The organism is Mycobacterium kyogaense, from assembly GCF_003254575.1.
Classification (GTDB): domain Bacteria; phylum Actinomycetota; class Actinomycetes; order Mycobacteriales; family Mycobacteriaceae; genus Mycobacterium; species Mycobacterium kyogaense.
This window is the reverse complement of sequence record NZ_QJUA01000045.1, coordinates 1-41,878: the sequence shown is the minus strand read 5'-3', so window position 1 is coordinate 41,878 and position 41,878 is coordinate 1. Positions and strand designations below refer to the sequence as shown.

Annotated in this window: 33 protein-coding genes and 1 pseudogene; 18 read left to right on the top strand and 16 right to left on the bottom strand. The window is 68.4% G+C overall.

Annotated elements, in window-relative coordinates; translation table 11 throughout:
• The 8 genes from DMB80_RS23560 to DMB80_RS23525 all read left to right on the top strand — a co-directional run.
• On the top strand, positions 1–461 hold a 461-nt coding region (locus DMB80_RS23560; protein WP_111512079.1), incomplete at its 5' end, for a hypothetical protein.
• Between the two features lie 27 nt (positions 462–488).
• The gene (locus DMB80_RS23555) at positions 489–1,865 is read left to right on the top strand and encodes a mycothione reductase (protein ID WP_111512074.1); all 1,377 of its coding nucleotides are present in this window, start codon (positions 489–491) and stop codon (positions 1,863–1,865) included.
• On the top strand, positions 1,862–3,259 hold the full coding sequence (gene zwf, locus DMB80_RS23550; protein ID WP_111512073.1) for a glucose-6-phosphate dehydrogenase: 1,398 nt from the start codon (positions 1,862–1,864) through the stop codon (positions 3,257–3,259). The genes DMB80_RS23555 and zwf overlap by 4 nt, the downstream gene beginning before the upstream one ends.
• Positions 3,252–5,045, top strand: a complete 1,794-nt coding sequence (locus tag DMB80_RS23545) for a glycoside hydrolase family 15 protein (protein WP_111512072.1) — start codon at positions 3,252–3,254, stop codon at positions 5,043–5,045. The genes zwf and DMB80_RS23545 overlap by 8 nt, the downstream gene beginning before the upstream one ends.
• A gap of 14 nt (positions 5,046–5,059) precedes the next feature.
• Entirely contained in the window at positions 5,060–5,683 is a 624-nt protein-coding gene (locus DMB80_RS23540; protein ID WP_111512071.1) for a TIGR03085 family metal-binding protein, read from the top strand.
• Positions 5,684–5,698: 15 nt separating this feature from the next.
• Positions 5,699–6,631, top strand: coding sequence for an LLM class F420-dependent oxidoreductase (locus tag DMB80_RS23535; protein ID WP_046364446.1), 933 nt, complete (start codon positions 5,699–5,701; stop codon positions 6,629–6,631).
• Positions 6,632–6,671: 40 nt separating this feature from the next.
• Positions 6,672–7,124: a hypothetical protein gene (locus DMB80_RS23530; protein ID WP_338043891.1), complete on the top strand. Its 453-nt coding sequence runs from the start codon at positions 6,672–6,674 to the stop codon at positions 7,122–7,124.
• Between the two features lie 25 nt (positions 7,125–7,149).
• Positions 7,150–7,662: a hypothetical protein gene (locus DMB80_RS23525; protein WP_111512069.1), complete on the top strand. Its 513-nt coding sequence runs from the start codon at positions 7,150–7,152 to the stop codon at positions 7,660–7,662.
• Here DMB80_RS23525 and DMB80_RS23520 read toward each other — a convergent pair.
• The 5 genes from DMB80_RS23520 to DMB80_RS23500 form a co-directional block, all read right to left on the bottom strand.
• Positions 7,598–9,376: an Hsp70 family protein gene (locus tag DMB80_RS23520; RefSeq protein ID WP_111512068.1), complete on the bottom strand. Its 1,779-nt coding sequence runs from the start codon at positions 9,374–9,376 to the stop codon at positions 7,598–7,600. The two genes, DMB80_RS23525 and DMB80_RS23520, sit on opposite strands and share 65 nt — an antisense overlap.
• Before the next feature lie 49 nt (positions 9,377–9,425).
• Positions 9,426–10,907 carry a dynamin-like GTPase family protein gene (locus DMB80_RS23515; protein WP_111512067.1) on the bottom strand — a complete coding sequence of 494 codons (1,482 nt, stop codon included), beginning with the start codon at positions 10,905–10,907 and terminating at the stop codon, positions 9,426–9,428.
• A 28-nt stretch (positions 10,908–10,935) separates the two neighbouring features.
• On the bottom strand, positions 10,936–12,765 hold the full coding sequence (gene iniA / locus DMB80_RS23510) for an isoniazid-induced dynamin-like GTPase IniA (protein WP_162938681.1): 1,830 nt from the start codon (positions 12,763–12,765) through the stop codon (positions 10,936–10,938).
• Positions 12,766–12,855: 90 nt separating this feature from the next.
• On the bottom strand, positions 12,856–13,947 hold the full coding sequence (locus tag DMB80_RS23505) for an IniB N-terminal domain-containing protein (RefSeq protein ID WP_046366612.1): 1,092 nt from the start codon (positions 13,945–13,947) through the stop codon (positions 12,856–12,858).
• 244 nt (positions 13,948–14,191) lie between these two features.
• Complete coding sequence (locus DMB80_RS23500) at positions 14,192–14,737, bottom strand: Rv0340 family IniB-related protein (protein WP_111512066.1); 546 nt, start codon at positions 14,735–14,737, stop codon at positions 14,192–14,194.
• Between the two features lie 250 nt (positions 14,738–14,987).
• On the opposite strand from DMB80_RS23500, the gene DMB80_RS23495 reads away from it, so the two are divergent.
• The 5 genes from DMB80_RS23495 (at position 14,988) to DMB80_RS23475 (ending at position 24,978) form a co-directional block, all read left to right on the top strand.
• A complete protein-coding gene (locus DMB80_RS23495) occupies positions 14,988–16,781 on the top strand; it encodes an Hsp70 family protein (protein ID WP_111512065.1) in 1,794 nt (597 codons plus the stop codon).
• 8 nt (positions 16,782–16,789) lie between these two features.
• On the top strand, positions 16,790–19,330 hold the full coding sequence (gene iniR, locus DMB80_RS23490; RefSeq protein WP_111512064.1) for an isoniazid response ATPase/transcriptional regulator IniR: 2,541 nt from the start codon (positions 16,790–16,792) through the stop codon (positions 19,328–19,330).
• A 133-nt stretch (positions 19,331–19,463) separates the two neighbouring features.
• A complete protein-coding gene (locus DMB80_RS23485) occupies positions 19,464–22,607 on the top strand; it encodes a heterodisulfide reductase-related iron-sulfur binding cluster (protein WP_111512077.1) in 3,144 nt (1,047 codons plus the stop codon).
• A 151-nt stretch (positions 22,608–22,758) separates the two neighbouring features.
• Entirely contained in the window at positions 22,759–23,664 is a 906-nt protein-coding gene (locus DMB80_RS23480) for a nucleoside hydrolase (protein WP_162938680.1), read from the top strand.
• Positions 23,665–23,709: 45 nt separating this feature from the next.
• Entirely contained in the window at positions 23,710–24,978 is a 1,269-nt protein-coding gene (locus tag DMB80_RS23475; RefSeq protein ID WP_162938679.1) for a pyridoxal phosphate-dependent aminotransferase, read from the top strand.
• On the opposite strand, the gene DMB80_RS23470 is transcribed toward DMB80_RS23475, so the two are convergent.
• On the bottom strand, positions 24,962–25,633 hold the full coding sequence (locus tag DMB80_RS23470; RefSeq protein WP_240431357.1) for a DUF4304 domain-containing protein: 672 nt from the start codon (positions 25,631–25,633) through the stop codon (positions 24,962–24,964). The two genes, DMB80_RS23475 and DMB80_RS23470, sit on opposite strands and share 17 nt — an antisense overlap.
• 119 nt (positions 25,634–25,752) lie before the next feature.
• Between DMB80_RS23470 and DMB80_RS23465 the strand changes: the two genes are divergently transcribed.
• Positions 25,753–26,982, top strand: coding sequence for a YibE/F family protein (locus tag DMB80_RS23465; RefSeq protein ID WP_111512061.1), 1,230 nt, complete (start codon positions 25,753–25,755; stop codon positions 26,980–26,982).
• Here DMB80_RS23465 and DMB80_RS23460 read toward each other — a convergent pair.
• From DMB80_RS23460 to DMB80_RS23425, 8 genes are all read right to left on the bottom strand, one after another.
• On the bottom strand, positions 26,979–29,165 hold the full coding sequence (locus tag DMB80_RS23460) for a hypothetical protein (protein WP_162938678.1): 2,187 nt from the start codon (positions 29,163–29,165) through the stop codon (positions 26,979–26,981). The genes DMB80_RS23465 and DMB80_RS23460 overlap by 4 nt on opposite strands.
• 32 nt (positions 29,166–29,197) lie before the next feature.
• A complete protein-coding gene (locus DMB80_RS23455; RefSeq protein ID WP_111512059.1) occupies positions 29,198–31,384 on the bottom strand; it encodes an NHL repeat-containing protein in 2,187 nt (728 codons plus the stop codon).
• 80 nt (positions 31,385–31,464) lie between these two features.
• On the bottom strand, positions 31,465–32,328 hold the full coding sequence (gene rfbA, locus DMB80_RS23450; RefSeq protein ID WP_111512058.1) for a glucose-1-phosphate thymidylyltransferase RfbA: 864 nt from the start codon (positions 32,326–32,328) through the stop codon (positions 31,465–31,467).
• A complete protein-coding gene (locus DMB80_RS23445; protein WP_111512057.1) occupies positions 32,328–32,684 on the bottom strand; it encodes a nuclear transport factor 2 family protein in 357 nt (118 codons plus the stop codon). Before DMB80_RS23445 ends, rfbA begins: the two co-directional genes overlap by 1 nt.
• Positions 32,685–32,703: 19 nt before the next feature.
• Complete coding sequence (locus tag DMB80_RS23440) at positions 32,704–33,450, bottom strand: maleylpyruvate isomerase family mycothiol-dependent enzyme (protein WP_111512056.1); 747 nt, start codon at positions 33,448–33,450, stop codon at positions 32,704–32,706.
• A 4-nt stretch (positions 33,451–33,454) separates the two neighbouring features.
• Positions 33,455–34,777: a cytochrome P450 gene (locus DMB80_RS23435; RefSeq protein WP_111512075.1), complete on the bottom strand. Its 1,323-nt coding sequence runs from the start codon at positions 34,775–34,777 to the stop codon at positions 33,455–33,457.
• Positions 34,777–35,100, bottom strand: a complete 324-nt coding sequence (locus DMB80_RS23430; protein ID WP_111512055.1) for a DUF1330 domain-containing protein — start codon at positions 35,098–35,100, stop codon at positions 34,777–34,779. Before DMB80_RS23430 ends, DMB80_RS23435 begins: the two co-directional genes overlap by 1 nt.
• The gene (locus tag DMB80_RS23425) at positions 35,097–36,425 is read right to left on the bottom strand and encodes a UDP-glucose dehydrogenase family protein (RefSeq protein ID WP_111512054.1); all 1,329 of its coding nucleotides are present in this window, start codon (positions 36,423–36,425) and stop codon (positions 35,097–35,099) included. The genes DMB80_RS23430 and DMB80_RS23425 overlap by 4 nt, the downstream gene beginning before the upstream one ends.
• A gap of 127 nt (positions 36,426–36,552) precedes the next feature.
• Between DMB80_RS23425 and DMB80_RS23420 the strand changes: the two genes are divergently transcribed.
• The gene (locus tag DMB80_RS23420; RefSeq protein WP_111512053.1) at positions 36,553–37,143 is read left to right on the top strand and encodes a DUF4232 domain-containing protein; all 591 of its coding nucleotides are present in this window, start codon (positions 36,553–36,555) and stop codon (positions 37,141–37,143) included.
• Here DMB80_RS23420 and DMB80_RS23415 read toward each other — a convergent pair.
• Positions 37,140–37,781 carry a TetR/AcrR family transcriptional regulator gene (locus DMB80_RS23415; protein ID WP_111512052.1) on the bottom strand — a complete coding sequence of 214 codons (642 nt, stop codon included), beginning with the start codon at positions 37,779–37,781 and terminating at the stop codon, positions 37,140–37,142. The two genes, DMB80_RS23420 and DMB80_RS23415, sit on opposite strands and share 4 nt — an antisense overlap.
• A gap of 76 nt (positions 37,782–37,857) precedes the next feature.
• Between DMB80_RS23415 and DMB80_RS23410 the strand changes: the two genes are divergently transcribed.
• Genes DMB80_RS23410 through DMB80_RS23400 form a run of 3 tightly spaced genes read left to right on the top strand, consistent with a single transcriptional unit; the run spans position 37,858 to position 41,284 of the window.
• Positions 37,858–39,426, top strand: coding sequence for a bifunctional 3-(3-hydroxy-phenyl)propionate/3-hydroxycinnamic acid hydroxylase (locus DMB80_RS23410; RefSeq protein WP_111512051.1), 1,569 nt, complete (start codon positions 37,858–37,860; stop codon positions 39,424–39,426).
• Positions 39,423–40,289: an alpha/beta fold hydrolase gene (locus DMB80_RS23405; protein WP_111512050.1), complete on the top strand. Its 867-nt coding sequence runs from the start codon at positions 39,423–39,425 to the stop codon at positions 40,287–40,289. The genes DMB80_RS23410 and DMB80_RS23405 overlap by 4 nt, the downstream gene beginning before the upstream one ends.
• The gene (locus DMB80_RS23400; protein WP_111512049.1) at positions 40,289–41,284 is read left to right on the top strand and encodes a VOC family protein; all 996 of its coding nucleotides are present in this window, start codon (positions 40,289–40,291) and stop codon (positions 41,282–41,284) included. Before DMB80_RS23405 ends, DMB80_RS23400 begins: the two co-directional genes overlap by 1 nt.
• Here DMB80_RS23400 and DMB80_RS23395 read toward each other — a convergent pair.
• Positions 41,281–41,878 (bottom strand): annotated as a pseudogene (locus DMB80_RS23395) (DUF7159 family protein); the annotation flags it as partial. The gene DMB80_RS23400 and the pseudogene DMB80_RS23395 overlap by 4 nt on opposite strands.

Below are 41,878 nucleotides of genomic sequence, written 5' to 3'. Positions count from 1 at the left end.
CGACCCGCAGCCCGGACACCGGTATCGAACCGGACTTTCCCACCCCGCGGCCCACCCGCTCGACACCGCCGCCGAGCACTCCCCCACCTGCGCCGCCGTCCACCACCGCCCGCGCACCATCGGGCGAGGTGCTCAGCCCGCAGAACGGCTACGTCTTCATCCAGACCAAGTCCGGCAAGACCCGCTGCCAACTGGACGAGCAGGAAGTCGGCTGCGAATCGGCCTTCACCAACGCGCCCGAGGTCGAGGGCGAGCCTGCCAACGGCGTGCGCTTGACCGCCGACGGCCGGGTCAGCTGGGTGCTCGGCAACCTCGGCGCGATTCCCGCCGTCACGCTGGACTACAGCACCTACTCGGCGCTCGGCTGGACCATCGATGCCACCGAGGACGGCACCACCTTCACCAACGACGGCACCGGCCACGGCATGACGATCAGCACCGAGGGCGTCTCGAGTTTCTAGAACTGCCCCGCCGGGAACAGGCGGTGGGTGCACTCACACGACCTCGTCATCATCGGGGCCGGCTCGGGCAACATGGTCATCGACGATCAGTTCGCCGATCTGGACGTCGCGATCATCGACGATCGCAAGTTCGGCGGTACCTGCGTGAATTACGGATGCATCCCGTCGAAGATGCTGTCCTACACCGCTCAGGTCGCCGACACTGTCGGCACGGCTGAGCATTTCGACATCGACGCCGGCAACCCGCACGTGCGTTGGCCGGACGTGCGGGATCGCGTCTTCAGCAGAACCGACGCACTCGCCGATGAGGGCGAACAAGGCCGCCGCGACAGCGATTTCATCACCGTCTACCACGGGCAGGCGCGCTTCACGGGTCCACGCCGGATGGAGATCGCGACCGACGACGGCACCGTCGAGATCGAGGCCGAGCGAATCGTGATCGCGACGGGCAGCCGACCGGTGGTGCCCGACGCCGTCGCGAATTCGGGGCTGCCCTACGAGACCTCCGACACGGTGATGCGACGCGACACGCCACCTGAGCATCTCGCGGTGCTCGGCGGCGGATACATCGCCGCCGAACTCGCCCATGTCTTCGCCGCCGCAGGCAGCCGGATCACGATCATCGAGAAGTCGGGGCGTCTTCTGGGTGGACCGCAGGACGACGCCGTCCGCGACGTGTACACCGACCTGATGCGCGACACCTACGACGTGAGGTGCGGCACCGAGCTCATCGAGATTTCCGGCAGCCCAGGCGATCTCAGCATCGAGCTCGACGACGGCACGTCGGTGAAGGCAGACGCGCTGCTGGTGGCCGCGGGACGGCGCCCCAACAGCGACCACCTCGATGTCGAGAAGGCGGGCATCGACACCGACGACGACGGGCGCATCGCCGTGGACAGCTACTGCCGTACCTCCGCCGCGGGAATCTTCGCCCTCGGCGATGTCAGCACCCCGGTCCCCCTCAAACACGTCGCCAATCGCGAAGCCGGCGTCGTCAAACACAATCTGCTGCACCCCGACGACCTCCGCGAGATCAGTCACGATCTCGTGCCGTCGGCGGTCTTCACCAGCCCGCAGATCGCATCGGTCGGCCGGACCGAAGACGACTGCCGGCGTGACGGACTCGACTTCTCCGTCGGCGTCGCCGAGTACTCCGACGTGGCCTACGGATGGGCCATGCAGGACTCGACCGGGTTGTGCAAGGTACTCGCCGAACCCGGCGGAGCGATCCTGGGCGCCCATCTGATCGGCGACCAGGCCGCCAGCCTCATCCAGATTTTCGTCGTCGCCATGAACTTCGGCATCACGGCGCACGACCTGGCCGGTCGGCCGTACTGGATCCACCCGGCGCTCACCGAAGTCGTCGAGAACGCACTGTTGAACCTCCAGGAGTCAGCCACATGACCGTCGCCCCCTTCGTCCTGGTGCTCTTCGGCGCCCGCGGCGACCTCGCCCGCCGCATGCTGTTCCCCAGCATCTACCGGCTCGCCGCCGCCGGGCACTTCCCCGACGACTACGCGATCATCGGATCGGGACGCAGCGCACCCGACAGCCTCGATGACTTCCGCGAGTCGGTCCGCACGGGACTGTCCGAGTCGATCGACGACCTCGACGCAGAGGTCGTCGAGAAGCTGTTGCAGCGCCTGTCTTTTCAGACCTCGAACGCCGACGACGGCGCCGATCTTGCGTCGGCGGTGACCACGGCCAAGCCCGATGTCGGCGCCGACGCCCAGACCGTGATCTACCTGTCGGTGCCACCTACGGCGATGGAGCCGATGATTGCGATGCTGGGCCGCGAAGGGCTCGCCAAGGACGCCCGGATGATCATCGAGAAGCCGTTCGGAACCGACCTCGACAGTTCGCGCGCGCTCGATGCCACGGTGTCATCGGTCACTGACGAGAGCTCGGTGTACCGCATCGATCATTTCCTGGGCAAGGAGGCCGTGCAGAACATCCTCGCTCTGCGTTTCGCGAATGCCATCATCGAATCCGCCTGGAACAGAGAGCATGTCGAGTCCGTGCAGATCGATGTGCCCGAGGATCTCGGACTGGAGGGCAGGGGGAGCTTCTACGAGTCCACCGGGTGTTTCCGTGACATGGTGACCACTCATCTGTGCCAGGTGCTCGGGTTCGTCGCGATGGAACGGCCGGAGACCGTGGACGCCGACGCTTTGCGGGAAGCCAAGGCCGCGGTGTTCCAGGCGATGCGGCCGCTCGACCCAGACCGGGTGGTGTTCGGGCAATTCGACGGCTACCGCGACGACGACGATGTCGCCGACGATTCGCAGGTCGAGACGTTCGTGGCACTCGAAGCCTTCGTCGACAACGAGCGTTGGCGCGACGTACCGTTCTACCTCCGTACGGGAAAGGCATTGGCGGACAATCGACGCAGTGTCACGGTGACGTTCCGCACACCGCCGTCCCCATTCGACGGTGACGCACCCCAGCCTGATCAGCTTGGCCTCGAACTGGGCCAAACACCATCGGCCACAGTGGTTCTCAACGTCAAGCGACCTGGCCCGGACACCGTCGTCGAACCGCTGCGCTCTCAGCTCGACCTGGCCCGGACCGAGCACGAGGACGACGCGCTGGAGGCGTACGAGCGGCTGATCCTCGATGTCATGCGCGGCGATCAGACACTGTTCGCCCGCGGCGACGAAGTCGACCGGCTCTGGCAGGTGTGCCAGCCCGTGCTCGACAACCCGCCGTCCGTACAGCCGTATGCACAGGGGTCGTGGGGACCGGAATCCGCGCTGACGCTGCCCGGTCCTCGCGGGTGGCGGCTACCCGATGCCTGATGGCCCGTCGATCGCGCACCACGGACTGATCGGCGATCTGCGGACCTGTGCGTTGGTCGCCACCGATGGCACCATCGACTGGTTCTGCGCGCCGAGGTTCGATTCCGGCAGCGTCTTCGGAGCGATCCTCGACACCGACGCCGGCGGCAGCTGGACGCTGACACCCGTCTGCGACGCCGCCGGGTCACACCAATTCTATCTGCCCGAATCGGCCACGCTGATCACCCGTTTCCTGACCGAGCACGGGGTGATCGAGATACACGACTTCATGCCGGTGCTGCGGCCGGGCGATACCGAGCACCGGCAGCGTCTGGTGCGCCGGATCGTCGCGGTGCGAGGCACCACGACCGTGCGGATGACCCTCGACGCACGACCGGACTACGGCAGAGCGCGGTTCGCGGTGACATCGCGCGCCGGCAGGGTCGATTTCCGCTCCGACCAGTTGGGGATGACGTTGGCCTCGAGTATCGATGTCACCGTGGACGACGGGGTGGTCAGTGCCGAGTTCACGGTGCGCACCGGCGAGGTCGCGCAGTTCGTACTGGAGGTGCTCGACAGCCCCGACACCGATGCCGACGACGCTCACGACGTGGACGCCCTGTTCGAGACGACTGCCCAGTTCTGGCGGACCTGGCTGGCGACGTCACGCTACCGGGGCCGTTGGCGCGAGATGGTGGAGCGCTCGGCGATCACGCTGAAGCTGCTCACTCACGAGCCGTCCGGTGCGATCATTGCAGCGCCCACCACCAGCCTGCCGGAAACCATTGGCGGAGAGCGTAACTGGGACTATCGATATGTGTGGATGCGCGACGCGGCATTCAGCCTCTACGCACTACTGCGCCTGGGCTTCAACGACGAGGCCAACGCCTTCATCGAATGGCTGTCTCGACGGCTCGGCCGCGGCGAGCGGGAAGCCGATGGCCTGGGGCCGCTGCGCGTCCTCTACGACATCGACGGCAACGCACCCGAGGAGATCGAACTCGACCATCTCCGTGGGCATCTGGACTCGAAGCCGGTACGGGTAGGCAACGCCGCCGCCGAACAACTCCAACTCGACATCTATGGCGATCTGATCGATTCGGTGTATCTGTTCAACAAGTACGGGGCCGGAATCAGCCACGACGCCTGGTCTGACGTCAGCTATGTCATCGGCTGGGTGGTCGACAACTGGCAGCGCGACGACGCCGGAATGTGGGAGGTCCGCGACGACGACAAGGCGAACACCACCTCGAGGCTGATGTGCTGGGTCGCGCTGGAACGCGCCATCCGCATCGCCCGGCAGCGCGGTCTGCCCGCCGACCTGGTGACCTGGTCGCGGGTCCGCGACGAGATCTACGAACGGATCATGACCGCGTGCTGGAACGCCGAGCTGGAGACGTTCACCCGGTTCGAGAACGACGACACGCTCGACGCCGGTGTGCTCCTGATGCCGATGGTCAAGTTCATCTCGCCGATAGATCCGCGGTTCCTGTCCACTTTGGCCGCCATCGAACGCCAGTTGGTCACCGACAGCCTGGTCTTCCGGTACGACGACAGCGACGGCCTCGACGGAGAGGAGGGCACGTTCTCGTTGTGCACCTTCTGGTACGTCGAGGCACTCACTCGGGCAGGGCGGTTGCGGGACGCTCAGCTGGCGCTGGAGAAGATGTTCACCTACGCCAACCACGTGGGTCTCTACGCTGAACAGGTGAGCGCCACCGGCGATCAGGTCGGCAACTTCCCGCAGGCCTTCACCCACCTGTCGTTGATCAGCGCCGCGATCAACCTCGATCGCGCGCTCGGCTGAAAGGAACCGCACCCATGACCGTCGCCCAGCGGGAACGCGCCGCCCTGGTGTCCACGTTCCGCACCCTCACGCCGGACTCTCCCACCCTCTGCGACGGATGGGACGCCCGTGACCTGGCCGCCCACCTCGTCGTGCGGGAACGCCGCCTCGACGCCGCACCGGGCATCCTCATTCCCGCGCTGGCCGGGTACACCGACCGCGTGCAGAAGCAGGTGTCGGCGGCGACGGACTGGGAGGCCCTGGTCGATCAGGTGGCCGAAGGACCGCCGCTGTACTCGCCGTTCAAGCTGCTCGATCCGATCGCCAACGTCGCCGAGATGTTCATCCACAACGAGGACGCTCGCCGAGCACAGCCGGGCTGGGAGCCACGGCCGCTCGACGATCAGACCGTCGCCGCGCTGCGCCGTCCGGTCGCGATGATGTCGCGGATGACGCTGCGGTGTGCCCCCGCCAAAGTGGTCCTGCAGACACCCCAGGGTGAGCGGCTCGCGACGGCGGGGCGCGGCCCGACGCTCACCGTCATCGGAGACCCCGGCGAGCTGTTGCTGTTCATCACCGGCCGCGACGAAGCCCAGGTCGAGTTCGACGGCCCACCGGAGCTGGTGGCCGAGGTGAAGGCCGCCCGCGGCGGCCTGTGACGCAAGGAGAAACCCATGGACTTCCGCATCTTCGTCGAACCCCAGCAGGGCGCCACGTACGCCGACCAGCTCGCCGTCGCGCAGACGGCCGAGAGCGCCGGCTATTCCGCCTTCTTCCGATCCGACCACTACGTCGCGATGAGCGGCGACGGGCTGCCCGGCCCCACCGACTCCTGGGTGACGCTCGCGGGCCTGGCCCGCGAGACGTCGACCATTCGCCTCGGCACCATGGTCACCTCGGCGACGTTCCGGCACCCGGGACCGCTGGCCATCTCGGTCGCCCAGGTCGACGAGATGAGCGGTGGCCGTGTCGAATTCGGTATCGGCGCGGGCTGGTTCGAAGCCGAGCACAAGGCGTATGCGATCCCGTTCCCGCCGCTGGGCGAGCGGTTCGACCGGCTGACCGAGCAGCTGGAGATCTTCACCGGGCTGTGGACCACCGAGACCGGCCAGACCTTCGACTACGCCGGCACGCACTACGACATCACCGACTCCCCCGCGCTGCCCAAGCCCGTGCAGTCGCCCCACCCGCCGATCATCATCGGCGGCGGCGGCGCCAAACGGACTCCGGCGCTGGCGGCGCGCTTCGCCGCGGAGTTCAACATCCCGTTCGTCCCGCTGGACACGCTGAGCACGCAGTTCGCCCGGGTGGCCGACGCGGTCGAGGCGGCGGGCCGGCCTGCCGATTCGATCGTCTACTCCGCGGCCTTCGTGCTGTGCGCGGGCCGCGATGACGACGAGATCGCGCGCCGCGCCTCCGCCATCGGGCGCGAGGTCGACGAACTGCGGTCGAACTCCCCCACTGTCGGCACTCCCGACGAGATCGTCGACAAGCTCGGACCGTTCGTCGAGGCCGGCGTGCAGCGGGTGTACCTGCAGCTCCTCGACATGTCCGACCTCGACCACGTGGACTTCTTCGCCGAGGCCATCGCACCCCAGCTCGGCTGACTCAGCGGACCCAACCGGCCCGCGGTTACTATCGGTGGCCGTGACCAGGCCGGATCGAGACGAGGGCGCGCATCGCGATCCGTCGGACGTCCCGTGGCACAACCGCACCTCGACACTGCTCGGCGTCAGCGTCGTGGCGCTGGCGGTCATCGCGGCGCTCGTCGCCGGCGGACTGTGGCTGGGCCGCCAGTTCACCGAGCCCGAGCAGGCGCCGCTGAACTACGTCGACCCCACGTTCACGAGCAACTCCGCACCGGCATCGTCGACACCGACCACCACCGAGACGATCACCAGCACCAGCCCCCCGATGACCACCGACATCAACCCGGAGTCGACGACGCCCACCACGACGGATTCGGAGACGCCGAGCACGTCACGGACGCCGCGCACCTCGCGTACCCGCGACGATGACGGCGAGGGGGACGGGGACACCACGACGACGCGCAAACGCCCCAGAACCAACGTGACACGCACGCTCTACCCGGGCACGTAGCGGCGAGAGCCTACTATCGGGATCCGTGGCGCGATACGGATCCGGTGACGACGAGAACTACTACTCCGACGACGATGCGACCCAGGTCAGCAACTACGGGCAGGGCGGCTATCCGGATGACTATCAGGCTGGCTACGACCAGCCCACGCCGTGGTACCGCAAACCCGCCGCGCTGGTGGCGTTCGGCGCGCTGGGCGCGGTCATCATCGCGCTGATCATCTTCGGGCTCGCCAAGGCCATCACCGGGGATGCACCGTCGGAGCCGAGCACGTCGCTGACACCGCTGACCTCGAGTTCGGCGCCGGCCCTCACGTCGAGTTCGACGGCAGGCGAGACGACCGAGACCACCACCGAGACCACGGCGCCGACCACCACGACCACGACGCCGACCACGACCGAGACCACCGCACCGACGACCACCACGACAACGACGACTCAGCCGTCGACGTCGGTGAGCACCAGCACGAGCACCGTCACGCAGACGGAGACTCAGACGCAGACGGTGACGCCGTCGTCGGCTCCGCCACCGGCGCCGTAGTGGTCGCGGGCGCCTCGCTGGTGGGTGCCTCGCTCGTGGTCGCAGGCGCCGCGCTGGTGGGTGCCTGAGTCGTTGTCGGCTGCGCAGACGACGACGGTGCCGGCTCCGGCGTGGATGACGGCGCCGGCGTGGGGCTGGGCTTCGGCGTGGGTGCAGGGAACGTGAACTGCGGCAACGGAAGTCGCGGCCACACCGGCGCGGGCACCGCGGGAGCCGGCGCGGCGGGAGCCGGCGCCGCGGGAGCCGGAGCCGGAGCAGGCGCAGGCGCAGCGGGAGCCGGCGCGGGGGCGGCCTGCTTGGCGACCACCTGACCCTGGGGCGCCGCCGGCGCCGGGGCCGCCTGGACCGCGACGGGCTGGGGTGCGGGCGCCGCAGCTTCGACGGTCTGCGTGGCAGCGTCGGCCTGCGGTGACTCCGCGGGTGGCGCCGCCGCCGGTTCGAGCGCGTGCATGGCGACGGGCGTGCTGATCCCCGATGCCGGTGAGGTCTCGTCGCTGCGGGCGATCTGGCTGGTGAGCATCACCGCCGCCGTCGCGATCGCCGCGACGCACGCCGCGCCGGCCAGCCACACCGGGGCAGCCACGCGTTTCTTCGCCGGGGTCTCCTCGGCGCCCTGGCTGAACTGCACGACTGGGCGCGCCGCACCCGTGTCCGCTACTGCCTCGGTGTCCGCTGCCGGCATGGCGAATTCGGTCTCGGCCGCGTCGTCCTCCTCGGCCGACCAGGCCAGCGCAGGCACGGCAGGCGCCAGCATGGTCGCGGCGGCCGGGACCGCGACGGTCGCGGCCTGCTGCTCGACACTGCGCAGCGCCAACAGCTCGGCGCCCGTGGCTGCGGCGATCTGCGGATGCACGGTGGTGCGCACCGGGGCGCGCAACGCGTCGGAAAGTCGTTGTGTCACCAGCGGAATGCGAGCCCCACCCCCGACGGTGACCACGGCCGTCGGCGTGACCCGAGCACGGTTCAGCACGTCGACGATCGTCGCCACCAGGCGATCGAGCGGCTCGGCGATCAGCGCCTCGAGCTCACCGCGCGTCACGCGGACGGGGCCGCAAGCGCCGGCCACGGCGGTTGCGGTCACCTGCGACAGCCGTTCTTTGGCGGCCCGGCTCTCCGCGCGCAGGTCGAGCAGCGAGGCCACCGCGGAGGTGCCTGCCGGGTCGAACTCCAGGCCGTCGATGACGTGGCGCAGCAGCGCCTGGTCCACGAGGTCGCCGGAGAACTCGTCGCAGCGCACGATCGGTCCGATCGGCGCGAAGCCTGCACCGGCGTCGGCGAGGGTGATGCTCGTGCCGCCGGCGCCGAGGTCGACCAGCAGGACCACGCCGCGCGCCGGCAGGCCGGGGCCGGCGGCGACGGCCGTCAGGGCCGCGGTGGCCTCGGATACGACGTGCAGGTGCGGTGCGACGGCGCGCAGTGCGGCGACCGCCCCGTCGGACCAGTGTCCGGGTACCGCGACCGCGCCCAGCTGCGGCCGGTATCGCGGGGAGGCCTGCCGGGTGGCCGCTTCGATCGCGGCGGCGGCCAGGCCGTCGGCGCGGTGCGCGGAACCGTCACCGGCCAGCATCGGCACCGGGTCGCCGACGCGGTCGACGAACCCGGTCACCGTGACGCCGGGCCGGATCGTCACCGCCGCGGGCCGGACGATCGGCCGGCCGCCCGTCACGGCGACGAGGTTCGCCGATCCCAGCGAAATCCCCACAGAAGAGCGCATACCTCTTAGTCGTTTTGCGCAGCCGAAACGTTAAGCGCACAACGAGATGTCAGGAGTACCCGGCGACCAGCGCCTCGGCGCTGCGCACCGCGGCCCGGCAGGCCCGCGTCGTGAACGGATCGTTGAGCGGATGCTCGGCGCGCCGACGCCAGCGTTGGGCTGCGGCGAACGCGGCCCTGGGACCGTCGTCGGCCGTCTCCGGCGTCAGCCCCAACCGGCTCGCGGGGTCGGCGCCCGAGCCGCCGATCAGCCGTCGCAGTGAGGCCATCTCGTCGGGGTTCAGCGTGGTCGGGCGGGACCGCAGCGCGCTGAGCAGCCGCAGCTCCTCGAAGGCGTGCGTGTCCGCCAGCAGCGGCTCGATGTCGGCGAGGATGTGCGGCGTCGCGGGGATCGGATTGCGGGTGACGATCTCCCGCAGCGTCAGCAGCGCGGTGTGCGCTTTGAGCAGGTCGGAGCGCTGCGCGAACTGCTGGTCGATCACCTCGCGCAGCGCGACCAGCCCGCTGCGGTCGAGCAGCTCGTCGGCCAGGGCCACCGAGTCGCTGACCCCGGCGCGCAGCACCGCGATCGAGATCCGGATGCCGAACATCCCGAACCGGTCGAGCAGCGCGGCGCGGGTGGCGGCGTCCACGGGCAGGGTGGTGTCCTCGCGGACGAACCGGTCGACCGACAGCATCGCCTTCGTCAGCTCGGTGGAGTCGACGCCGGCGAGCTTCTCCAGCGCGACGAACTCGCTCTGCCGCAGCGTCCGCGCCGTCAGCGCGAGCAGGCCCGACACCGGGACCACGGCCTGACAGATGCCGGTGCGGTCCATCTCGGCGGTGAAGCGCTGGGCCACGTCGCGGGCGGACATCATCGCGTCGATGCGGCCGGCCCCGATCTCGTCGGCCCGGGACGCCACCCCGATGACGCCGAGCGCGCCGGCCGAGCCGCCGACCAGGTCACCGATCTGTTGGAGCAGCGCGATGTCGGCGGCGTTGAGGGTGCGCAGCAGGAACACGACGGCGTCGACGCGCGGTATCCCGTCGGCGGGGACCAACAGCCGCAACGTGCGAGCGGACACGTCGCGGGACAGCGACGACGTGCCCGGGGTGTCGATGATCGTCGCGTCGATCAGCTCGGCGGCCGGCCATTCGACGTCGAGGTCGACGACGTCCTCCGGGTCGAGCCGGGCCAGGTCGAATGTCAGGCCACGGTCGGTCGGGTCCCGCGTGATCGGGACGTTGGAGCGGTGCCCGTCGCGGTGGTTGGCGCTCACCCGCGGCGTGGGTCCGTGCCGGAACCACGTGACGATGCGGGTGGCCTCGGTCGCGTCGGTGGGGGCGATGGTGTCCCCGACAAGGGCATTGACCAGCGTCGACTTACCGGCTTTGAGGGTGCCGGCGAGCGCGATCCGCATCGGCTGGTTGAGCCGGTGTCCCACGCGGGACAGCTCATGATGCAGCGCGGGGCGGTCGCGGTAGGCAGGGTCGGCGCGGTAGGCGGCGATGGTGCCGCCGAGGATTGCCCGCACGCGGTCGCTGGTGCTCAGTGCCGTCCCGTCCTGCTCGCCCGACTGTTTAGCTCTTCGAGCTTAGTGACCCTTCCGCGGCGAGCTTGTCGGCGTGCTCGACGACCTGGCGCAGGATGTTGAGCTGCCGTTCCAGTTCTTTGACCCGGCCCGCGTGTTCGGTCTCGGCCACCTTCGCCGCGGCCAGCGTCGCCTGCAGGGATTCGTTCAGTGAGCGGCTGGTCTGGTTGGCGATGTCGCGGTAGTGGTCGCGCAGCTGGCGCTGGATCGCCTTGAGCCGGTCGCGGGACTCCTTGCCGACGACGAAGGCGACGTCGTCGACGAATCGGCGCACGTTGCTCTTGGCCTCGCTGCGCACCCGCAGCATCCGGTTCTCCATGTCCTCCTTGTACGCCTTGCGGCCGAGCACGAAGCCAGCGCCCAGCGACAGCGGGTTGAACATGCCCAGGCCGGCGAACGAGGTCAGCATGCCGAACATCAGCACGCCGCCGTAGGAGCCGCGCATCCCGGTGACGACCTTGTGGCCGAACTTGATCGGCTTGGCTTCGAGGTGGGCCAACGAGGAGAACTCGGCGAACTCCGCACCCATCGCGCGCGGATCCAGGTCGGGCATCCGCACCGCGTCGAGGCCGGCCTCGGAGAACGTGCGGGCCACCTCGGCGGCCAGCGCCTCCGCGCGCCGGTAGGCCCACACGAAGTTGTCGCCGACCGCGGTGGCCACCGCATCTTCGAGTTCGGCGCCGATCTCCGCCCACTGCAACGTCGGGTCGCCTGCGTCGATCACCGCTTCGGTGTGGAAGGTGATGGTCCGAAACCGTTGCCGCAGATCGTGATCCACATCGGCGGTCAGGTCGGCGATCCCGTCGGAGAGCACCTGCTGCCACAGCGCGGTCTGCTGCAGCGCATCCTGGGCCTCCTGCTTGCGCGCCTCCAGGTCGGCGGTCAGCTTCTCCCGGGTGTGCGGGTCGTTGAGCGCGGACAGTTCGGCCTGCGCGGCGAGCATCAGATGTTCTGCGGCGGCGCGGATGTCGCCGAGCGCGTGCTCGCGGACGCGGTCCTTCTGCCGTCCGAGTACCTCCTCGGACAGGAACCTCACGATCGCCGGGAAGTTGGATTCCTCGTTGAGTTCCTTGTCGTTGAGCGCCACGGCGTGGCTGCGCAGCACCGACGACGCGGGAATCAGCGGTGTGGAGACCCCGGCACGGCGCAGGTGTGCGGCGTTGGCGTCGACCACCTGCCGCCAGTGCGGGTACAGATCGGTCTTGGTCGCCACGATCACCGCGACGGGACAGACCTCGAGCGCCTGGCGCAGGAACGTCATCTCCGGCTCGGTGAACTCGGCGCTGGTGTCGCTGATCAGCAGCATCGCGTCGGCGTCGGGCAGCAGCCCCAGCGTGGCCGACAGGTGCGGCTGCCCGTGCCCGCCCACGCCGGGGGTGTCGACGAACGCGAGGCCCCCTTTGAGCAGCGGGCTCGGCGCCGTCACTTCGATGCGCAGCACGTCACGGCCCCGGGCCGCCGGAGCCCGGCGCAGATCGGTGCCCAGGTCGGTGACGGGGATCTCGACCAGCTCCGGCTCGTCGCCGTCCGGGCGCCCGACCACGAGGCGGGCGGACGCCGGCTCGCCGTACGACACCACGGTGGGCAGCACGGTCGACTCGTCGTCGCCGACGCGGGCCACCGGCATGTTGAGCAGCGAGTTCAGCAACTGACTCTTGCCCTGTTTGAGCTGGCCGGCGATCACGACCCGGATCTGCGGGTCCTCGACGCGGGCCTTCGCCCGGGAGAGCCGGGCGACCAGGTCACCGCGCTGACGCGTCTCGGCGATCGTCCTGGTGTGGTCGAGGAGTTCGATCAGCACGCGGGTCGGTTGGGTCATGACGGCCCCTCCTTCGCCTTCGCTCTGGGTGTCAACGGTAAACGCCGAGCTGGCGGGGACCGGTGCGGTCCCCGCCAGCGGGTGGGTGGATCAGAACACGTCGAGCGGGGCGACCGCGTTGTGCGAGGCCACATCGTTGTGAGACGCGACGTCCGGATTGTGGGAGGCGATGTCGGTGTGCGACGAGAGCCCGGTGTCGTTGCCCGAGAACAGCGACGTGTCGGTGTGGTTGCCCGATCCGATCGCGGTCTCGTTGCCCGAGCCGATGTTCGACTCGTAGCTCGAGGAGTGGTCCTCGATCGACGTGTCGTGCGAGGTCTCGGTGTGTACCGACGTGTTGGTGGACTCATCCACCGAGTTGTGGCTTCCGGAGTCGCCACCGATGGTGGTCTGCGTGCCGCTGTTGGCGTGGCTGTCGGAGACGATGATCGAACCGGCGTTGCCGCCGTCGCCACCGGCGGAGTTGCCGCTGCCGATGCCGAGCAGGCTGCCGCCGCCGTGCGAGCCGCCGCCGTTGCCGCCGGACAGGTCGTTGTCCTTGATCACGGCGCCGGAGTTGCCCGAGACCACGTCACCGCCTGCGTGCTGGCTGTTGTCCTCGATCTCGTTGCCGCGGCCCACCGCGACGTGCGAGCCCGACCCGGCCAGGATGTCGCCGTTGTTGACGTCGTTGTTGTTGCCGAGCACGGCGCCGTCGCCGCTGACGATGTCGCCCTTGTTGTCGCCGTCGACGACCACGCCGCCGTTGGTGGCGGTGTTGGTGCTCTTGTCACCGAGGGTGATGTCGCCGAAGCCGAGGTTGAAGGCGCCGTTCTGGGCGTTTGCGCCGGCATCCTGGTTCGGGCTCGCGATCGGGATGTTGTTGTGGCTGGCCAGGTCGGTGTTGGTGTTCGGGGCGAAGGTGTTCTGCGGGGCCCAGGAGGTCTGGGGGGAGAACGGCGAGGCGAAGTTGGAGGCCAGCTGGTGGTGATCGGCCACGGCACGCTGCAGCCCGACGATCGGGTCGCCGCCGCCGAGGGCGTATCCGGCCGGTGCGGCGGTGGCCGCGACAGAGGCGAGCTGGGCGGCGGTGACGTTCGGCAGGCCGGCGTCGCGCAGCGCGCCGTCGGGGTCGATGACGAACGACGCGGCCGACGCGGGGCTGCGGAACAGGTCGAGGATGAAGTCGATCAAACTCGTCATGGGAGTGCCTTTCGGGATGTCTCACCGGACTGCCCGGCGATCTGGAGACCACGTTATGGGCCGCGCGACCGCCCGGAAACGGGGCTGACACCCGCCACTGCAAAACCCCGATGCGGGATTCTCCTCGTCCCCCGTTAGGGGATTAGGGGGTATGCCGGGGTTCCTGGGGAGCGCCCTGTCTGCGCAGCTCACACATGCAAAAAGCCCGCGCAGGGGGGGCTGCGCGGGCTCTTCGGGGAACGGATCAGTGGAACAGATCGATATCCGGCAGGTGGTCCACCGGATGGACGTCACCGGTATCGCTGACAGCGTGGGTCCAGTGCTCCTGCGCGACCGGCTCGACCAGCGCCAGATGATCGGCTCCCGGGTCGTCGAACTGCACCGACGGCACGTCAGGCAGGGATTGGGCCGTTGATGCGAGATCCAATGGTTCGTCGAGGTGGTCGACGATGGCGGGCACGGAATGGTCGGCGTCGATCGCGGTGCTGATGGTCGGGACGTGATCGTCGAACGCGTCGAAGGCGGCGGTGGCAGCTCCGCTGGACCAGACGTTGGCGGTGTCGATTCCGGTGTCGATGCCGTGCTCTGCGCCCAGTGCGTCCCAGCTGTGGACGGGTGCCGCCATCGACAGCGACTCCGAGACAACAGGCAGGAGGTTCTGCACATCAGCGCTGGTCACATCGGTGAGGTGGGCATCGGCGAGAGCCTGCGCCGGATCGGCGGCATAGGCAGCTGCCGCAGCTGGATCGCGAACCAGCGACACCACGAAATCGACCAGTGAGTTCGCCACGTCCGGACCTTCCCCTCGCATCTTTCTCGAAGCAGTGCGTGCACCGATGCTATCGGCGAGAGCGGTCCCGGCGGATCGGTGCTCTGCCCACCTCGCCGCCGGGGCCATTAGGGGATGTCCCGTTAGGGGCGGGCACGACACTAGGGGCGCCTGCCCGGCCAGCGGACGTCCCACCATTAAGGTGGTGGGCGGTCCGTCCGCGGGGACGGGCCGCCCGAGAACAGACGGGCCGAGGAGGGACTGCACCGCCATGACCGAACCACTGGGGTTGTCGATCGGGATGACGAACCTGGTGGCCGCGCGCGTCGGGCGGCCACCGGTGACGCGCCGGTCGATCCTGACCGTCTATCCCGACCGCGCCCCGGAGGTCGGGGTCCCGACCGACGGAGCGCACCCCGGACTGGTGTTGAGCGGCTTCGTCGACCGAGTCGGCGATCCGGTCCCTCTGGTGGCTGCCGACGGCTCGGCTCACCGCGGCGAGGTCGTACTCGCCGAGGCACTGGCCGCGATGGCGCGCCTGGTCGACGGCGGTTCCCCGGTCGCCATCGCCGTGCCCGCCCACTGGGGGCCGGGAACGCTGGGCGCCCTGCGCGGTGCGCTGCGGTCCCGTCCGATCCTCGCCCCCGACGGCGTGCCCGCCGCCCTCATTCCCGACGCCTCCGCGGCGCTGGCCGCGTTGCAGGCCGCGCCGGGTCTGCCCGACCAGGGCGTGGTGGTCCTGGTCGATCTCGGCGGCAGTGGAACCAGCGTCACCCTCGCCGACGCGGGAGCGAACCTCGACCTGGTCGGCCAGACGGTGCGGTATCCGGACTTCTCTGGTGACGCGGTCGATCAACTCCTGCTCGATCACGTGCTGTCCGGTATCGCCGACGCCAACGATGCGGACCCGGCGGGTACGGCCGCGGTCGGCTCGCTGGCCCGACTGCGCGACGAATGCCGTCAGGCCAAGGAGCGGCTCTCGGAGCAGACCGCGACGGTGGTGCCCGCCGAGCTGCCCGGCGTCCGGTCCGATATTCGCCTCACCCGCCCCGAACTCGAGCAGCTGATCGCCGAGCCCCTCGGCGGTCTTCTCGCCGTCATCGACGATGCTCTCCAGCGTGCCGCCGTCCCGCCGGCCGGCATCTCAGCCATCGCGACCGTCGGCGGTGGGGCCGCCATACCGCTTGTCACACAACGACTTTCAGAACATCTCCGAGCACCGGTGATCACCACGCCGGAGTCGGCGCTCAACGTCGCGGCAGGTGCGGCCCTGGTGGCGAACCAGAGCCTGGATGCGCAGGCCGCCACCGGACTCGCCCCCGCCGCCGGGGAGCCGACCGCGATGGCGCCGGCGGCGTGGGCCGCGGGGGCAGCCGGTTTGGCCGCCGGTCAGGCCGCTGACGACGGGGCCGCGTCGGCGACGTTCCGCGCCCTCGCGTGGTCGCAGGACGACGATCCGGGTGCCGAACCCGTGCCCTACACCGGCGCGGAGTACGTGTCCTCCCCGGAGCCGGCGCGGCCGCCGATGGCCTTCGCGCCAGAAGACGAACCGTACGACGAGCCGGCGCCGCTGCCCTGGTACAAACGTCCGCCCCTGCTGTTCGGCATCGCGGCAGCCGCGGCTCTGCTGGCGGCCGGCGGACTGGCCATCACTTTGACCAGCTCCGACGGAGATCCAGGCACGGTCACCGAGACCGCGACACCGCCCGCGGAGTCGTCGCCCGTGGAGCTGCCGCCGCCGGTCACCACGGTGACGATCGGCTCGGACGGCATCGCGACCACGACCGTCAGCCAGCCCCCGCCGCCACCGCCGCCGTCGACCACGGACACCACCGCGCCGTCGTCGACGACCACGACGACGGCACCGACCACCACCACGACGACGACGAGCACCACGACGACCACCACTGCGCCGACGACCACGACGACGCGCACCACGACCACCCGTCCGACGACGACGCAGCCGCCCACGACGACGGCACCACCGGTGACCACGACAGCCGCACCGCCCACCACGGAGGCGCCGCCGGTCGTCACGACGGTCGTCCCGGACGCTGGCGCCTGACCTCGGCGATGACCGGTCCGGGGGTTCGGCTCACCGATCTGCCACCGGCGGCGCGAGAGGTGGTCGGCGCAGTCGAGCGCGACCCTGAGGCAGCCACGAAGCTGCTGGTCACCGGCGGTATCGGGACAGGTAAGTCGACCGTACTGGCGGCACTGCGGCAATCACTGCGCACCGCAGGCCGCCCGGTGCTGTCCCGGCCGCCCCGTCCGGGGGACAGCGAGGGCGCGGCGGTGCTCGTCGACGATGCCGATCTACTCGACGGCGACGAACTCGAACAGCTCAGCGAGCTCGTCGCTGATCCCGGCGCGACTGTGGTGATCGGTGCGCAGCCTCTGGCGCATCACCCGGCACTGCGTCGCCTGTTCCTCGCGCTCGAGCGCGAGAACCTTCCCGTCGCGCTCGGTCCGCTGTCACCGGTCGACGTCGGCAGGACCACCGCCGCCGCTCTCGGCGAGCCCGCTGCGCCGGAACTGGTCCGAATGCTCGTCGGAGCCACCGCCGGCCTGCCGTTTCTGCTGGGACCTGCGATCCGCTCGGTGGATCAGGGAGTCCCAGCCGTGCGCCAGGCCGCCCGGTTCGGGCTGATCGAACGTCTCCGGCGCCTCGACGAACCGCTGCTCGACACCCTGCTCATCTCGTCGCTGGCCGGCGACCTCGGCCCCGATGACATCGCGGCCGGTTTGGCCATGACGCCCGATGCCGCCCGCGCGGCCGTCGATCGGGCTCGCGCCAGCGGACTCCTCGACCCGTCGCTTCCCCCCGGGTTCGTGCGCGAAGTCCACGACGCCGTCGCCTCCATCGCCGGCGCGGCGCGCCACCACGACATCGAGGTGTCGGTTCTGGCGTCGCAGGTCGCGTCGTCGACGTTGACGCCGGAGCTCGCGCTGCGGCTGGCGGAACACGGGTTGCGCGACGAGCGGCTGGCAGCGGCGCTGACCGAGCTAGCCGGCCAGGACACCGCCGCACCCGCACGCGCGGCGCGCCTCTATCGGGCTGCGGCACGGGCGGGCAGCTCGGTGCCCGGCGCGCACCTGGCGGATGCGCTCGCGTTGACGGGTGATTGCGCGACGGCGGCGCGGCTGGCCGATGACATGCTGACGGCCCCCGACGCCGCGGACCGGGCGGCCGCAGTGCGTATCGCGGCGAGCATTGCGCTGCATGACGGCAACTCGGCGCAGGCCCGCGATCTGTTCGCCTGGCTCGGACCGACCGCCGACGGCCACGACGACGCCAACGTCGCTGCTGCAGCGACGATCTCCGCGATGGCGGCGGGTGACGGGCCTGCCGCTCGAGCCGGCACCCGGGGCATCTCGACGGGACCGCCGACCTCGGTGGCTCGGGCGGCCCGCGCAGTCAGCGACGGCCTGGTCCTGACGCTCGACGCGCCCTATCCCGTGGCGCTCACCCGCCTGAGCCAGGCGATCGGCACCGAGGCGAGCCCGTCTCTCGTCACCCCCGACACCCCGGCCGCACTGGTCACTCTGGCCGCGCTGCACGGCGGCGACCCGGTGCGCGCCCGTTCGGTGATCGGACGTGCGGTACGCGACCGGGCACCAGAGGGGACCGGCGACGAGGTCGCGGGTGCGATCTTCGTCACGCACCGGCATCGCCTGCTGCAGGGCTGGACCCTGATGCAGGACGGCCATCTGCAGGCGGCCGGGGCCGCGGTCGCCGCACTGTCCGGCAGGCAGCTGCATCGTCGCGACGCACTGTGGGCGTCGGCGCTGCACACGGCCATCGCCCGCCGCGGCGGTGACACCGGCGCCATGCAGCAGCACTGGTACGCGGCGATGGAGGTGCTCGCCGAGTGCGCGCCGGATCTGTTCTCGCTCCTGCCACTGGGCGAACTCTGGATGGCCGCCGCCCGGATGCGTCAGGTCGACCGGCTGCGTCACGCCGTCGACCAGGCTTTCGAGGTGCTGGCCGGACTCGGCGATCCGGTGCTGTGGTCGGTTCCCCTGCACTGGGCAGGCGTGCACGCCGGCATTCTCGCCAATTCCCCCGCTGACGTGGCACCGCACGGCCAGGCGCTGACCGCTGCCGCTGCGCACTCGCCGCTGGGGAAAGTGCTGGCCACCGCCGGACGAACGTGGCTGCGGGTGCTCGCCGACGCGGTCGACGTCGACGAGGTCGCAGCCGCGGCGCGCGGGCTCGCGCACGTCGGCCAGACCTCTGATGCGACGCGACTGGCCGGACAAGCCGCGCTGCACACGACCGATCCCCGGGTGTCGCAGGCGATGCTGCAACTGGCCCGCGATCTCAAGCAGGCGGTCGCAGCACCGGAGGCGGCGATCGACGTGGCCGACGCGCGTACGCCCACCCGGCCGACGACCGTGCGGGCACGGCCCGCCGCGCCGCTGTCCGAGCGCGAGCGGGAGGTGGCCGAGTTGCTGCTGCAGGGGCTGCCCTACCGCGACATCGGGGCCCAGCTGTTCATCTCGGCGAAGACTGTGGAGCATCACGTCGCCCGGATCCGGCGTCGACTGGGGGCCGAATCGCGCTCGGAGATGCTCTCGATGCTGCGCGTGATGTTGGCCCCCGCTTCCTGACCAACCGGTAGTTAGGGCGACCTTCGTAGCGCCGATTCCGCGCATGATGCGACTATGAGCTGGCAGCGAGCTAAGTTACTTGTCAGTAACATGGTCTAAGTTACCCACTGGTAACCAGAACCGGAGGATGCGCGTGGAAACCCAGATGCTGATCAGGATCATCGTCGGGGCGCTGATGATCGTCGTCGTCGGGCTGTTGGCGGTCAAACGCGTGCTGTGGCTGACCAAGCTGATCCGATCCGGACAGCCGCTCAGCGAGGGCAACAATCGCAAAGACAACCTCGGCAAGCGCATCACCACGCAGTTCGAAGAGGTGTTCGGCCAGACCCGCCTGCTGCGGTGGTCGGTGCCCGGCATCGCGCACTTCTTCACCATGTGGGGCTTCTTCGTCCTGGCCACCGTCTACCTGGAAGCGTTCGGGCTGCTGGTCGTGCACGACTTCCACATCCCGATCGTCGGCCGCTGGGACGTGTTGGGCTTCCTGCAGGACTTCTTCGCCGTCGCCGTGCTGGCCGGCATCATCACGTTCTCGATCATCCGCATCGTCCGCGAGCCCAAGAAGCACGGCCGCGACTCCCGGTTCTACGGGTCGCACACCGGTGGCGCCTGGCTGATCCTGTTCATGATCTTCAACGTCATCTGGACCTACGCGCTGGTCCGCGGCGCCGCGGTGGTCACCGGCAACCTGCCCTACGGCAACGGTGCGTTCTTCTCTCAGCTGATGGGCGCGATCCTGCGGCCGCTGGGCGTGCCGGCCAACGAGTGGATCGAGACGCTGGCGCTGCTCGCGCACATCGCGATCATGCTGGTGTTCCTGTTGATCGTGCTGCACTCCAAGCACCTGCACATCGGCCTCGCGCCGATCAACGTCACGTTCAAGCGCCTGCCCAACGGGCTGGGGCCGCTGCTGCCGGTCGAATCCAAGGGCGAGCTCGTCGACTTCGAGGATCCCGCCGAGGACGCTGTGCTGGGCCGCGGCAAGATCGAGGATTTCACCTGGAAGGGCTACCTCGACATGACCACCTGCACGGAGTGCGGGCGTTGTCAGTCGCAGTGTCCGGCGTGGAACACCGGTAAGCCGCTCTCCCCCAAGCTCGTGATCATGAACCTGCGCGACCACATGTTCGCGAAGGCGCCGTACTTCCTCGACGGCAAGGAATCGCCGCTGCAGAACACGCCGGAAGGCGGTCTGGGCGAAGAGGTTCGCGGCGAGAAGGAGAGCGAGAAGCACTCCCACGAGCACGTCCCCGAGTCGGGCTTCGAGCGCATCCCCGCCGATTCACCGCTGCAGGCGACCCGCCCGCTGGTGGGCACCCTCGAGCAGGGCGGCGTGATCGACCCCGACGTGCTGTGGTCCTGCACCACCTGCGGCGCGTGCGTCGAGCAGTGCCCGGTGGACATCGAGCACATCGACCACATCGTCGACATGCGCCGCTACCAGGTGATGATGGAGTCCGAGTTCCCCGCCGAGCTCAGCGGCCTCTACAAGAACCTGGAGAACAAGGGCAATCCCTGGGGCCAGAACGCCAAGGACCGCACCAACTGGATCGACGAGGTCGACTTCGATGTGCCGGTGTTCGGCAAGGACGTCGAGTCGTTCGCCGGTTACGAGTACCTGTTCTGGGTCGGCTGCGCCGGCGCGTACGAGGACCGGGCCAAGAAGACCACCAAGGCCGTCGCCGAGCTGCTGGCCACCGCCGGCGTGAAGTACCTGGTGCTGGGCGAAGGCGAGACCTGCAACGGCGACTCCGCACGCCGCTCCGGCAACGAGTTCTTGTTCCAGCAGTTGGCGGCGCAGAACGTCGAGACCCTCAACGGCCTGTTCGAAGGCGTCGAGCGGGTGGACCGCAAGGTCGTCGTGACCTGCCCGCACTGCTTCAACACACTGGGCCGCGAGTACCCGCAGGTCGGCGGCAACTACACGGTGCTCCACCACACCCAGCTGCTCAACCGGCTGGTGCGGGACAAGAAGCTGATCCCGGTCAAGCAGTCCGATGGTGGGATGGACATCACCTACCACGACCCCTGCTACCTGGGCCGCCACAACAAGGAGTACTCGGCGCCGCGTGAGCTGATCGGCGCGTCGGGCGCGAAGCTGACCGAGATGCCCCGCCATGCCGAGCGCGGCCTGTGCTGCGGCGCCGGTGGTGCCCGCATGTGGATGGAAGAGCACATCGGCAAGCGCGTCAACGTCGAACGCTCCGAGGAGGCCGTCGACACCGGCGCATCGGCGATCGCGACCGGCTGCCCGTTCTGCCGCGTGATGATGACCGACGGTGTCGACGACGTGACGTCGACGCGCAGCCTGGAGAAGACGCCGGAAGTTCTCGACGTCGCGCAGCTGCTGCTGGGCTCGCTCGACAAGACCGGCGTCACGCTGCCCGAGAAGGGCACCGCGGCCAAGGAAGCCGAGGAGCGCGCGGCTCGCCTGGAAGCTCAGGCGGCGTCGGCCCCGGCCCCGGTCGAGGAGAAGGTCGAGACGCCCGCACCTGCTGAAGCGAAGACCGAGACCGCACCGCCTGAGGCGAAGGCTGCCGTGGCGGCACCCGCCAAGGGCTTGGGTATCGCCGGTGGGGCCAAGCGTCCGGGAGCCAAGAAGGCTGCCCCGGCCGCCGCGCCCGCGGAGGACAAGCCGGCCGAGGCCACCTCTGCCGAAACCGCAGCTCCGGTCAAGGGCTTGGGCATCGCGGGTGGCGCAAAGCGTCCGGGCGCCAAGAAGGCCGCGGCGCCGGCCGCCGAGAAGCCGGCCGAGGCCACCGCGGAGGCTCGTTCCGAGGCGCCTGCCAAGGCGGAGCCCGAGGTCAAGGGCCTGGGCATCGCGTCCGGTGCCCGTCGTCCCGGCGCGAAGAAAGCTGCCCCGAAGGCCGCCCCGAACGAGGGTGCGGCGACCGTCGTGCAGCCGGCGAACGTCGAACCGGACAAGGCCAAGGCCGGCACCGAGCCGGCCGACACCGCCGACTCCGACCGTGGCCTGGAACCCAAGCCGGAGCCCGAGGTCAAGGGGCTGGGTATCGCCGCGGGCGCCCGTCGCCCCGGAGCGAAGAAGGCACCCGCCGCTGCGGCTCCCGCTGCTGCACCGAAGTCCGAACCGGCACCGGAGCCTGAGCCGGAGCCCGCCGCGGCGGAGCCGGAGCCCGCACCTGAGCCGTCGAGCAACGGCAGCAGTAATGGCTCGAGCAATGGTTCCGGCAGCGGTGAAGCCCGCATCGTCGGTGACGAGCCGCCGGTGAAGGGCCTCGGCATCGCCAAGGGTGCCCGCCGCCCCGGCCGCAAGTAACTCCTCGAACGTGGGCCCTGTGTACGGATTTTCATCAGATCCCGTACACAGGGCCCACGTTCGGCAAGCGGTATTGCTGCTCGCGACGGCGGCTTTGGCGTTTTCGGCCCTGTACGCACCCTCGCACGCCAGGGCCGCGCAGGACACGTGCGTGCTGATCGACACCGATCTCGACATCGACGACATGATGTCCATGCCGATGGTCGTCGGCAATCGCCACGTCGCAGCGGTCGTCACCACCGAGGGGTTCACGACACCGGAGCTGGGCGCGGCAGCGACCAGTCGGCTGCTGGCAGAACCCGGACAGCGCACGATCCCCGTGATCGTCGGTGCCGGCATCGGTCGATCCGAAGCCGACATCGCTTCCAGCTTCGGGGATTTCGTACTCGTCTTCCGCCAGCTGATGGATCGGCTCAACAACTTCCTGCCGGCCCCCCTACCGCCCACTCCGCGGCAGACCGGCTATGTGCAGCAGGTCGTCGACGCAGTTGCGAGTTGTCAGCGGGTCGATGTGCTGCTTCTCGGCGCCTTCACGTCGTTCGTGGATTACGGGCCTGCGATCAAAGCGAGGATCGGGCGCGTCGTGATCTCGGGCCGTCCGGTGAACGCCGACAGCGATCTCGAAGCCGTCGAGTCCTTCAACTGCAGCTACGACAGACGTTCGTGCGCAGAGGTTTTCCACGAGCAGCTGCCCGGGCTGGAGCACAGTTTCGTCGATGTGCCGCGCAGTGACTGCGATCTGACGCCCAACCGTGCGGGGTGCGAGGGCACCGTCTACGGCCCGACGCTGGAGATGGCGCGATCACTGGGGCCGACCGGTCTGCCGAACACGCTCAAGCAGATCATGCTCAACCATCCGAATTCGTGGGCCATCGACACCTGGGAGAACTCTGGCTACGGCGGCCGATCGTTGTTCTGGGATCAGTCGGCCGCCTTGGACCTGCTCGCACCGGAGCTGTTCCGCGACGTCGGCCCGTACCGGGAAACGACGCTGAGTCCTGGGGACATGCAACGCACGTGGGTGGACTTCACCAACCGTGCGGCGTCATACGCCTAGTGGATATCGGAAATCTGCTGGACAGCGCGTGGGAGGATCGAACGTATGAGTACGCATCAGGTGCCCTGGCAGACCGGAAGTGGCCAGCACGCGCGTCAACGCGAGTTCACGCAGTCCAGCAAGCTGCAGGACGTCCTCTACGAGATCCGCGGACCCGTACACGAGCACGCCGCACGGCTTGAGTCCGAGGGCCACCGCATCCTCAAGCTCAACATCGGCAACCCCGCGCCGTTCGGCTTCGAGGCACCCGACGTCATCATGCGCGACATCATCGCCGCCCTCCCCTACGCGCAGGGCTACTCGGATTCGAAGGGCATCGTCAGCGCCCGCCGTGCCGTGTTCACCCGCTACGAGCTCGTCGACGGGTTCCCCCGCTTCGACATCGACGATGTGTTCCTCGGCAACGGCGCTTCCGAGCTGATCCAGATGGTGTTGCAGGCGCTGCTCGACAACGGCGATCAGGTGCTGATCCCCGCGCCCGACTATCCGCTCTGGACTGCCTGCACATCGCTGGCCGGCGGCACCCCCGTGCACTACCTGTGTGACGAGACGCAAGGCTGGAATCCCGACGTCGCCGACATCGAGTCGAAGATCACCGACCGCACGAAGGCGATCGTGGTCATCAACCCGAACAACCCGACTGGCGCCGTGTACAGCCGCGAGACCCTGGAGCAGATCGCCGAGCTGGCGCGCAAGCATCAACTGCTGCTGCTCTCCGACGAGATCTACGACAAGATCCTCTACGACGACGCCAAGCACATCTCGATGGCGTCGGTCGCACCGGACGTGCTGACGCTGACCTTCAACGGATTGTCGAAGGCGTACCGGGTTGCCGGCTACCGGTCGGGATGGTTGGTCATCACCGGCCCCAAGGAGAACGCCGGCAGCTTCATCGAGGGCATCAGCCTGCTGGCGAACATGCGGCTGTGCCCGAATGTGCCTGCCCAGCATGCGATTCAGGTCGCGCTGGGTGGCCATCAGAGCATCGACGATCTGGTGTTGCCCGGCGGCCGGCTGCTCGAGCAGCGCGACGTCGCGTGGGGCAAGCTCAACGACATCCCCGGTGTGTCCTGCGTCAAGCCTCAGGGCGCTCTGTATGCGTTCCCGCGGCTGGACCCGGAGGTATACGAGATCCACGACGACGAGCAGTTGGTGCTCGATCTGCTGTTGCAGGAGAAGATCCTCGTCGTGCAGGGCACCGGATTCAATTGGCCCACACCGGATCACCTCCGCATCGTGACACTGCCCTGGGCGCGCGATCTGTCCAACGCCATCGACCGGTTGGGTAACTTCCTGGTCAGCTATCGGCAGTGACCGGGCCCAGGACGCCGCGCTCGTTCAGCGTCGACGCCCACCGTCCCGTCTCCGCCCTGATCTCGCGGCTGAAGATCGACCACCGTTCCTGATGCCCGAAACAGTCCCGCAGAGTCGCCACATAACCGGTCAGCGTGTCGATGTCGTCGATCGCGGCGAGGTAGCAGCACGTGGTCTCGTACGCGATGAGCAGGTTGTTGCTGACCGCGTATCGAACCAACGCCGCTGTGGAGTCGATACTTTCGAGCGCGTCGAGTAACCTGCCGAGTCCCCGACACAACTGCTCGGTGAACGCCGTCATGTCCGTGTCCGGGCGGATACGCAGTTCGTAGGGCAGCTCAGGCACCAGTGATTCCCAGCGACGCTGCAGCAGGCACCTGTTCGCGCAGGTCCTCGGCCGGTCCTGTCCGGCACACGCCGAATCGATCTCGGTCGATGCCACCCCGACGTTGACGAAAAAGCCATGCCAGCGCACAGACCCGTTGTGCCAGTTCTCCTGGAAGCCGATCACGTCGTCGAGCGCTCCCCGTCGACGGTGGAACTCGTTGTCGATTCTGACGAAGCCTCGTGCCCCGAGAAAGAGCGCGACCTCTGTTGACAGCATCGACTCATACGCGCGCTTCATCGCCACCGTGTTGTTGTCTCGTCGAGTCACGTCCACCCCCGGTCAGATCGATTGACAAGAAGACTAAGCCGGTCGAAGGGGGCTGTTCCGCAGCAATTTCGGCGGCAGGTCAGGTGGCCCATCCAGCCGCACCGCCTACTCTGTCGAAGGTGGCGCACTCGCATTCCCATTCGCACTCGCTGGGTGGTCCGTCGCCACTGGGGCCCCTGGCCGCGAAGATCGTCGTCGCCCTCCTCGCGCTCAGCGGTGTCGCGGTCGTGATCGGGTTGGTGCTGCTGTGGCCCGACAGCCAGAAGGCGGACATCCCGCTGCCGTTCCAGAACAGTGCCGGCGGTGCGGTCACCACGGAGGCGGGCCACGTCGTCTCGAGCCGGACCGCGACCTGTGGCAGCCCCTCGGCCGGCGCCGTGCTCACCGCCGATCCGCTCCCGGCCCCCGGTGAGGGAGCCCAGTGCGTGCAGACGCTCGTCGACATCGATTCCGGGCCGAACCAGGGCGCGACGACGTTGCTCGAATTCAGCGGCGGCCCCGGGCAACCGCATCTCGCCGTCGGCGACGACATCCGCGTCAGCCGACAGGTCGACGACGCCGGGACCACCAGTTACGCGTTCTTCGACTACGAGAGGACGTGGCCGCTGACGGCGCTGGCCGCGGTGTTCGCCGTCGTGATCGTCGCGGTCGCGGGGTGGCGCGGGCTGCGTGCGCTGGTCGGCATCGTGATCGCTTTCGGGGTGCTGGTGGTGTTCCTACTGCCGGCGTTACGTGACGGAGCGCCCGCGATTCCGGTCGCGGTGGTGGCGTCGGCGGCAATCCTGTTCGCGGTCATCTATCTCGCGCACGGGGTCAGCCTGCGCACCAGCGCGGCGCTGCTGGGCACACTGTCCTCACTGCTGCTCGCCGCGCTGCTGTCCTGGGCCGCAATCGAAGTGGCCCACCTGACGGGGTTGTCGGAGGACCAGAACAACGAGGTCGCCGCGTACCTGGGCAACGTGTCGATCACCGGATTGCTGCTGGCGGGCTTCATCATCGGCTCTCTCGGCGTGCTCAACGACGTCACGATCACTCAGGCGTCGGCGGTGTTCGAGCTCGCCGGGGTCGAATCTGCCGGCCGCCGGGCCGTTTTCGTGGGCGCGATGCGGGTGGGCCGCGATCACATCGCCAGCACCGTGTACACGCTGGTGCTCGCCTACGCGGGCAGTGCGTTGCCGCTGCTGCTGCTGTTCAGCGTGGCCAACCGATCGCTGGGCGACGTGCTGACCAGTGAGAGCGTGGCGATCGAGATCGCCCGGTCGGCAGTGGGCGGCATCGCGTTGGCCCTGTCGGTGCCGCTGACGACCGGCATCGCCGCGGTATTGGCGACGCCGCGCGCAGCGTCCTAGACCACGGGCGCGATGGTGTGCACGGTGGTGAAGCCGTCAGCGCTGACCGTGGTGACGTACACGGTGCCGTCGGGGCCGACGACGGGGATGGCCGTCGGTCGCGTGCCGTCGTCGAGATCGAGCACCTTGGTCACTCCGGTCGTGGTGAATGCGTACACCGCTGGGTCGTCGGGCGCGTTGTTTGCGACGTAGCCAGTGCCGTCGGGCCCGAACGCCAGCGTCTCCACGGGGTAGATCGGGTACGCCGTGGTCACGGGATGTGTCAGCGTCTGGGCCACGCCCGTCAATCCGGTCGAGTCGAAGCCGACGATCTGCAGGCCGAGAGCGGGATCGTTCCGCAGGATCAGGTAGCCGCTGCCGTCGGGGGCGAAATGGACGTCGGCCTGACCGCTGCCGAGCACCGGACCTCGCACCTCGGGTGAGAAGCTGTCGTTCGACAGGGTCAGCAGGATCTGCGCGGTCGCCGGCCCGCTGAGTGGACGCACCTGGTTGATCTGATAGGCCGCGCCGTCGGGGCCGAAGAAAACGCGGCCCGGGACGGTACCGGCGGGCAGCACGATGGTGCGGTTGATCGAGCCGTCGGGGTTCAGCACCGCAAGGTAACTGGAGCCGTCCGCGGTGTAGGTGACGTATCCGTTGTCGTCGGTTTGTTCTCCCCCGCCGAGAATTTGATTGTTGGCGGTCGGGAATGGTGCGGTCCCGGGGAGGGTCAGTGTGCTGCGTGTGGTGCCATCGGGACTGATGACGACGACCGGTGTGCTGGCCGGGTCTTGGATCACCGCGTAGATCGTGCCCTCTGCACCAACTTGCAGAGCGCGCACGCGTGCGTCGATGATCCTCGGCGTGGTGATGGCGGTCGGGTTGATCTTGTAGATCGAGGTGGAGCCCTCACCCTGGTCGACGTTCCCGGCATAGGTGACGGTTGCGAGGTAGATGCCGTCGTTCTTCACGGTGTAGATGCTCGGCAGACCCGCCACGGTCCGAATGGTGCTGTCGCCGTCTCGCATCGTGTAGATCCGAGTCGTCTTGCCGCCGAACAGCGTTCGGGCCCCCACGGGCAGGTAGATGTATCCATCCTCGCCGCGGATCGGGTCCATTCCGTCAGCACCACCGGGCAACAGGAACGTTTTGGTCTTCCCGTCCGGTCCGATGGCACGCAGCGTCCGACTGCCGAACTGGGTCGACACCAGGTACGCACTGCCGTCGTTCGCGAGTGTCACGCTCGTGTCGAAGGCGTATGTCCGCACCGTGCTGGTCGGCGAGACGCGGACCGTGCGGTAGCCGATGTTCCCGATCGGACTGAAGATGAAGGGGATGTTGGTGCCGAAGTACAGCGAACCGTCGGCCCCCACCTGCGGCCTCCCGCTGGTGAATCCGGCGACCGTCGCGATCTTCGTGACCTCGCCCTGACTGTTCACCGACCACAGCGTGGAGCGGGTGGCGCGCTCGTTGGTCGTGACGACCACCAGCGAGCCATCCGTCCTGGCGACCGGGATCGAACTACCAAATGGCACATCGGGAAACGCGTCGCTCGTGGTGATCACGTGACCGTCCCGGTCGATGATGCTGACCCGGGTTCCGTCCGCATCGGTGGTGACCTGATAGATCGTCCCCGTGGCACCGACAACCACGGGCCCCTTGGGCACCCCGCGAATCTCGGTGTCGGCGGGATCAGCATCGGCGGCGGGGCTCGCCTGCACGGCACTCGACGTCGCGGCCTCCGCTGCCCTGTCGGCCCGGCGCTCCTCGACGTGCTGGCGGGCAGTCGCGAGCATCGTCAGCAGCAGCGGCGCGGCGGCGGGTTCGGAATCGTCGTCCCGCGGTGTCGCAGTCCGCGGCGTGAACAGCGGCTTGAACAGCCGGCTGCCGGCTGGCGTCTCGGCGTCCTTCTTTGCCTCCGCGTCGTCGTCTTTTGGCGCCGCAACCGTTCTCGCTTCGTCGTCAGAGCTTTCGCTCTCGGTGGTCTTCGCCGTCGCGGCGCGCTTGGCGCCAAAGCCCCGCTTCTTTGCGGACTTCTCAGCAGGCTTGTCCGCCGACGCTTTCGAGGGACCGGCAGTCGCACTCACCGAGGGAGTGTCGTCGGGCGCCGCCCAGGCGACCGTCGGCACCGCGGCGATCGCCGAACCGATCCCCAGCGCCACGGCAAGCCCCCCGACGCGACCGACGTACTTCTCGAACCCCATGCGCCCTCCGATTGTGTTGTGGTCGTTCATGTTCAGACTGCGTTCGGCGGCGCGATGGTCCGCACGATGGTGAAGCCGTCGGCGGTGCCGGTGGTGACGTACACCGTGCCGTCGGGTCCGATGACGGCACCGGAGGCCGGTGGCGTACCGGCGAGGTCGAGGACCTTGGTCACCCCGGCCTTGGTGAGTGCATACACCGCAGGGCCGTCGGGATCGTCGGTGGCGATATAGGCGGTGCCGTCAGCAGCGAATGCCAGCGCCTGATCGGGACTGATCTTATAGCCGAAGTCACGGCTATCCCTGACCGTCAGTGTCGTTCCCGTCAGCCCCGAGACGTCGAAGCCGATGATCTTGACCCCGAGTCCAGAATCGGGCCGCACCAACAGATATCCGCTGCCGTCGGGGCCGAACTGGACGTTCAGCGGCGGCAAACGGTAGTCGGCCTCCGAGTTGAGGACGGGCGAGAACAGGTCATTCGACAGTGTCAACAGCACCTGCGAGTGGTACGTGCTATCCGGATCCAGTGTGTAGTTGAGGAGGTACGCCGCCCCGTCCGGGCCGAAGAACACGGGGCCCGGTTCCGTGCCGGCCGGAAGCTCGATGGTGCGATCGATGGACCCGTCGGGGTTGAGCACGGCGAGGTAGCTGGTGCCATTCGCAGTGTAGGTGACGTAGCCGTGGTCATCGGTCTGCCCGCCGTCGCCCTCCACAAGCGTTGTGCCACCGGGTAAGTCAACGGTGGTCTGGCTGGTGCCGTCGGGACTGATCACCACGACCCGTGTGCTGTCAGGATCCTTGAGCACCGCGTAGATCGTGCCGTCCGCCGACACTTGAAGGCGGACGCCAATGTCCCCTGTGAGACGCCCCTGGATGATTCTCGGATCGGCGATCGCCGTCGGGGTGATCTTGTAGATGTAGGTGGTGCCGTCACCCAGATCGATGTTGCCTGAGTAGGTGTAGGTTTCGAGGTAGACGCCGTCGCTCTTCACGACATAGCTTTCGGGCACACCTGTCAGCGTCTGCTGTGCGATCTGTGTACCGTGCATTGTGTACAGCTGAGTTGTTTTGCCGCCGAACAACGTCTGGACAGGGACGGGCAGATAGAGGTAGCCGTCTTCGCCGACGATGGGGAAACCGTATTGGATCTCCCCGGGCAGGACGACCGTCTTGGTGGTGCCGTCCGCCCCGAACGCGCGCAACGTTCTCCCCGACCCGGTGGGCAGCAGGTACACGCTGCCGTCAGGCGCAACGGAGACCCTCGTCTGCGGCGAATACGTCCGCACGGTGTTGGTCGGCGAGACTCGGAATGTGCGGTAGCCGACGAACCCGATCGGGCTCAGGAAGAACGGAATGTCGCTGTGGAAATAGAGCGATCCGTCCGCCCCGACCTCGGGTGCGTCGGCGAAGCCCCGGACCGTCGTGATCTTGGTGAGGTCGCCCTGCTCGTTCACCGACCACACGGTCGAGCGCGTTCTGCGCTCGTTGACCGTGATGACGACGACCGACCCGTCGGGTCTGGCGACCGACGTCGACGCCGGTACCGGCGCATCGGGGAACGCATCGCTGGTGGTGATCACGTGACCGTCCTGGTCGATGATGCTGACGCGAGTTCCGTCCGCATCGGTGGTGACCTGATAGATCGTCCCCGTGGCACCGACAACCACGGGTCCCTTCGGCACCCCGCGGATCTCGGTGTCGGCGGGGTCTACCACCGCGGAGGGACTCGCCTGGACGGCACTCGACGTTGCCGCCGCAGCGGCCCGGTCGGCGCGGCGCTCCTCGGCGTGCTGGCGGGCCGCCGCGAGCATCGTCAACAGCATCGGCGCAGCCGCGGGCGACTCGGGCTCCTTCTCGGGCTGGGCGGCAGCACGCGGTTGAAAGAGCGGCCGCACGGTCTTCGTGACCGGCTCCTGCTCGTCGGCAACCGGCGTCGAAACGACCGCAACGTCAATCGAACTCGTCCCGGCGTCGGTCGGCTTGCCCCGGCGCCCTTCGAACACCCGCTTCCGAACCGGCCGGTCTTCGCGGGCCGCCTTCGGCTTGGTCAGCGCCTTCGCGGGACGATCGACCACATGCCCGGCTGCCGGCGCTGACACGCTGGTCGAACCCGAGTCGTCGGTGTCTGCCCACGCCACCCCCGGCACCGCCGCGATCGCGGAACCGATTCCCAGAGCGACGGCCAATCCCCCGACACGACCGACGTACTTCTCCCACCCCATGAGCCCCCCTCGGCGTCAAATATGACAGCAAAGTTACGGGCAATACGGACGTATGGCAATCAAAACTTCCGCGAGTCGGGTCAGCGGTCGAGCAGCTCCAGCAGATACGCGCCGTATCCGGACTTCAGGAGTTTATTTGCGCGCGCGGCTAATTCGTCGTCGCTGATGAAGCCGACCCGCCATGCCACCTCTTCGGGCACGCTGATCTTGAGCCCTTGCCGGCGTTCGATCGTGCGGACGTAGTCGCTCGCGTCGAGCAACGAGTCGAACGTGCCGGTGTCCAGCCACGCCGTGCCGCGGGCGAGCACCTCGACGCTGAGCCGGCCCTGCTCGAGGTACCGCTGATTGATCTCGGTGATCTCGTACTCCCCACGCGCCGACTTCCGCAGCGAGCGCGCGATCTCGATGACGTCGTTGTCGTAGAAGTACAGGCCCGGCACCGCGTAGTGCGACTTCGGTGTCGCCGGTTTCTCCTGTAGCGACAACGCCGCCCCGTCGGCGGCGAACTCGACGACGCCGTAGGCCGACGGGTCGGCCACCCAGTACGCGAAGATCGCTCCACCCTCGACGGTGTGAAAGCGCCGCAAGCTGGTGCCCAGCCCCGGGCCATAGAAGATGTTGTCGCCCAACACAAGTGCCACTGAGTCGTCACCGATGTGGTCGGCACAGATCACGAAAGCCTGGGCGAGGCCGTCGGGTTCGTCCTGGACGGCGTAGCTGAGGTTGATGCCGAAGTCCGCCCCGTCGCCGAGCAATCGACGAAAGGCGGGCGCGTCCTCGCGGGTGGTGACGACGGCGATGTCACGGATACCAGCCATCATCAGAGTGGACAGCGGATAGTAGATCAGCGGCTTGTCGTAGACGGGAAGCAGCTGCTTGCTGGCTCCCATCGTGATCGGATACAGCCGCGTGCCCGAACCGCCGGCCAGGATGATGCCGCGCATCAGCCGGTGAGGTCTGCTTCGGTGAGCTCTGTGGCGGCCAGCGCGGCGGCCAGATCATCGTGCCGGAACACCGATGTCACGTGATCGGCGACCACCCTGAAGGCCGACGCCGCCGAGCCCGAACCATCGACCTTCTCCTCGACCACGACGACGCCGTCGTGCACGTAGATGCGGCCGGGTTCGATCGTGCGGCCCAACCCTTGGGCCCAGTCACGCAACGCGCCATGGCCCTGCGCCGCGCCGTGAGCGTCGCCGATCTCGATGTCGTCGCTCGACAACGACAGCAGCGTGTCGACGTCAGCGGCGTTGAGGGCGTCGTGCCAGGCGAGAACGGTCGCCATCTCCGAAGTGGTCATGATCGAAAGCTTAGGCCGCTCAGAACGGCGTGCGGTCCAGCCACCCGTCCCAGACGGCGGTGTCGCCGTGCACCTCGAGCCCGGCATCGGCGGTGCTGATACGGCGCACCGTGGCCAGCAGCAGATCCTTCGCCGGCCCACGCAGCGCGACATCGCCCTTCCCGTGGTCGTGAGACCACCACACACCTTCCTCGTCGTGGACGATCATCCACTCCCCCGTCGGCCCCAGTTCCTCATCGGTGGCGTGCAAGTGGATGGAACGACCTCGGTCCAGTGCCGGCGGCCGCCGCCGGTCCTCCGTCACCCGGTCGATCCACTCGCTCAGCGCATCGGCGGCGAGATCCGGCGCCAACTCGAACGGGACGCCGAGCGCCAGAGCGGCGTCGGCGCGGTGCACGGTGGCCTCGTGGAGCCGCCGCCGTATCCACCAACCCGCCGGCCGGGGCCCGACGAACGTCCACACCCGGGTCTCGGGGCCTACGCGGTCGATCGCGTTGCTGATCAGTTCGGCCCCCGCGATCAACCAGTCCGCCGCCGCATCGGGGTCATCCGGCGGTTTGCCGTCGCGCACGTCCCTCGGATCGAGCTCCTGGTTGCGGCGCTCGAGGATAATTTGTGCGGCCCAACGGTTTCCGCGTCCGACATGGCGGAACAACTGTTTGAGGTTCCAGTCCCCGCAGGTCGGCACCGGCGTCGCCGGGTCTCCCGTCCGGATCAGATCGCCGAAAGCTCGAGTCTGCTCGAGCAGAGCTGCTCGGAAGTCCACCTCCTCACGCTAGCGCGGTGCGCGCGCTCCCAAGCGTGATCGGCAATGTTGACCACCCGCGCAGCACGCGGGTGTCCCGCCGCTGGGCTGCTCCGGCGAGTTGCGCACCGGGGTAGCGCTCGAAGAAGGTCCGCAGCCCCACTTCACCTTCGGTGCGGGCCAACGCGGCGCCGAGGCAGAAGTGCCGTCCGCCGGAGAATGACAGGTGCTTGCCCGCGTTCTCGCGTTCGATGTCGAACCGGTGCGGATCGGTGAAGACCTTGGGATCGCGATTCGCCCCGGCGAGGTGGAGGATGATCAGCTCCCCCCGGGCGATGCGGGTGCCGGCGATGTCGACGTCTCTGCGGGCGAAGCGGGCACTCATCTGCACCGGGGAGTCGAGCCGGAGGATCTCTTCGACGGCGGTGGGCCACAGCTCAGGGCGGGCGGCCAGGGTCTCGAGGTGCTCGGGTGTCTGCAGCAGCATCCGGATGCCGTTGCCGAGCAGGTTCACCGTCGTCTCGAACCCCGCAGCCAGGACGAGGCCGGCGGTGGCCAGCAGTTCCCGCTGCGAGAGCTGCGCCCCCTCCTCGGCCTGGGCGCTGGCCTGGATGAGTTGGCTCATCAGGTCATCGCCGGGGTTGCGACGCAGCTCGTCGAGGTGGTGGGTGAGCCACGCGTTGAACCCGACCAGCCCTTCGTGAACGCTCGTGTACTGCTTCCAGGACAGGCCGATGTCCAGGCTGGGCGCGGCGAGTTCGCCGAACCGCAGAATCTGCTGCCGGTCATTCTCGGGCACACCCAGGATGTCGCTGATCACTGCGACCGGCAGTTGGGCGCAATACGCCTCCACGACGTCCACGACTCCGGACTGACCCTCCATCCGGTCGAGCAGCTTGTCCGCGGTGTCCTGTACGCGGTCGCGCAAGGCGGCGACTGCGCGGGTGGTGAACACCGACGACACCATTTTCCGGCACCGGGTGTGGTCGGGCGGCTCGATCGAGAGCAGTGACGGCGGCTCGATCGGGTGCAGCAGCCCGGTGCTTGTCTTCTCGTTGATGCGTTGCAGTACTGCCGGCAGGCCGGCGCCGAGACTCATGACGTGGAAGTCGTCGGACCGCAGCACCTCGTTGGCGACGGCGTGGTCGAACGTCATCAGCGCCGTTCGGGAGCGCACGACCGGGCCGCGGGCGCGCATCTCGTCGGCGAACGCCGCCGGATCGGCCCGTACGGCGGGGTCGGCGATCAGCCGCGCCTGCGGATCCCCACGCCGCGCGCCGACTGTGGACAGGCCGCGGACGATGCCGTGCAGGACCAGCCATCGGAGCCGATGTCGGAATCGAGACATCACCCGAGCTTAAGCAACGGCCGCAAGTCATCCAGTCGATCGAACAGATGCCAGATGTATGACGACGCCCCGTTCTCCCGATGGGCGTGCAGCTCGGCCAACTCCGGGTCGTTGCGATAGCTGTCGAAAGCCTCCCTCGAGTCCCACTCGACAAGGATCAGCACGGTGCGGGGCTCGATGTCTCCGGTGACAGATTCGTCGAACTTGCCGAGCGCCACCACCCGGCCGCCGTGTTTGGCGACTTCCTGCGGTGAACGCTTCGAGTACGCGCGGTACTCGGCGGGATCGGCGATGTCGAAGAGATTCAATGCGTAGACGGTCACTCCTCGACGCTACGACCCAACGCATAGAGCTGCCAGCCGGCCTGCCGCCACCGCTGTGAGTCGAGGCAATTACGGCCGTCGACAACGACTTTGGTACGCACGGTGCCGGCGAGCGCTTCGGGGTCCAGGTCGACGAACTCGGCCCACTCGGTCAGCACCAACACGGCGTCGGCGCGGTCGCAGGCCTCGGCGACCGAGGTCGCATAGGTCAGGGTCGGGAAGAGCCGGCGGGAGTTCTCCATCGCCTTGGGGTCGTAGACGGACACGGTCGCACCGTTGAGCTGGAGCAATCCGGCCACGTTCAGAGCGGGCGAATCCCGGACGTCGTCGGACTCGGGTTTGAACGCTGCACCCAGAACGGCGACGTTCGCGCCGAGCAGAGAGCCGCCGCACGCGGTGGTGGCGAGTTCGACCATGCGGGTGCGGCGGCGCATGTTGATGCTGTCGACCTCGCGAAGGAACGTCAGCGCCTGGTTGGCGCCGAGTTCACCGGCACGGGCCATGAACGCCCGAATGTCCTTGGGCAGGCAGCCACCTCCGAAACCCAAGCCAGCGTTGAGGAACCGTCGTCCGATACGCGCGTCGTAACCCAGCGCATCGGCCAGCGTCGTCACGTCGGCGCCCGCGGCTTCGCAGACTTCGGAGATCGCGTTGATGAACGAGATCTTCGTGGCGAGAAACGCGTTGGCGGAGACCTTGACCAGCTCCGCAGTCTGCAGATCCGTCAGCAGGAACGGCACCCCGTCATCGAGCAACGGCGCATACATCGACCGGATGGCATCCTCGGCCAGCCGCGAATCCCTCTGCACACCAACGACGATCCGATCCGGATGCAGCGTGTCGTGGACGGCGAACCCTTCCCGCAGGAACTCGGGATTCCACGCGATCTCGACAGCGATCCCCTCCGGGCTCAGCGCAGCGGCGCGCTCGGCGAGATCGGCGGCGGTGCCGACGGGCACGGTGGACTTCCCGACGATCACCGCGGGGCGGCGCAGCTGCGGCACGAGTGCATCGATCACGGCGTACACGTGTCGCAGATCCGCGGCGTATTCGCCCTTCTTCTGCGGTGTTCCGACGCCGAGGAAGTGGACGTCGGCGAAGTCAGCGGCTTCGGCATAGTCGGTGGTGAAGCGCAGACGGCCCGTATCGAGGTTGCGCCGTAACATCTCCGGCAGTCCCGGCTCGTAGAACGGGACGTCGCCGCCGGCCAGCTTGGCGATCTTGCCGGCGTCGACGTCGACGCCGATCACCTCGTGGCCGAGTTCGGCCATCCCGACGGCGTGGGTGGCGCCGAGATACCCGGTACCGAAGACGGTGCATCGCATAGTGCCTCTGTAGCTACCCGGTATGAGGCGATCGGAACGTGACACTGGCCGCGAGATCAACGGGAGGTGACGGTCGCGTGCCGCGAATGTGGGATCGGTAGCGGCTCGTGTGGCCTGTACTGCTTCCATGAGGACAACACCCCTGCTCATTTCAGGTGTCGCTGCGGCGGCACTGCTCGCCGGCTGCGGTTCCGACCGCACCGACACTCCGCCGACGACGGTCACCGTGACCGCGACGCCGTCCGCGACCACGACCATTTCCGCGGCACCCGTCCCCCCGACGCCATCCCCGACGACGGCCGCGTCACCGACAGAGTCCGCGCCTGCGGTGCCGGCGGCGTGCGGCAACGACGACCTGACCGTCGCGGCGGGACCGATGGCCGAGGCCGACACGCTGCGCCGGGTGGACGTGACGTTCACCAACAGCTCGGCGCAGACGTGTGTACTCGTCGGCTATCCGGGTGCCGACCTGGTGACGGCAGCGGGCGGGGTGCTGGTGCACGTCGCGCGCCGGCCACAGAACTCCGCCCCGCATCTGGAGCTGCAGCCGGGCGAGAAGGCCACCGCTGGCGTGCAATCGTCCGCGGTCGACACCAGCACGGGCAGCGGATGCGGACGGACCGGAACGCTCGTCGTCACCGCGCCCAACACCACGAAGTCGCATCTACTGGCGGTGAACCTGCCGATCTGCGACGCGACGATCAGCTCGGTCGGCTAGCTGCGGTACCGTCCTCCAGTGCCGTCCTCGACCATGCGAGCGGCGGTGTCGTAGAGCGCCTGACCGTGCAGCGCGAACAACGCGAGCAGATCCACACTGTCGCCACCGATTTCCTTCGCGATGAAGAGCCCGTCGGCTCCGGCCATGGCATACGTCGACAGCTGACGGACCTGTTCCTCGGTCAACCCCATGCCCATGTCACGAATGCCGGCCGAGAGCGCGTCGAAAGCCTGCTGGCGGACCTTGACGAACATCGCCCGCGCCTCGGGTTCGACCGGGCGGCGCTCCAGGGCCAGCATCAGGCCGAGACGGAGGAAGTCGGGCGAGTCCAGTAGCGCTTTGGCCGTCGCCATCGCCACCTCTCGCAGACGTTCGGGCGCCGTGACGTCGTCGGGCAGCTGCCACACGGTCAACCAGTGGCCGAAGCTCCGTTCGATGACCGCAGCGATCAGGTCGTCCTTGTCTTTGAAGTGCCAGTAGATCGAGCTCGCCGGCAGGCCGCATTTGGCGCTGACGGCGCCGATACTGGTGCCCTCATAACCCCGCTCGGCCGCGATTTCGGTGGCTGCGTCGAGGATGCGTCCGCGGGACAACTCACCGTCGGCGCGCCGCTGCCGGCGCTTGGGCTGCTCAGCCATGTGCGTTTCACCCCTTGACCATGTAGTGATCGCTACATTACCGTAGCGATCACTACAGAGCAAGCGAGGAGCAGCCATGGATGATCGGACGATGTTCGACGTGGCCATCGTCGGATACGGCCCGGTGGGCGCCACCGCGGCCAACATGCTGGGCCGCCGCGGGCTCGATGTCGTTGTGATCGAACGAGATCCGGATGTCTACTTCCGGGCCCGGGCCATCTCCGTCGACGAGGAGGTGATGCGCATCTGGCAGCAGGTGGGTCTGGCCGACCATCTCGCCGCCGACATGCAGCCGGGCACCGGCGCCGACTTCGTCGATGCCGCCGGAAAGACCTTCGCCACCCTGCTACCGGTCGACCGGGGCAACGGACATCCTCCGCAGCAGTTCATCTACCAACCCGCGGTGGACAGGACGTTGCGCGAGGGCGTCGACCGGTTACCCAACGTGTCAACCCTCTTGCGTCACGAATTGTTGCGTGTCACACAAGGTTCCGACGATGTCGAGTTGATGCTGGCAGACCTGGACCGCGACGCGTTCCGGCGCATCCGTGCCCGCTACGTCATCGCCGCTGACGGCGGATCGAGCACCGTGCGCGGACAGTTGGGCATCGGGTTCGGCGGCCGCACCTTCTCTCAACGCTGGATCGTGATCGACACCAGGGTGCTACGGGAGTGGCCCGGTCACGATCGACTGCGCTTCCACTGCAACCCCGAGCGCCCGACCGTGGACTGCCCCACTCCACTCGGGCATCACCGATGGGAGTTCCCAGTGGCAGACCACGAGGACGAGAGCCGCCTCCTCGCCCCCGAGTCGATCTGGGATGTGCTGCACGCCCAAGGGATCACCGAGGAGAACGTCGATGTCATCGGCACCGCGTGCTACAGCCACCACGTACGCTTCGCCGACCGCTGGCGAGTCGGCAGGATCTTTCTCGCCGGCGACGCGGCGCATGCGATGCCCCCGTGGATCGGCCAGGGCATGTGCGCCGGTATCCGCGACGTCGCCAATCTGTGTTGGAAGCTCGACGCCGTGCTGGCCGGTTCGCTTCCCGAGTCGGCGCTGGACAGCTACCAGACCGAGCGGATGCCGCACGTCAAGGAGGTCACCCGCCGGGCGGTCAAGGTCGGACACCTGATCGTCGAGCGAAACCCGTTGCGCGCCAGGCTTCGCGACACCCTCTTCCGCACCGTCGGCAGAATCCCGTACGTCACCACCTGGCTTCGCGAGCACCGCTGGCTCCCGGATGCCCGCTACCGAACCGGCCTGCTGGCCGGCAACGGCAACCCCGCAGTCGGCTGGCAGATCCCCCAGCCCTGGGTCATCGACGGCAATGGCGACCGCGTCCGCCTCGACGACGCCCTCGGCGCGTGGACGGTACTGCACGTCGGGACACCAGCACGGTGGCAGCAGTGGCGCGCAGTCGCGGTTCCGATCGTCGAGATCCTCCCCCCGGGTAGTGCGCCGACAACCGGCGCTCTGGTCGACCGCGACGGCACGCTGATCGATTGGCTACGGACGCGAAAAGCCACGGCCGTCGCGGTGCGGCCCGACGCATTCGTCTATGCCGCCGCCGACGCCGACCAGCAGCTGCCGGCTCCTCCCACGGGATTCACCACCACTTCACCACGGAGACAACAGGTATGACCACCACGAGCACTGAGCACACGGTCCCCGTCAACGGAGCAGAGATCTTCCTGACCGACACCGGCGGTGACGGGTCACCCGTCGTCCTCCTGCACGGCGGCGGCCCCGGCGCCTCGGGGGTGTCCAACTTTTCCCGCAACGTCGAGGCGCTCGCCGCATCGCACCGGGTGATCGTGCCCGACATGCCGGGCTACGGCCGGTCGACCAAGTACGTCGATCACAGCGATCCTTTCGGGTACCTCGCCGACGCGGTCCGCGGCATGCTCGACGAAATCGGTATCAGGCGAGCACATCTGGTGGGGAACTCCTACGGAGGAGCCGCCGCACTGAGATTCGCACTGGACACTCCGCAGCGCGCGGGGAAACTGGTGCTGATGGGTCCCGGTGGTATCGGCACCACCCGCGGGCTGCCCACCGCAGGTCTGAAGAACCTGCTGGCGTACTACGGCGGCGACGGACCGAGCCGCGAGAAGCTCGAGACCTTCATCCGCAACTACCTCGTTCACGACGGCGCCTCGGTGCCCGACGACGTGATCGAATCCCGCTATCAGGCCTCCGTCGATCCGCAGGTGATCGCCCATCCGCCGCTGCGGCGGCCGTCAGGGCTGCGAACGCTGTGGCGCATGGACCTGACCCGCGACAGACGGCTCCGGCACCTGCCGAACCCAACCCTGGTGTTGTGGGGTCGAGACGACAAGGTCAACCGCCCGGCCGGCGGCCCGATGCTCGTCGACATGATGCCGAATGCGGAGCTGGTGATGACGTCTCGCACCGGACATTGGATGCAGTGGGAGCGCGCCGAACTGTTCAACGAGCTCGTCGCCGGCTTTCTCTCCGCCGAGTCTCGTTGGGAGGCAGCGTGATGACGAAAGACGTCTTCGGCAGGGTGCATCTGGGCTACGTGGTGATCGAGACCGGCAGGTTCGGGGAGTGGCGGCGCTTCGGCCGCGATGCCATCGGCATGCATGTGGACGACACCCTCGCCGATGTCATGCGATTCCGCCTGGATGACAATGCTTGTCGATTCCTGCTGCAACGCGGACCCGCGGAGGACGCGACCGCGCTGGGCTGGGAAATCGACGACCACGACACCTTCGACACCGTTGTGGGCCGCGTGCACGATCACGGCGTCACGCTGACGACAGGCACCGACGAGGAGGCCGAACTCCGCGGCGTGGAGCGCTTCGTCCGCTTTCCCGGACCCAAGGGCCTGTCCCAGGAGGTCTACGTCAATGCCCGGCCGGTGTCATCGCACGCACGGCTGGGCGTCCCCGGTGGATTCGTCACGGGCCGCGACGGCATGGGCCACGTCGCGATCGCCACCAAGAAGCCACAGCAGATGCACGGCTACTTCCGCACTGTGTTCGACGCGCGCCTGTCGGACTACATCGACGAGACGATCAGCGGGCTCAAGTTCAAGATCCGCTTCCTGCGCGTCAACGAGCGCCACCATTCCGTCGCGATCGCATCGGTGAATCGCTTGCCGCTCAACCCGATTCGTACCCGCATCCAGCACTGCAACATCCAGGTCGCGGAGCTCGACGACATGGTGGCGGCCTACCGCAGGGTCAAAGACCTCGGCTTCGACATGGCACTCTCGGTGGGCCAGCACACCAACGACAGGGAGCTGTCCTTCTATGCGGTGTCGCCGTCGGGGTTCGAGTGGGAGGTGGGCTGGAATCCCATCGTCGTGGACGAGACGACGTGGGAGCCGACCACTCACCAGGGCATCAGCATCTGGGGCCACACCCCCGAGGGGCGCAGCATCGTCACCACGCTGGAACGGTTCTCGGCGGGTGCGCGCTCACTCTGGCGCACCGAGGACGGTGTCCCGGCTCTCGCTGGAGCTGACCGCTAGCCGCGGCCACCACCGGGCGCGCAGAAGATCAGGAAGCACTTCTCCCCGCCGGAGGAGCCGCTACCCGAGCTACCGCGCGACGACGAACCCGAGTCACCCGAGCCTCCGTAGCCACCCGAGCCGCCATACCCGCCCGAGCTGCCATAACCACCGGAACCGTAATCGGCACTGCTCCGGCCGCTGCTCGGTCCGGAGTTGGAGCCCGGCCACTGCGGCGTCTGCGGAACCTGCGGAACCTGAGGCACCTGCGGTTGGGTCACCGGCGGCGTCCACGGCGGGGTCTCCGGTTCTTCCGGCTCAGGCGCTTCCGGCTTGCTCGGCCACGTCCACGCGGGCTTCGGCGGCGAGAACACCGGCCACTGCCGCTGCGGCACGACGATGATCGGCCGCGGCACCACAACGGGCGCGGGGACCGGTGCGACGACGGGCGGCGGCGCCACCGGGACCGGCGCGGGTGCCGGGGCGGCGGGTGCGGGTGCGGGTGCTGGGGCGGCGGGAGCCGGTGCGGGTGCCTGCTCGACATAGACGGTGCGCGGCGCCTGCTGGGGCGTCTGCTGCACCGCGACCGGCACCGGCGGCTTGATGGTCTCGGCC

Excerpts from the sequence above, each read along its gene's own strand:
- DMB80_RS23425 (WP_111512054.1), bottom strand. The coding sequence starts at position 36,425 with ATGCGATGCACCGTCTTCGGTACCGGGTATCTCGGCGCCACCCACGCC.
- DMB80_RS23495 (WP_111512065.1), top strand. The coding sequence starts at position 14,988 with ATGACCGAACCACTGGGGTTGTCGATCGGGATGACGAACCTGGTGGCC.
- iniR (WP_111512064.1), top strand. The coding sequence starts at position 16,790 with ATGACCGGTCCGGGGGTTCGGCTCACCGATCTGCCACCGGCGGCGCGA.
- DMB80_RS23415 (WP_111512052.1), bottom strand. The coding sequence starts at position 37,781 with ATGGCTGAGCAGCCCAAGCGCCGGCAGCGGCGCGCCGACGGTGAGTTG.
- rfbA (WP_111512058.1), bottom strand. The coding sequence starts at position 32,328 with ATGCGCGGCATCATCCTGGCCGGCGGTTCGGGCACGCGGCTGTATCCG.
- DMB80_RS23420 (WP_111512053.1), top strand. The coding sequence starts at position 36,553 with ATGAGGACAACACCCCTGCTCATTTCAGGTGTCGCTGCGGCGGCACTG.
- DMB80_RS23400 (WP_111512049.1), top strand. The coding sequence starts at position 40,289 with ATGACGAAAGACGTCTTCGGCAGGGTGCATCTGGGCTACGTGGTGATC.
- DMB80_RS23405 (WP_111512050.1), top strand. The coding sequence starts at position 39,423 with ATGACCACCACGAGCACTGAGCACACGGTCCCCGTCAACGGAGCAGAG.
- DMB80_RS23410 (WP_111512051.1), top strand. The coding sequence starts at position 37,858 with ATGGATGATCGGACGATGTTCGACGTGGCCATCGTCGGATACGGCCCG.
- DMB80_RS23445 (WP_111512057.1), bottom strand. The coding sequence starts at position 32,684 with ATGACCACTTCGGAGATGGCGACCGTTCTCGCCTGGCACGACGCCCTC.
- DMB80_RS23535 (WP_046364446.1), top strand. The coding sequence starts at position 5,699 with ATGGACTTCCGCATCTTCGTCGAACCCCAGCAGGGCGCCACGTACGCC.
- DMB80_RS23460 (WP_162938678.1), bottom strand. The coding sequence starts at position 29,165 with ATGGGGTTCGAGAAGTACGTCGGTCGCGTCGGGGGGCTTGCCGTGGCG.
- DMB80_RS23545 (WP_111512072.1), top strand. The coding sequence starts at position 3,252 with ATGCCTGATGGCCCGTCGATCGCGCACCACGGACTGATCGGCGATCTG.
- DMB80_RS23455 (WP_111512059.1), bottom strand. The coding sequence starts at position 31,384 with ATGGGGTGGGAGAAGTACGTCGGTCGTGTCGGGGGATTGGCCGTCGCT.
- DMB80_RS23540 (WP_111512071.1), top strand. The coding sequence starts at position 5,060 with ATGACCGTCGCCCAGCGGGAACGCGCCGCCCTGGTGTCCACGTTCCGC.
- DMB80_RS23435 (WP_111512075.1), bottom strand. The coding sequence starts at position 34,777 with ATGTCTCGATTCCGACATCGGCTCCGATGGCTGGTCCTGCACGGCATC.
- zwf (WP_111512073.1), top strand. The coding sequence starts at position 1,862 with ATGACCGTCGCCCCCTTCGTCCTGGTGCTCTTCGGCGCCCGCGGCGAC.
- DMB80_RS23475 (WP_162938679.1), top strand. The coding sequence starts at position 23,710 with ATGAGTACGCATCAGGTGCCCTGGCAGACCGGAAGTGGCCAGCACGCG.
- DMB80_RS23505 (WP_046366612.1), bottom strand. The coding sequence starts at position 13,947 with ATGACGAGTTTGATCGACTTCATCCTCGACCTGTTCCGCAGCCCCGCG.
- iniA (WP_162938681.1), bottom strand. The coding sequence starts at position 12,765 with ATGACCCAACCGACCCGCGTGCTGATCGAACTCCTCGACCACACCAGG.
- DMB80_RS23520 (WP_111512068.1), bottom strand. The coding sequence starts at position 9,376 with ATGCGCTCTTCTGTGGGGATTTCGCTGGGATCGGCGAACCTCGTCGCC.